Raw genomic sequence first — 55,280 nt, forward strand, 5'->3', positions numbered from 1 at the left:
ATCCGCCCGTCGTTCATCACCGCGAGCCGGTCCGAAATTGCTAACGCCTCCTCCTGATCGTGCGTGACGTAGATGGTCGTGATATCGAGTCGCGATTGGATCCGCGTAAGCTGGCGGCGCAACGACTCCCGGAGGCGGGCGTCGAGCGCGCTCATCGGCTCGTCGAGCAGGAGCAAGTCGGGTGCCGGCGCGAGCGCGCGAGCGAGGGCGACCCGCTGTTGTTGCCCTCCTGATAGCTGGTCGGGTGCTCGGTCGCCCATCCCCTCGAGGTCGACGAGTTCGAGCAATTCCGCGACGCGCTCGTCGACGCTCACCCCGCCCGGCGGATCCCGGAACCGGAGCCCGTAGCCGACGTTTTCGGCGACGCTCAGGTGCGGGAAGAGCCCGTAACTCTGGAAGACGACGCCGACATCGCGATCCTCGGGCGGCACACCGGCCATCGGTTCGTCGTCGAAGGAGACGGTCCCGTCGGTCGGCTCTTCGAAGCCCGCGATCGTTCTGAGCGTGGTCGTCTTCCCGCAGCCCGAGGGGCCGACGAGCGTGAAGAACTCGCCGTCCCTGACGGTGAGGTCGACATCTGTTAGCGCGGCCGTCGTGGTCTCGTCCGTTCCTGCCCTGTAGCGTTTCGAGACCCCCTCGAGTCGGAGCTCGGTCACAGTTCGTACCTCCCGCCAACACGGTCGATGACGACGAAACTCGCTGCGGTCACGGCCAATAGCAGCGTTCCCATGGCGATGGCGGGACCGGATCGGCGGCCCAGGTAGCGTTCGACGGCGACGGGCATGGTGTAGCTCTCGCCCCCGCTGGCCAAAATTACCGTCGAAGAGAACTCGCCGATCGAGATGGCGAAGGCGAACGCCGCGCCGGCGACGATGCCGTTCGCGACTAGGGGCAGCTCGACGTCGAACAGCGCCCGGAATCGCGAGGCGCCGAGCGCGCGAGCGGATTCGGTCATCGCCGGATCGAGATTCGTCAGCAGCGGCGAGACGTTCCGCGTCACGAACGGATAGGCCGCGACTGCGTGCGCGACGACGATCGCGACGGCGCCGGTCACCTGGAAGCGCCAGCCGCCCGGCAGCGGGATGCCGAACACGAGCCCCTGCAGGAGCCCGATCCCGAAGACGATGCCGCTGACGGCGAGCGGAAGCATCGCGAGGGTGTCGACGATCGTCCCGCTGCGGCCGGTTCGGGCCGTCAACACCGAGATGACGACGCCCATCGGTACGGCGATCAGGAGCGTCGCAACCCCGAATAGCAGCGAGTTCCGGATCGCCGGCAGCGGGAGCGTCTGGAAACTCGCGCCCTCGAGTTGGCGCTCGAGTAAAAATGAGTAGTTGCGAAGCGTGAGGCCGGAGCCGTCGGTAAACCCGCCGACGACGAGACTCGCCATCGGACCGACGAAAAGCACCAGTGCGACGAGCCCATAGCCGAAGATCGCAAGGCGGCGCGGAGAGAGAGCGGTCCGCAGGTCGGGGACGAGTCGCTCCTTCGGCGGCGGCGACGGCGCCCGTGCGAACCCCGTCTGTGCGGACTCGTAGCGAAGGTAAGCGTAGGTCAGCCCGAGCGAGAGGATCGTCTCGAGGATCGCGAGCGTCGCGGCTTCGGCGTAGTCGAGTCGCTGGATACGGTCGTAGATCCAGACCTCGACGGTCGCGAGCTGCAGCCCACCGAGGGCGAGCACGATCGGGAAGGTCATGAACGTGAAGATGAAGGTCAACAGCGCGCCGGTGAGGACGGCCGGGGCGAGTTGCGGGACGACGACGTCCCGAAAGGCCCGACGCTCGCTCGCACCGAGGCTGCGAGCCGTTTCGACGGTACGCGCGTCGACGGACTCCCAGGCGGCGACGGTGAGCCGGGCGACCAGCGGCGCGTTGTAGAACGCGTGGGCGAGGATCACGATCGCCAGGGGACTCGTCTCGATGAACGCGTACGGTCCCAGACCGACCGTCCCGAGAAGTCCGTTGAGCGTCCCTGCTCGCCCGAACATCGCGTAGAAGCCGACCGCGACCAGAATCCCGGGCATCACGAACGGGAGGATCGTCAGCGATCGGAGCGTTCGCCGGCCGTAGAACTCGTAGTTCGCGAGGACGTACGCGGCCGGCAACCCGAGCACGACGCTCGCGACCGTCGAGAGCGCGGCCTGATAGGCCGTAAAGCCGAACAGCCCCTTCCGAACGCCGGGCGTGTCGACGGCGAGCCACGGCACCGGGAGGTCGACGCCGGGGAGCGGATACTCGAGCGTCAGCGAGATCGAAATCGCGGCGAGCCAGCCCGCGAGGGAGCCGAGATGCGTGCCGATCGCCAGCGGCTCTGCGAAGACGTCCGCGAGAATCCCGAAGTAGAACGGATCCGTCAGCACGTCGGCGAAGTGGCCCAGCGTGGGCGTTCCGTCCTCGAGGACGGCCTCGACGAAGACGACGCCGACGGGGAGGTACAGCATGACGACGAGGATTCCCGCCGTCACGAGCGCGGTCAGTCCGATTGCGTGGCGCTCGAGCCACGCGCGGACGCGACCCGCTGCGACGCGACCTGTGGCGGACACGGCCGGCGATTACTGGCTGGCGAACTCGCGCGCCCAGTCGTCGACCCACTCGTCGAGGTTCCCGCGGAGGTCGTCGTAGCCGACCGTCACCGCCTCCGGCGGGACGTGTGCGTACTGATCGAACTCGTCGTCCAGATCGACGTACTCGTCTTCGACCGCGGGGAACTGGACGTTTCGCTCGGCGATCTCGGCCTGGGCGTCGTTCGAGAGGACGAAGTCGAGGAACTCGTAGGCGAGATCGACGCTGTCGGCATCCTCGAAGATCGCCATCCCCTCCGGGTTCGCATAGCCCTGGTCGTTCAGGAAGCCGATTTGATGGCGCGAGAGGTCGTTCCCTTCCGCGCTGGCGAACACCTGATCGGTCGAGTAGGAGACGACCATCGGCCGTTCCTCGTTCATGTACGCGCCGTAGTAGGACTCCGACCAGTCCTCGATGGCCCGGACGCCGTTCTCCCGGAGGTCCCGCCAGTAGTCGAGGTAGCCGTCCTCGCCGAACGCGTCGATCGTCCACAGCAAGAACGCCTGTCCGGGATCCGAGGTCTGGGCGTTTTGAGCGATCAGGGCGTCCTCGTACGCCGCTTCGGTCAGGTCCTCGAAGGTCTCGGGCTCGTCGACCTCGGTCTCGTCGAAGACGAGGCTGATGTATCCGGTGTCGTAGGCGAGCACGCGGTCGTGTGGGTCACCCATGTCGAGCCCGTCGCGAATCCGACTCGAGCGCTCGATCCGATCCGCGTTGAGTCCGCGGAAGAGCCCTCCTTCCTCGAGGTTATCATCGACGCTCACGAGATCGTCGATGTTCAGCCCGAAGTACACGTCGGCGTCGATTTCCTGCCCACCTTGTGCCTGATTGATGTAGTGTCCGATTCCCTGATCCGGAAGCTGTACCCACTCGAGTTCGGCGTCGGGGTACTCCTCCTCGAACGCCTCCTTGAGCCACGGGCCGGCGGGGTTGTCGCCATCGATCATCGACTCGTAGGTGACGACCTCGAGCGTTCCCTCCAGATCCAACTCCTCAGGTTCGGGATCGCCGTTCGAATCGTCTGATTCGTCACCGTCCTGCGTCAGACACCCGGCGAGTCCGAGCGCGGCCCCACTACCGATTGCACCGACGAACGTTCGTCGTCTCATTACACGGTTGTTTCACTGGGTGGTTTTAACCCCTCTGATACTGAAATTGCTTCTTCTGGCACCGGAACCGACGGGTTTCGACGGTACTGGATAACGAAGATACGAGGGCGTTCCGTGAGAATTGATCCGATAACGGGCCTCACACGGTGAAACAGCTGTTCGGCAGTGCCACCCCTTCTCAGACCCGCTGGGCCGCCTCGAGCATCGCGTCGTAGGCCTCTTCGTATGCCCGCGCGATCTGCGCCGGATCGTCCCGCGCCTCGCCCCCGAGCGCCGGCAGCCGAACCCGCTCGAGCGGTTCGAGGTAGTCGAGCACGTCGGGCACGCGTTTCTCGAGCGCGCCGTCTTTCGGGCTCGAACTGGCGATCTCGCAGGCGCGGCAGTACCGATCGCCGTCGTAGATCCGCGCCTGTCCGGGTTCGACGGCCGCGACGGCGCTGATCGCCGCGTGCTCGAGCGACTGGAGCGGCTGGGCGATGTCGCCGTAGGATTCGACGACGGCGACGTCGGTCGATTCGATCTCGGCCGCCAGTCGTTCGAACGCAGGGACGTACCGTTCCTCGGCGAGCTCGTTGAACTCGCCGACGGTCTCGACGGGGATGGCGTCCTCGAGCGGGAGCGCGTCGGCGACGACGTCCGGAATCTCCGCGGTCGCGTTGCGGACGTACGTCGGTACACTATCGCCGTCACTCGGCCGGCCGACGCGGTCGACGAGGAACTCCCGATCTGACCTGCCGAGGAGTCCGGTTCCGCCGTCCGGCGTGGGCCGCCACAGACGGTGGGCCGGGTTGAGCCGTTCGGGCTCGCGACCGCGTGCTTCGGCCCGTGCGAGCCGTTTGGCGTCCTTACCGTAGAGCCGACCGTGGGCGAGCGCCGACCGGCAGTCGTCGTGGTCGAACCAGTAGTCGTTGCCCGCGCGCGGCTTGTAGCCGACGGCCCCGGTTCGCTCGAGGAGCCCCGCCGAGAACGTGGTCTTGCCGGCGTCGACGCGGTCGGCACCGACCACGAGGAGGATCATTCGGTGTCGTCGTCGGCGTCGGTATCGTCGCCGTTGCTCTCGTCAGCGGCCGTTTTGTCACCGTCACTTTCGTCGGCGTCGGCTCTGTCGCTCTCCTCTTCCTCTTTCAGCCCGTAATGGGCGGGTTCGTCGTCTGAACGCGGTTCGGCGACGACGAGATCGTCGGCGTTGGTCATGATCCACGGGATCGTCCAGTCGAGCAGGACGTCCTCGGTCCCCTGGTCGATCTCCGCGTCGGGATCGAGCCCCTGGAGGAGACGGGCGATCTCGTAGACGGTGTACATCTGGTCGGCCTCGAGCAACTCCGCGGGCGTGTAGAAGTCACACGGCGGCAGGCTGTCGAACTCGGACTTGGAAACGGGCATCTACTGGGTGCTATCGGTCTCGGACGCCTAAATCGTTCGTTCCCGATCCGTCGACGCGGCCGTCGGTTGGTAGTATCCCTGTGGCATCGAAGTTGTGGGATCCCGGAAAACCGGCGTGAACGAGCCTTCGAAGGAGGGTACAGCAGAGAAGACGAGGGCACCGGGTTCGGGCTCAGTATCGTCCAGCAAATCGCCGACCTCGAGTCGTCCGATTCGCTCGATTCGCTCAACTCATTCGACCCGCTCGGTCGCTCTACCGCTCCGCTGATTCGTCGTAACCGGACGAGTGCACCCGCGGAGACAACGTTAGGCCTCGAGCGCGGCGTCGAGCAGTTCGATCGGATGCGGCGGTCGGTCGTACGACTCGAAGTCGCCGATCTGGGTGCGACAGGAGGTCCCCGGTGCGACGACCCTGGTTCCATCCCCGTTCGCCGTCCCCGCCTCGGCCGCGCTCGCCTCGAGTTGCTCGCGGAGCAGGTCACCGATCGCCCGCGAGAGGTCGTAGTGTTCGGCCTCGTAGCCGAAGGAGCCAGCCATCCCGCAGCAGCCCGAATCGACGGGGTCGACGGCGTAGCCCGCGCGCCTGAGCAGGCCGACCGCGTGGTGGTCCGCGCCGCGAGCCTTCTCGTGGCAGTGGCCGTGGTAGGTCACTCGCTCGCGTGCGTCCCCGTGGTCGACCGGAAGCCGCTCGTCTAACCGATGCGTGTCCAGATACTCGCAGACGCCGTAGGCGTTCGAGACGAGTCGCTCGAGTCGCTCGTCGTCGACGCGGTCCGGGAGCAGCGACCGGTACTCGTCGACGACCATCGAGGCGTCCGAGGGTTCGACGAAGCAGACCGACCAGCCTCGCTCGAGGGCGGGTTCGAGGCTCTCGAGCAGCGCTTCGCCGTGATCGGCGGCGTCGTCGAGCAACCCCTTCGAGTACGCCGCTCTGCCGGTCGGTCCGAGATCGGGGACTGCAACGCGAACGCCCGCGGCCTCGAGGACCCGAACGGCGGCCTTGCCGGGGGCGGGGTTCGAGTAGTTCGTGTCCGTGTCGGGGAAGAGGACGACGCCCGCGTCGGCCGTTTCGGCGTCGACGGTCGACTCTCGGTCGGCGAACCAGTCGACCAGCGTCTTCCGCTGAAACTCCGGGAGCGTTCGCTCGGACGCGATTCCCACCGTCTTCTCGAGAGCCGTCCGTGCACCCGGCAGGTTCGTGGCGCGGTTGGCGACCGGCGCCGCGGCGCTCCCGGCCGCGGCGAGTCGATCGACGTTCGAAAAGAGGCGCTCGCGGAGCGTCGTTCCGTTGCGCTCGTGGGACTGGTGTTTCACCTCGGCTTTGAGTTTCGCGAGGTCGACGCCGGTTGGACAGTCGCTCTGACAGCCCTTGCAGCCGATACAGAGGTCGAGCACCTCCTCCTGAAACCGGTCGCTGTAGAGCTCCTCGGGATCGATCTCGCCGCTGATCGCCGCTCGGAGCAGGTTGGCCCGCCCGCGGGTCGTCGCGATCTCCTCCTCGGTCGCCCGGTAGGTTGGACACATCACGTCGCCGTCGGTCTGGCGACAGGTTCCACAGCCGTTACAGAGTTCGACGAGGTGAGAGAAGCCGCCGTCGTCGTCGAAATCGAGTGCGGTTTTGGGCTCGAGCGAGGCGTAGTCGGGGCCGTAGCGGAGGTGCTCTCTGATATCCGTGGGGTCATCGTCGCGGTAGACGACCTTCCCCGGGTTCATCCGCCAATCCGGATCGAAGGCGGATTTCACGTCCTTGAACGCCTGCCAGAGCGTGGGGCCGTACAGCTTCGGGTTGAACTCCGTCCGCGCCAGCCCGTCGCCGTGCTCGCCCGAGAACGCGCCGTTGTGCTCGAGCGCGAGGTCGGTGACGTCCTCGGCGATGGAGCGCATTTTTTCGACGCCGTCTCCGTCCTTTAAATTGAGGACCGGCCGGATGTGCAGCGTGCCGACGCCGGCGTGTGCGAAGTAGGCCGCCGTCGTGTCGTGATCCGCGAGGATCTCCTGAAAGCTCGCGACGTACTCGGCGAGCTCCTCGGGCGGCACCGAGGCGTCCTCGACGAACGGGTACGGCTTCGGATCGCCGTCCATGCTCATCAGGAGCGGAATCGACGCCTTGCGAAGCTTCCAGAGTCGGTCCTGCGTCTCGGGCTCGAGCGCCTCGATCGAGTCGAACGCGGTCCCGTCGTCGACGAGGCGAGCCGTCGCGTTCGACAGTGCTTCACCGAGATCGTCGACCACCTCCGAGTCGAACTCGACCATCAGGACCGCCGCGGTGCCGTCGGGAATCGGCTCCGCGTACTCGGCGTACTCCGGCGACTCCGCGGCCAGCCGGAACACCTCGTCGTCCATCAGCTCGACCGCGCTGGTATCGAGGGAGAGCGCCTCGGGCACCGCGGCCAGCGCCTCGAGTAAGTCGTCGTAACAGCAGACTGCGAGCGCTGTCTTCTCGGGGCGCGTGACGAGCGAGAGTTCGGCCTCGACGACGACGCCCAGCGTCCCCTCCGCGCCGACGATGAGCTTCGAGAGGTTGAGCACGTCCTCGCCTGCTTCGTTCTCTCGCAGCACCTTCTGCAGATTGTAACCGCTGACACAGCGTTTGAGGGTCGGATACCGCTCCTCGATCTCGTCGGCGTTGTCCTCGACGATCGACCGGACAGTTCGGTAGATCTCGGCCTCGCGGTCGTCTTTCGAGACGATCTCGTTCCACTCCGGGCCGTCGAGGACGACGTCCCGCGTGCGAATCAGCGAGCCGTCCGCGAGAACGACCTCGCACTCCTCGACGTAGGCGTCCGTGATGCCGTAGCGGACCGAGTGGGCACCCGTCGAGTTGTTGCCGATGCCGCCGCCGATAGTCGCCCGGTTCGACGACGCCGGGTCGGGCGCGAAGCGAAGGCCGTGAGTCTCGAGCGCGTCGTCGAGATCGTCCTGAACGACCCCGGGCTGGACGGTGGCGCGCCGGTCGTCCGGATCGATCTCGAGGATGTCGTTCATGTGCCGGGACAGGTCGAGGACGATACAGCCCGGGCCGACCGCCTGGCCGGCGAGCGAAGAGCCGGCGCCGCGAGGGAGGACGGGTGCGCCGTAGTCCGCCGCGACGCGGAGCGCCGAACGGACGTCGTCGCCGTCCCGCGGGAAGACGACGCCGGCCGGCTGGGCGCCGTAGATGCTCCCGTCGGTCGCGTACAGCACTCTGGTGTACTCGTCGAAGCGGACGTCGCCGTCGACCGCGACCGCGAGGGCGGCCGCGAGGTCGCTCTCCGCGCTGGTCGCCCCGCCGTCGACCTCGCTCGCGTCCGCGCTCGACGTGTGCTCGAGTAGCCGGTCCTCGCCGCCGACTCGTTCCGTAGCCATACGGGCACTCGACCACCGAGAACCAAAACAGTGCGTGTGATCCTCACTCGATGTCGCCGGCTGCGACCGACTAGCGGCGCGGCTACCGGGAACGTGTCTCAAAAAAACGTCGAGATTGCCGAGTCGTCGCGTCTCCGGGCAGCTACGTTACTCGAAGTGGTCGAGGCACTTCTGGTACTCCTCGGCGGCCGAGTCCCAGTTGACGACCTCGAAGAAGCCGTCGATGAACTCGCCGCGGTCCGGACCGTAGTCGTAGTAGTAGGAGTGCTCCCAGACGTCCAGCGCCAGGATTGGGTGGGAGCCCCAGAGTGCGCCCTGGTCGTGCTTGTCGACCGCGACGTTACGCAGCTGCTTGGCAACCGGGTCGTAGACCAGCAGAGCCCAGCCACCGGCGGCGCCGGCGGCGGCCTCGAACTCGCCTTTCCAACCCTCGTAAGAGCCGAAGTCCTCCTCGATGCGGTCGGCGAGGTCGCCCTCGGGTTCGCCGCCGCCGTTCGGCGACATGTTCTCCCAGAACAGCGTGTGGAGATAGTGTCCACAGCCGTTGTGGGTGACGTTCGAGAGGGCGCCGGGCGTCGAGCCGAAATCGCCCGACTCGCGGTTCTCTTGAAGGGTCTCCTCGGCGGAGTTGAGACCGTTGACGTAGCCCTGATGATGGGTGTCGTGATGCCAGGTCACGACCTGTTCGGAGATCGATGGCTCCAGTGCGTCATAATCGTACGGTAGTGGTGGAAGTTCGTGGTCAGTCATTGGAATTCACCTGTAGTGTTGTATCTGCATCTCGCCTGTTAAGTTTTGAGGAGAGAAACGGTATCACACCGCACAGGCGAACGGGCTCCCCTCGTGTGGTTCGTTTCGTGTGAGACGCCGCCACCGATGGTTCCACCACGGGTCGAGGGTTAAAGCTTTCAGCAACGTCGGAGATCGAGATCTGGGCGACAGCGAGCTACGAGCGTTCCTTGTGCTTTGCGTGCTCGAGCCACTCCTCGAGCGAGGGCTGGTTCCAGTATCGAACGGTCTCGCTGCGCCGGTCGTGGTCGAGGATTCCGGCATCCTCGAGTTTTGGCAGGTGCGTGTGCTTCAGTTCCGTTCGGATTCGCAGTTGCCGCTGGTCGTAGTTCGCTTCGGAGTCGGTTTCGTCGCCCGTGTCGGTTTCGTCTGGTATCGCCGCCTCCTCGCTCGAGTCCGCCTGCTGGAGGGCGACGATGGCGGTCACGAGTTCGCCGAGTGTCGCGACGCCGTCCGGTTGGTCGTGCATGTAGTAAAGCGCGTACCGCCGACGGCGGTTCGAGAGGAGATCGAAGATCAGATCGAGCGACGGCGTCACCTCGGCCGTGATCTTCGTCGACTCTCGCTCGGTTTCACGCATCCACGAACCACCTACCGTGTATTACCATTCGAAACCACCAACCGTCCCTTCTACAGCCGTCACATTAGATGTTACGTCTACCTAGAAAAACACATGTACATTCTCCGCAATATAATATCGAGTATAATTACTGAGTGGTGGCCGCCCCAACGGGATCGCGGGGGCTCTCGACCGTCTCCGTTTCGTGTCGACTGTCCACGATACGCGAGAAAACGAAGAAATCAACCGTCCGAATCGCTGCGTTCGATCCGAGACGAGGTCGACGTCCTACTCGTAGAGCCACTCGGCGTCGTGCTGATCGTAGTCGATCAGTTCGTCGTCGTCGAAGTGAATCGCGATTTCGCGTTCGTTCGCGCCCTCGTCCTCGTGGTCGGCGGCGTGAACGACGTTTCGACCGAGATCAAGCGCGTAGTCGCCGCGGATCGTTCCCGGCGCTGCCTCGAGCGGATCGGTCTCGCCGATCATCTGGCGGACCTGACGGGTCGCGTCCTGGCCCTCCCAGACCATCGGGACGACCGGACCGCCGGTAATGAACTCGATGAGGCCGTCGAAGAACGGCTTGTCCTCGTGTTCACTGTAGTGTTCTTGAGCCCGCTCCTCGGGCATGTTGATCACTTTGATCCCGACGAGTTTGAGGCCGCGGTCCTCGAGTCGGGAGATAACTTCGCCGACGAGCCCGCGCGCGAATGCGTCGGGCTTGACCATGACGAAGGTCCGCTCGTGGTCGCTCATTGTTCGGCCTCGGTCTCTTCGGCTTCGCCGTCGTCTTCCTGTCCGTCCTCGGCGTCCTCGAGGTCGCCTTCCGCGGCGTCCTCGGCCTCGCCTTCGACATCCTCGTCCTCGGCGACGTCCTCGTCACCGGCGGGTTCGGAGTCGTCGTCTTCGTCGACGGCTTCCTCCTCGGTCTCGAGGTCGTCGTCAGCTTCGGCGTCGGCGACCTCGTCCTGATCGTCGTCCTCGGCAGCGGGAGTGGTTTCCTCGGCGGGCCCCTTGTTACGGCGACCGTCCTCGGTCCACTCCAGATCGCGCGGTTCGCGACCGAGCTTGTAGTTTTTCTCCGCCTTCGAGTCGACGAAGTGGAGCACACTACCGTTCTTTCGGACGTACATGATGCCCGTGCCGGGCTCGATCTCTTCGCCCGTGTAGTCGCACGTACGTTTCTCGACCATTGGTTATTGTCCTCCGATGGAGTCCGCCTCACGAGCGGTCTCGCGAAGCTGCAACACGTCGCCTTCACGGACCGGCCCGAGGCAGTTTCGGGTGATGATTCGTCCCTGGTTCTCGCCCTCCTTGATTCGGCATTTGACCTGCATGGCTTCGCCGTGCATGCCGGTCTTGCCGACGATCTCGATGACCTCGGCGGGCGTAGAGCCGCTTTCTTCCTCTTCAGCACTCATCTCTGATCACCTCAGTCGAGGTCCTCGACCTTGCCGGCGATATCTTCGACGTCGTCGCCCGCCTCGCCGGCGTCGACGATCGCCGCGGCGGCGCTTCCGACCTCGAGGCCGGCGGCGTGGCCGACGTCGTCCTGGGTCTCGATGAAGACGACCGGGATGCCCTTCTCGTCGGCGAGTTCGGGCAGGTGCATGACGATCTCCTCGGGGGAGACGTCTTCGGCGACGTAGACGAGATCGGCGTTGCCGCGCTCGATCGCTTTCGTCGTTTCGTTCGTTCCTTTCTTTACGCGTCCTGTGTCTCGTGCGACCTCGAGTGCCTCGAGGGCATCGTCTGCGAGGTCGGCCGGGATGTCGGTTGTTACGTAGACTGACATTGGTTGTTCACCTCTCCTACACGTGGGCTCGCGCTCCCCTGCCGTCCGGGTGCTGGGCACCCGTGCCGAACTGATTCCGGCGGAAGTCCTGTGAGGCTAGGAGCATCATCAACCCCGCGTAGGGTGTACTACGCCAGTAGCGTTGCCCCCCTTAAAAGCGTGTTCAAACGACTGGGGCTGTGAGACGGGTCCACACGGGCCGATTAGACAGGATACAGACAATCGTGACTGTGTGACGAACCGACCAATCCACGCGCGGCGTCCGGTGGTTCGGGTTGTCGATTGTGGTCGAACGGAGCGCTTCGCCGATCACCCCTCCAGACGACTCGCTCGTCGATTGCACTCCGGTGCCTATTACTCTCGAGCCCCCAATTTGGCCACATGGACGTGGATGTCGTCGAACTCGCCGAGTCGCTGTTCGACGAGGCGACGGGGACGAACGAGCGACGGCTGCTGGTCCTCGCCGGCGACCGGGAGGAGGGATACGGCAACCTCGAGTCGATCCTCGACAGCCTTCCGGTCGCGATCACGGCCACCACGCTCGTCGGCCCCGACGACCGCCTGCGCTGTGAACACCTCCCGCAGGCCAACGCGAGCGACCTCCTCGGAACGACTCGGGACGTGATCGCGCTCGATGTCCACGACGGACTCCGGCCGAACGCGCTCGGCAAAGTCGTCGGTGCGGTCGACGGCGGCGGCCTGCTGGTCCTGCTCACGCCACGCCTCGAGGACTGGCCCGATCGCCGCGGCGGCGAGTTCGACGAGTCGCTCGCCGTCCCGCCGTTCTCGCTGGCGGACGTTACCGGACGGTTCAGACGGCGCCTCGTCGAAACGCTTCGCGCACATCGCGGCATCGGAATCGTCGACCTCGAGGCCGAGCAAATCGTCGACGACGGACTGACGAACCCGGCACCGCGATGCAGCCGCAAGCAGGAACCGTCGCTCGAGGCGCCGACGAACGCCCGGTTCCCCGGCGAAACGTACGAAGCCTGTCTCACGGGCGACCAGGTCGACGCGGTGGCTGCGTTCGAGTCGCTGCTGACAGGCACTGAAGCGACCGAAGCGACCGGAACACCAGAAGCGACCGAAAGCAACCAGCCACGAGCCGTCGTCCTCGAGGCCGACCGCGGCCGCGGCAAATCGAGCGCCGCGGGGCTGGCTGCGGGTGCGATGGCCGCGACTGGACTGGACGTTCTCGTTACCGCGCCTCGATCGCGGAACGCAGCCGAGATCTTCGACCGTGCGAGGGAGCTCTGCGGGACGCTCACAGACGTCGACGCAGCCGTCGACACTGCTCGGCGTCTCGAGACCGCTGTCGGCGGCCGTGTCCGGTTTTTCGAGCCGACCGATGCCGTGGCCCGACTCGAGACTGCGGACGTCGTCATCGTCGACGAGGCCGCCGCGCTCCCGGTTGCGATGCTCGAGTCGCTGCTCGAAGCCGACAACGTCGCGTTCGCGACGACGATCCACGGCTACGAGGGGGCCGGCCGCGGCTTTTCGGTCCGGTTCCGTGATCGACTCGCGGAGAGCGACCACGAGGTAGCCGAGCGAACGCTCGTCGAGCCGATTCGGTACGCCGCGGGCGACCCCGTCGAGGTCTGGGCCTTTCGCGCCCTGTTGCTCGACGCCCGGCCGCCGGTCGAGTCGGTGGTCGCCGACGCGACAGCCGACTCCGTCGAGTATCGCTCTCTCGAGCCGGACGATCTGCTCGCGGACGAACACCTGCTCAGGGAGGCGTTCGGCTTGCTCGTGCTCGCCCACTACCGCACCGAGCCGAACGACCTCGCGCGGCTGCTCGACGCGCCGAATCTCGAGGCTCGAGCGCTGGTCCACCACGGCGCCGGCGATACTGACGATTCCGACGGCGGCCGCGTCGTCAGCGTCGCGCTGCTGGCTCGCGAGGGGAACCTCTCGCCGGAGACGCGAGCGATGATGTACGACGGCGGTCGCGTTCGCGGAAACATGCTCCCGGACGTGCTCACGAGCCAGTTACGCGACGAGTCCGCGGGCGAACCCGCGGGGCTCCGCGTCGTTCGCATCGCGACCCACCACGCGGTGCGCTCGCGCGGACTGGGATCGCGGCTGCTCGAGTGTATCCGCGAGGAGTTCTCGAGCGAGACGCCAGGCGTCTCGGACGTCGAACGGGATCGGCGATCGCGCGAGACGGTCGACTGGCTCGGCACCGGGTTCGGCGCAACGCCCGATTTGCTCGAGTTCTGGCGCGAAAACGGCTACCGAACGGTTCACGTCTCGACGACTCGCAACGACGCCAGCGGCGAGTACTCGGCGCTCATGCTCGCCCCGACGACCGAGTCGGGAGCCGACCTCTACGACCGCCACGCGGACTGGTTCGCCCGCCGGTTCCCGGCGCTCTGTACGGACGCCCTGTCGGACCTCGATCCCGACGTGGCCCGTCGACTCCTGCGGTCCGTCGACGACGCGCCAGCGCCGCCGCTCGAGCTATCCGAGCACGACTGGCGGGTCGTCGCCGGCGCGGCCTACGGTCCCGGACTGTTCGACGTCGATCCCGCCCCGTTCCGCCGACTCGTCGTCCGCTACTTCGTCGAGAATCCGCCCGACATCGATCTAACCGACCGCGAGGAACGGCTGCTCGTGCTGCGCGCGCTCCAGGGTCGCGACGTCTCGACCGTCGCGGAGCGACTCGCGTACCACTCGACGGGCCAGTGCATGCGCGCGCTCGGCACCGCACTCCGTCCGCTAGTCGATCGGTACGGGGGAGATGCGGCGCTCAAGGAGCGAGCGCGGTTCGCTGATAAGTGAGCGTGTTCGCCGAGCGCCGGTTGGGAGCCGACTTCGGGCGCCAGCTGCCTACCGATTCCCGGTCGGTCGCATCGTGACCACACGTTCTCGCTCCAGATGCTGGGGAACGAACACCGCCGCTATCACGCCTCAATGGTCGGATGCGCGGTGGCGAGTCCATTCGGTCACGGTGTGGTCGCGATACCGGTAGTCACGCCGCCGTCCTCGTCGACCGGCCGACGAACGCTTCGAGTTTGTCCAGGCTCTCGCTCCATCCCTGCTCCATTCCGTCGAGCGCCTCGGCCACTTCGAGCGTGGCCGTGAGGACCTCCGCCTCGAGCGTGAGTTCCGTCGCGCCGTCGCGATCGGCGAACGTCACGGTCTGGCGAACCTCGAGTTGGAACTCGCCGTCGTCGTCCTCGAAGGCGCGACTGGTGACGACGAGTCGTTCGGGTTCGTCGACCTCGTGAAAAACCCCTTCGTCCGGGTAGATGGTTCCGTCCGGAGCTTCCATGTCGATACTGAAGGAACCGCCCGGTCGAACGTCCATCTCGCAGTTGGGTACGGTGAACCCCTTCGGACCCCACCACTGAGCGACCTGGTCGGGGTCGGTCCAGGCCTCCCAAACGCGATCGCGTGGCGCGTCGAACGTCCGCTCGATGGTCAGGTCGTACTCGCTCGGTTCGAACTCGCGGGATTCGCTCTCCTCGGGTTCGAACTCGGTATCGTCGGCCGTCTCGTACTCTGTCATTGATCTTCGTCCTCCAAATGGTCTGCGAGCGCGTCGAATCGATCCTCCCAGAACACGCGGTACCGAGTCAGCCAGCCGAAGACGTCGGAAAGCGGTGTGGCGTCTAGGTAACAGCGGCGGACGCGGCCGTCCTGCTCGACTTCGATGAGGCCCGCGTCCTCGAGCACCTGCAAGTGCTTTGACACTGCCGCCAGGGACACGTCGTGGGGCTCCGCGAGATCGCCGACGCTCTTGGGACCGCCGGCCAGTTGCTCGATGAGTGTCCGTCGAGTCGGGTGGGCTAACGCCCCGAAGATCGCATCGAGGTCCGGATCGTTCGACTGTCGTTCAACCATCCGGTTAAATGTACGCCGCACACGTATTTAACCGTTCAGTTAAATAGCTGAGAATGACTGTATAAACGGGTTGAGATCCCATTCACGGCTCTTCTGAGCACGGTCATCATTGACAGTCATCGGAGCGTCCACGTCTAGAATTCGACCGCAAACGCAGACGTGGGTGTCGGCCGAATCGCCGACGACCGTTTCCGAATCGAGGGTGAACCGGCCGTCGAATGCGACGTCCGAGACGCAGCCAATCGGTCCCTGCGAAAGTGTCTCGAGGAGACCCGTATCGGGACGTTACGGCCACCTCAAGGCTTCACTTGACTACTTTCGCTCTGCACGTGGCGCAAGTATATCCGCTCTGGTAGCGTCTGAAACAATGAGGAGAGCGCGATGATCAATTGTCACTCGGTCACCATACCGTTAGCTCGTCGTATCGCCCACAACCGATCAAGAACAGTCTACAACCGACTACGTACCGTCCCCGCGGAGGTGGGGCCGTGACGGAACGTTGGTCGACGAGTAGTGCCACGGACCTCGCGGAACCGTCGAGCCTCGAGGGGCCGTCTTCGACGGAGGAAAGTCGGACCAGTGTCGCGTCGGCGGACGGCACTCGAGACCGACTCGAGAGCGCGGGAGCGGACGGGAACCGCGACGGCAAAGCGACGCTCGCCGTCGAAACCGAGGGACTCGTCAAGCACTTCGGCGAGACGAAAGCCGTCGACGGAGTCGACCTGACGATCCCCGCGGGCGGCATCTACGGCCTTCTCGGACCGAACGGCGCCGGCAAGACCACCGTCATCCGACTGCTCGCGACGCTGTTGCGCCCCGACGCGGGTACGGCTCGAGTCTTCGGCCACGACGTGGTGACCGACGCCGACGCGGTGCGCAGCCGGGTGAGCATGACCGGCCAGTTCGCGTCGGTGGACGAGGATCTCACCGGCCGCGAGAATCTCGTCCTGCTGGCTCGGCTGCTCGGCTACTCGCGAGCGCAGGCAAAAGCGAGAGCGACGGAGCTGCTCGAGGCGTTCGGACTGACCGAAGCGGCGCCGCGACAGGTGAAGACGTACTCGGGCGGGATGCGCCGCCGACTGGATATCGCGGCGAGCATCGTCGTCACCCCAGAATTGCTGTTTCTCGACGAGCCGACCACCGGGCTCGACCCGCGGAACCGCACGCAGGTCTGGGAGATCATCCGGGCGCTCGTCGCCAACGGAACGACGGTGGTACTGACGACGCAGTACCTGGAGGAGGCCGATCAGCTCGCCGACCGAATCGCCGTCATCGATGCCGGGCAGATCATCGCCGAGGGGACGCCGGGCGACCTCAAGGCCTCGATCGGCTCGGGCATCCTGAACGTCCGCGTACACGATCCCGACCAGCGCGAGGAAGCCAGCCGCGCGTTGAGCCGGATTCTCGACGTCCCCGTGGATCTCGAGGCCGATCCAACGGCGCTCTCGGCTCACGTGACAGAAACCGACCGCATCGCCCACGCGTTCGTGGAGCTCTCACAGAGCGGGATCGAGGTCACGGAGTTCGCGCTCGGCCAACCCAGCCTCGACGAAGTGTTCCTCGCGCTGACCGACCAGCCGGCAGACGAGAACGCGGTTCCCGAAGAGGGGTCCCGATGAGCGACGAACGCACGGCGGCTGAGCCCGACGCCGAGGCCCTGCGAGCGGCGGTGTCGAACCAGCCGCGACCGCCTCGAGCGAACGCCCTATCCACGTCGCTCACCTTCGGCTGGCGCGCGCTGCTGAAGATCAAGCACGTCCCCGAGCAGCTGTTCGACGTCACCGCCTTCCCGATCATGTTCCTGTTGCTGTTCACCTACCTGTTCGGCGGGGCGCTCGCGGGATCGACGAGCGCGTACCTGCAGGAACTCCTGCCGGGGATCCTCGCCATGACGGTCGTGTTCATCACCATCTACACGGGCGTCACGTTGAACGACGATATCGATGAGGGCGTCTTCGATCGGTTCCGAACGCTGCCGGTCTGGCAGCCCTCGGTCGTCGTCGGCGCGCTGCTCGGCGACGCCGTGCGGTACACGATCGCCTCGACGATAGTGATCGTTCTCGGACTGCTCCTCGGGTTCCGTCCGGAGGGCGGAGCCGTTGGCGTTCTGGCGGCGGTGGCGCTCCTGCTCGTGTTCTCGTTCAGTCTCTCGTGGATCTGGACGGCACTCGGGTTCGTCGTGCGAAGCCCAGAATCGCTCATGGGCGTAAGCATGCTGCTCCTGTTCCCGCTGACGTTCGTCAGCAACGTGTTCGTCGATCCGGAGACGATGCCCGGCTGGCTCGAGGCGTTCGTCGCCGTCAACCCGGTCAGCCACCTCGTCACCGCGATGCGCGGGCTGATGCACGGCACCGCGACGGTCGGCGAGGTCGGGATCGTCCTGCTCATGTCCGCCGCACTCGTCGCCGTGTTCGGTCCCGTGACGATGTACCTGTTCCGTACGCATCAATAACGGGCGTCGACAGCTACAACAGCCGGCGAAGGAGCCAGTTGGGCGTCAGATCGAGGGCCCACGCGACGACCCGCCAGCGCCGCGTGACGTAAACGTGTGTTTTCTCCTTCTGAATCGCTCGAGCGATCTGTTTCGCGGCGGTCTCGGGCGAACACTCCCAGAAGTCGCCCATCGAGAGCTCGGTGTCGACGTAGCCGGGTTCGACGGTCGTAATCGAGACGTTCGAGTCCGCGCCGCGCTGACGGGCCCGGAGTCCCTCGAGATACGTCGAGACGAACGCCTTCGACGCACAGTAGGCCTGTACCCCGCCGCCACCGAAGTGGGCCGCGACGGACGAAATGCCGACGAGCTGGCCGTCCAGTTCGCTCGAGTGATCCTCCCGACCCACGGTCTCGAAGTACTCCATAGCGGCCGTCGCGAGCGCGACGAATCCGCGGACGTTGACGTCGATCGCCCGCCGTTCGGGCTCCCACTCGAGTTTCGGGTTGAACGGACCGACGCCGGCGTTGAGCACGACCAGGTCGACCGATCCCATCGCCTCTGCGAGTTCGAAAAAGCCCGCTCGAGCGTCCTCGGTGTCGGTGACGTCCATCGTCGCGACGTACGATTTGGTCGGTAATTCGTTTCCGATCTCTCGCATCCGTTCCGTCCGACGGGCGGCGAGTCCGATCTCGTAGCCCTCGTCGGCGAGTTGCCGTGCGAGCGCTTCGCCGATTCCCGACGATGCGCCGACGATGATCGCCCCGCGTGTCTGCGTCATATCCACTCGTTCGGATGCGAGTACGTAAGAATACGGGAGGCGGAACCGGTCACCGACGCCGCGGGAATCACACGCCGGACACCGACCGATCTCTCATTGACTGCACCGAAGACCGTACGCCTTTTGCCGGGCCGGCCGTCGGAGTCGGTATGGTCGATGCGATCACGATCCTCGCAGTCGCGTTGCTCGTCGGCGGCGTCGTCGGGACGCTCGTCCCGCTCGTCCCCGGCGGGCTGCTCTCGCTGTCGGGGATCTACCTCTACTGGTGGCACTCCGGCTTCGCCGAACCCGGAACGATCACGCTCGCCGTCCTCACGCTGCTCGGGCTGTTGACGCTCTTCGCCGAGTTCTTCGCCGGCTCGCTCGCGGCTCGAGTCGGCGGCGCGTCGTGGACGACGACCACCATCGCCGCCGTCGTGGCCATCACGCTGCTCCTCGTCGTCGGACCCCTCGGCCTGCTCGTCGGCCTGTTCGGGACGGTCTTCCTCCTCGAGTACTTCCGGCGCGGCGACGCCGCCCACAGCACTCGGTCCGCGCTCTTCGCGACCGTCGGCACCCTCGCGTCGACGGCGATTCAGGCGTTGCTGACGGCGACGATCCTGTTCGTCTTCGTCCTCGCCGTCTTCGCGTTCTGACGGCTCGACCGTCTCGTTGGTCTCTATCCGACCCGCTCGAAGAGCACAAACACTGAGTCGGCCGCCGGCGTAGAGCATCTATGGACTGCACCGAGGACGACTGTGACCGGCCCGCCGCCGTCGAACTCCACATCCCCTGGACCGACAACCGGCTGGTCTGTGCCGCCCACGCGCGAGTGCTGGGTCGGCGGGACGGCGTCGTCGCCGATCCGATCGTCGACACCGGAGACGACCTCCTCGAACGCGGCGAGTGAGTGCGGGCTCGAGCCGTCGACGGTCGCCAACCGCACGTAAACTATATCGATACATTCGTGCTTTAGAGACGTTATCGAGGCTGTAAACGACGGTTTCCAGAAGAGATATGACGGGATGACGGCTTGCTCACCACAGCATCCCATGCACTCCGATCGACGAACCTTCATTCAGCGCTCGAGTCTCGTCACCGCAGGGCTTCTCGCCACTGCCGGCACCACGAACGCCGTCGGAGCCACGTCCCAGTCCGAGGAGACGGGGCGAGTCGAGGGCCGACTCGCGTACGGTGGAACCCCCGTCGAGGACGTCACGGTGACGTTCGACGGGGAACACGACACCGACAGCGCGAGCAACGGCTCGTACGAGCGGGAACTCGTGCCCGGTACGTACACGCTCGCGGTTGACTCGAACGGCTACGTCGCGGATTCCGAAGAGATCAACCTCGAGGCAGGCGAGACGGTCACCGCCGATTTCGACCTTCGCCGCGAGTGGGGGCCGGACAAGGGCGAACTCGAGGTCGCCGTTATCGAAGACGGCGGCGGGTCGACCATCGACTCTCGAGTGACCATCTACGGGAACGGCGAGGAACACAGCGTGATCGCGCCGGGCGGCCGGGTGCCGGACAACGATCGCTGGCGACGCGGCTTCGTCGTCGCCGAGGGCTGGTGGGAGGTTCGCGCCTCGGACGCCGACGGCTACGGCGACGGCTACGACGAGGTGTACGTCGAGGCCGACGAGAGCGTTCGGTCGCTGGTCGAACTCCCCGACGACGAGCGGACGATCCACCCCGACGGGTGGGTTTCGGGCACGGTCGCCGACGAGTCGGGCGAACCGATTCCGAACGCGATGGTTCGACTCAAGAGCGACCGGTCGACGATGATCGAACGGACGTCAGAGACGGGCGAGTTTACCGTCGAACTCCCGCACGGTCAGTACACGCTGGACGTCTCGGAATCGGGTTACGAGCGCCTCGAGACCGACGTCGCCGTTCGGTTCGGCCGCGTGACGGAACAGGACGTGACGCTCGAAGCGGAGTAATCGAACCTCGTCCGGGAGCGTACCCAACTCACCCGTTCGATCGCGCTCCCGCGACGGTAATGCGAGCGAATAATGGTGTTCGGACGCTCTCTGGTCCTTCGACCCGCGATTCAGCTCATTTGTTCTACCGACGGAATTTATCTGTCTGTGGAACCATCTCGCGACTATGGGAATGTTCGAGCGGCTTGGCGAGAAGGTCGAGCGATTCAAACAGGAGGCGGTGTCCGCTCGAGACGAGAGCGCCGACTATCGGTGCCGAAACTGCGGATCCGAAATCTTCAGCGAACAGGAGCAGTGTCCGGAGTGTGGCAGCAGCGAAATCGAGCGCGTGACGGAACCCGAGACAACTACGGAGACCGCGGACGGTGAAGACGATACGGAACCCGACGAAACCGTTTCGGCCGAAACCATCGACGAGTCTGAGGACACCGAAGACACCGATCCCGACGTGCTCATCGAGGAAGCAGAGCACGACGAAGACACCGAAGCGTAACCGAACTCGAGTGCCGACCAGTCGCCCTCTGACTCAGTCGTGTGTGTAGTAGACGACGGTCTCGTCCTCGTCGTAACGGTCTATTCTCGCGAAGCCGACGCGCTCGAACTGCACGACCTCGTCGGGTTCGAGGTCGCCGACGCCCGGTTCGGCATGCCCCCGAACGTCGCCGTCGGGCGTTCGCATACGAACCGCGACGCTCTCGTCTGCGGGCACCCAGTGGACGACGTCGACGTCGCCCTCGCGGACCACGTCGATGTCCTCGCCCGTGTACTGGAGCACGTCCCGCGTGAATTGGAAACAACCCAGTCCCTTGAGCCAGATGCGATCCTCGCGCTGGGGGAGGTCGTCCTCCTCGAGCATCACGGAGGCGCCGACGGGGATCTCGCGGACGCCGCGCTCCTCGTGGTTGGGATGGAGCGGCGGGTTCGCCTCGTCCGGCGGGCTGCCGCCCAGCGGAACCTGATTGCCGTCGCGAACGAAAAAGCGCCGGTCCGTCTCCTCGTCGATCAGGTCGCGGTTGTTCGCGTAGATCGCGCTCATCGCGAGGTCGACGTCGCTGGTCGAGGTGCCGAGTCCGGCCATCGCCTCGACGATGGCATCGCCGCGAATCCCGCGCCGACGGAGGCTCTTGAGCGTCGGGGCGCGCGGGTCGTCCCAACCGTCGAGCTCGCCCCGTTCGATCAGTTCCGCGATCGTCGACGTACTCATCTTCACGTCGTAGGCGTCGATCTGGACGTGGCCCCAGTGGACCACCTCGGGATACTCCCAGCCGAAGTAGTCGTAGACGAACTGCTGGCGTTTGGCGGAGTCCTGTAAGTCGATGCCGCGGATGATGTGAGTGACCTCGAGCAGATAGTCGTCGACCCCCGACTGAAAGTCGAGCATCGGCCAGCAGCGGTACTCGCTGGCCGCTTCGCGCGGGTGAGGCGTGTCGATCATCCGGAAGGCGACCCAGTCGCGCAGTGCGGGGTTCTTGTGCTCGATGTCCGTTTTGACGCGAAGGACCATCTCGCCGCTCTCGTACTCGCCGTCGATCATGGCCTCGAACTCCTCGAGGACCGTCTCCTGGTCCTTATCGCGGTGGGGACACGGCTCGCCGCTGTTCTTCAGTTCCGAGAACGCCTCGCCCGAACAGGAGCAGGTGTAGGCCCCGCCCAGTTCGATCAGTTCGCGGGCGTGTTCGTAGTAGGTCTCGAGACGGTCGCTCGCTCTGTAAACGTCGTCGGGCTCGAAGCCGAGGTAGTCCAGATCCTCGAGGATCGCGTCGTAGGCCTCGAGGTCCGGCCGCTTCGTCTCGGGGTCGGTGTCGTCGAAGCGGACGCAGAACCAGCCGTCGTACCGTTCCTTGTAGCTGCCGATGACGGCGGGCATCCGGGCGTGGCCGACGTGCCACGGTCCGTTGGGGTTCGGCGCGACGCGCATTCGGACCTCGTCGTAGTCGTCCGCGTTGGGCAGGTCGGGGAGGTCGTGTTCGTCTGCCTCGTCCTCGGCTTCGATTTCGGCGAGTTCCTCGGGGGCGAGGTCCTCGAGTCGCTCCCGCTTTTCCTCGTAAGAGAGGTCGTTGATCCGGCCGATGACGCCGCCCGCGATACCCGGAACCTCGCCGCCGTGCTCGCGGAAATCGGGGTTGTCACCCATCAGCGGCCCCATGATCGCCCCGACGTCTGCGTCGCTCTCGTGTTTGACGGCGTTCAACAGCGCGTGCTTTTCCGCCTCGCGCTCGATCCGCTCGCGTAGATCGTCGTCCATTGGTGAGCGCTATTCGTGCCCGGACCAAAACCCTCGCGGTGTTCGCTCGCGGGGCCGGATTCGGCTCGGCCGAGTTTCGGGAGCGTCTCGAAGCGGTGGACGACGGGGACGACGAACTCCCGGCTGGATTGCTTGTGCTGCCAAGGACAGCCACTACCCGTTTCGGGATCGAAAGCTCCGTATGGAAACCCGCGTCGGACGCCTCGAGATACGGGAACTGCTCGGCGGCCTCGCCATTATACTCGGTGTCAACCTGCTCGGATCGTCGCCGGCGTTCGTCGTCGGCTCCGATACGTCCTGGTTCGCGGAGCCGTGGTTCTTCCCGCCGGGCTACGTCTTCTCGATCGTCTGGACGCTGCTGTTTACGCTCATGGGTGTCTCGCTCGTACTCGTCTGGCAGCGGTGGACGAGCCGGCGTGCGGTCACGCTCGCACTCGCCGCGTTCGCGCTCCAGTTCGCACTCAATCTCGCGTGGACGCCCGTTTTCTTCGGACTCCAACGCGCCGATCTGGGACTGCTCATCATCGGTGCCCTCTGGGTTGCGATCGTCGCCACGATCGTCGCATTCGACCGCATCAGCCGCCTTGCAGCCGCGTTGCTCGTGCCGTATCTCGCCTGGGTGAGCTTCGCTATCGTACTCAACTACACGATTTACGTCGGCGGCTGATCAGTACAGCGTCGCGTCAGGATCGACCGCCACAGAAAAATCGACTCGACTCGGGTGAGTCGTCTTAGTAGCCGCGTTCGATCAGGTAATCCGCCAGCTCGCAGAGCAGGTCGCGGGCCTCGTTGTCCGGGAGGACCTCGAGTCGTGCCTTCCCCTGATCGACGAGATCGCGTGCCTTCTCGTTCGCGTAGCTGATCGAGCCGGCCGCCTCGAGTTCGGCGACGGCGTCGTCGATCTCGGCCTCGGTGACCGCCTCGACGTCGGTCGTATCGACCAGCCCTTCGATGTCGACACCCTGATCGCGGGCGTGGACGGTGATCAGCGTCTGTTTGTTCTCGACGAGGTCGCTGCCGCGTTGCTTCCCGAGTTTTTCGCTCGGGACGGTCAGATCGAGGACGTCGTCCTGAATCTGGAACGCGCGGCCGATATCGAGTCCGTAGCCGTAGAGCGCGTCGATGGTCTCGTCGTCGGCTCCGAGCAAGATCGCGGGGAGACACGCGGACGCCGCGTACAGCACGGCCGTCTTCTGTTCGACCATCTCGAGGTACTCCTCGGGCGTGACGTCGGTTCGGTTCTCGAAGGTGACGTCCAGCGACTGGCCCTCGCAGATTTTCGTACAGGTCGTCGCGAGGATGCCGAGCGCGTCGACGGTCCGAGAGGGATCGGCTCCCGTCTCGAGCATGATCTCGAACGCCTTCGAGTAGAGCGTGTCGCCGGCGAGAATCGCCGTCTCGAGGTCGTACTCCTTGTGGACGGCCGGCACGCCGCGCCGGAGGTCGTCGTCGTCCATGATGTCGTCGTGGATCAGCGTGAACGACTGGATGACCTCGACGCTGACGGCGGCGTCCATGAGATCGATCGTGTCTCCATCGATCGTGGGAAACGCGCGGTAGTCCTCGCTGAGCGGCTCGACGTCGACGAGCGCCTCTCCCGTGGCGAGCAGCACCGTCGGCCGGAGCCGCTTTCCGCCGGCGTCGAGCAGATACCGCGACGCCTCGTAGAGCCGTTCGGGTCGTTGGATCGGTAACTCCTCGGGAATGGCCTCGTTGACCTGCTCGCGGCGCTTCCGAACGGCCTCGAGCACCGCCTCTTCTCGTGCCTCTGGGGTCGTCATATCAGTCGACAAGCTGGATGAGGTTACCGTTGCGCGTTACGTGAACGTCCCGGCCCATCTGGTAGCCTTCGCTCTCACAGAGGTTGACGTAGCCGGAGAAGCCTTTCAGATCCTGGTGAGCGGGGATGATGTTCTGTGGCTGGAGTGCGTCGAGCATCTCGTAGTGGCCCTCTTGGTTGAGGTGGCCGGAGACGTGGATGTCGTCGTAGATGCGGGCGCCCTGCATGCCGAGCAGTTTCTCGGCCTGGTAGCGCTGGCCCTCGTTGGTCGGCTCCGGAATAACGCGGGCGGAGAAGACGACCTTGTCGCCGTCGTCCAGTTCGTACGGCGTCTCGCCGCGGGCCATCCGGGTGAGCATCGCGCGTGGCTCGCCCTGGTGGCCGGTGACGACGGGCAGGAAGTTCTCCTTGCCCTCGTTCATGATCCGTTTGAACGTGCGGTCGACCGACTTCCGGTGGCCGAACATTCCGAGGTCGTCCGGGAAGTCGACGAAGTCGAGTCGCTCCGCGGTCCCGGAGTACTTCTCCATCGAGCGACCGAGGAGGACGGGCTGTCGGCCGATGTCCTTTGCGAACTCGACCAGCGAGGTCACGCGCGAGATGTGACTCGAGAACGTAGTTGCGACGATCCCGCCGTCGTAGTCCTCCATGCTGTAGAGGACGTCCCGGAGGTGTTCGCGGGCGACGTTTTCGCTGGGCGTTCGGCCCTTCTTGTTCGCGTTCGTACAGTCCTCGATGTAACAGAGGACGCCGTTGCCCTCGCGACCGATCTCGCGGAAGCGCTTCATGTCGATCGGGTCGCCGATGACGGGCGTGTGGTCCATCCGCTTGTCCAGTCCGTAGACGATGGCCCCTTCGGGCGTGTGGAGGACCGGGTTGATCGCGTCGATGATCGAGTGGGTGACGTTGACGAACTCTAAGTCGACGTTACCGCTGTCGCCGATCGACATCGTCTCGCCGGCGTCCATCTTGATCAGGTCGTTCTCGACGCCGAACTTCTGTTCGCCCTCGATCTGCTGTTTGACGAGTTCGATCGTAAACGGCGTCGCGACGATCGGGGCGTCGTATCGGTGGGCCAGTTTCGAGATGGCGCCGATGTGGTCCAAGTGGCCGTGGGTCGGAACGATCGCCTGCACGTCGCCCTCGAGATCGGACATGATCCGGTCGTCCGGAATCGCACCCATGTCGATCAGATCGAGGCTGTGCATCCGTTCGGTTTCGACGTTGTCGTGGATCAGAACCTGCGAGAGGTTCAGCCCCATGTCGAAGATAACGACGTCTTCACCGGCGCGGACGGCAGTCATCTGCCGGCCGACTTCTTCGTAGCCGCCAATTGTTGCAATTTCGATTTCCATAGTTCGTTGTACTGAAAGCCGCGTGGTGGACTCTCGTCGAAACGGTCCGCGGACTCCCGGTTCGCACGGCCCCGGCGTCTTACAGCGCGTCGGCCATCCCGCTATGCGAACGGGGAGACACTTCGTCTCCGATTCGGCCCACGACACCGTCGTGAGCCCCGAACGCACTTGCCCGCGGGTTTCGCTACGTGACTCTACACACCGGTACGGTATAAACTCCGTGGGTTTTCCGCCCGCGACAGCACGAGCGATACCGGCCGAACGAATTCGGGAAGATTGGTGCGGGGGCCGCCGATCCGTTCGGTTTCGTACCGATCCGAACGCGCGGATTCGTCGGATAGCTGGCACTCGTATTGACGACGTTCCGCAGACGGACCACTCGCCTTTCATCTATCGAAATAGTATAAAGATTCATTACTTCGTTTAGTGAGTAAAAAATTGTATGCCAACACAACCCACGAATGGCAGTAACAGGCACGAGTCAGTCGTCTCGAGACGAACCGTGCTCCGAACGTCGGGGGCCGCCGTCGTCGGGGCGGGGGCGATCGTCGGCGGTGCGTCGACCGCGACCGCGGGCGAAAAGGGCGACGGCTGTGACGATCCGCCGTGGTCGATTCCGCGCGTAACGACGCGCGGCCACTTCGCCACGTCGGGCGGCGTCCACCTCACCGACGGAAACGACGTCCACAACGTCGAGTACGCCGGCGGTGATCTCCCCGGCGTCCACGGCTCCGCCCCGTCGGAACTCGTCGTGTTCGTCCACGGCTGGGACAACAGTCCGGAAGGTGCCGTCTGCACCTTCGGCACCGCGGCGTCGACGTTCGCTGCCGAAGACTACGGACACCCGGTCGTCGGCTACACGTGGGATTCGGACCACGGTTGGTACGATTCGACCGAGATCGCCGAACAGAACGGCGCCAAACTCGCCAACTTCACCTATGCGTACAAAAATGAGAACCCTGGCGTACAGGTCCGATACGTCGCACACTCCCTCGGCGCCCGCGTCGTCCTGATGGCGCTGAAAAACCTCCACGCCTGGGATCGGCTTTCGGACGTCGCATCCGTCTCGCTTCTCGGCGGGGCGGCCGACGACGATTCGGTCTCGATGGCGGGGACCTACGGCGAAGACATCGCCGCTGCGGCCGGCCGCGTCGACAACTATTGGATGGACGACGATAGCGTGCTCAACTGGGCGTACGGGTTCGCCGAGTGGGGGAACGCCGTCGGCAACGCCGGCTGCGACGGAACGCCTCCGGGGAACTACACCGACCACGACGTCGGCTACGTCTCCGGCCACAGCGGCTACTACGGAAGCGATGGCTGTCTCCACGAGGTCGTCGCGAACTTCTAAGCCGGTAAAAATCTCCCAAATGTACGATTATTGCCGCCATTTATTTCTATATTAGCTTCCACCACGAGTTTATGAGACTGACGGCACCAAAATGGGAAGTTTTCTAAACCCCCGTTTAGAACGGGCCGGTAATGGCGAAAGATCTCGAGCGCGACCTGGGGCTGTTTGCCGTGATCGCGATCAGTATGGGAGCGATGATCGGGAGCGGGATCTTCATCCTCCCTGGCGTCGCGATGGCCGAAGCGGGACCGGCCGTGATCCTCGCGTTCGTAATCGCGGCGATTCTGGTCGTGCCGGCGGCGCTCTCCATCGCCGAACTCGGCACGGCGATGCCCGAAGCGGGCGGTGACTACGTTTTTATCGAGCGCGGACTGGGGCCGACGTTCGGAACCATAGCGGGCCTCGGGACGTGGCTCATGCTGATGCTCAAAGGATCGCTCGCGCTGTACGGCGGCATGTTCTACATCAACTTCGTCTACCAGCTTCCGACGTGGGATCTCGCCGTTCCCGCGGTCGAATCGACGCTTACGATCCCCGGCGTCCGCGCGCTCGGAATTACGTTCGCGATCGTGCTCATCGCGGTCAACCTCTTCGGCGTGAAACAGACCGGGGGGCTCCAGCTGATCATGGTCATCGTTATGCTCGCGATCCTCTCGGCGTTCGTCGCCGGCTCGATCATTCAGGTCGAAGGCGCGAACTTCGACGGCTTCTTCGACGAGGGGATCGATGGGATCCTCAGTGCGACGGCGCTCGTGCTGGTCTCCTACGCCGGCGTGACGAAAGTCGCTGCCGTCGCCGAAGAGATCGAGAACCCCGGCCGGAACCTCCCGCTCGGCCTGCTCGTCTCGCTGATCGCCACGGCCTTCCTCTACGCCCTGCTCGTGTTCGTCCTCGTCGGCGTCGTCGAGGGTGAAGCGCTGACCGGCACGGAGGAGCCGATGGCCGAGGCGACGGAGCTCCTCTTCGGCGAGGTGACGATCTGGGGCGGCATCCCACTCGGGACACTCGCCGTCGGTGCGATCGTCCTCGCTGCCCTGCTTGCCCTCATCAGCACCGCCAACGCGGGCATTTTGACCGCCTCTCGCTACCCGCTCGCGCTCAGCCGCGACAACCTCTTCCTCTCGAAGTTCGAGTATATCCACCCGCGGTTCTCGACGCCGTTCGTCGCCATCCTCACCACCGGTGCGATCATCATCTTCATCGTCGCCACCCAGGAGGTCGACGAGATCGCCAAGATGGCCGGCGCGTTCCAGATCCTCGTCTACATCCTCGTCTGCGGGGCGCTGATCGCCTTCCGCGAACGTGACCTCGAGTGGTACAACCCCGACTTCCACACGCCGGGCTACCCCTGGGTCCAGCTGTTCGGCATCTTCTCGGGAATCTTCATCATCTCCCAGATGGACGTCCAGGAGATCGTCGGCTCGATCGTCATCGTGATCTTCGGCTTCGTCTGGTTCCGCTGGTACGCAAAGGAGAAGGTCGAACGCGAAGGCGTCGCCAAGGGACTCGCTCGTCGGGAAGCTAGCAAGCAGTTCGTTCGCGACACCGAAGCGCAACTCGAGGAAGGAGCGGACTCCCCACAACCCGCCCGCGCTACCGACCAGTACGAACTGTTGATCCCGATCCGACAGGACGTCTCCCGTGAACAGGAGGACGCCCTGATCCAGATGGCCGCACCGATCGTCAGCCGTCGGAACGGCCGGATTCGCGTCGTTCGGTTCGACGAGGTGCCCGATCAGGTGCCTCTCGATACGGCCGCCGAGGAGCTCTCCGAAGCCGACATCGAGTTCGAGGAGCGAACCGACGAACTGGTCCGCTACCTCGAGGTGCCCGTCGAAGTCGGCGAGATTGTCAGTCACGACACGCGACACGCGGTCGTCAACTTCGCGGACCGAATCGGCGCGGATCTCATCCTCGCCCGCCAGGAGGCGACCAGCCGCCTCGGAACCCTCCTCGGGCGGGACACCGACTGGATCATGGACCACGCGCCCTGCGACGTCGTCTTCGTCCAGCACGAACAGCGGGTGCAGGTCGACGAGATCGCCATCGTCACCGACCGGAGTCCGTTCAACGATCCGCTCAAGGTCGAACTCGCGGACGCGATGGCGGACGTCCTCGGCGCACGCATCCGGTTCTGCTACGCCGTTTCCGAGAACGCTCCCGAGGAACTCACCGAGACGATCGAAGAGTACCACGCCGAGTTGGACGATCTCTGTACGGTGCCCGTCGACTCGACCATCGTCCGCGCGAACGACTCCGTCGAGGGTCTCTCGCGGGCGCTCGAGTCCGCCGATATCGTCATCCTGAGTACGGTGACTCACCGCAGGCTCCCGGACCTGGTGATCGAACAGCGATCCGACCGTCTCGCCGCCGCTATCGACCAACCGGTGTTGCTCGTCCACTCCAAGCAAACGCGTCGGGGCTCGTTCCTGCGGCCGATCCTCGACCGGGTGCTGTTCGACTGACTCGGTCCGTCCAATTCGGCGGCGCGGATCGACACGTCCCAAAACCCAGATCGCGCCGTCGAGCGTTCGGCCGAATCGACCGCGATATCGCTCGTGTGGTCTCGAGTGCGACACTCACAATGGATCGCCGGCGACACGAAACGCGAGTCGAGTGCTGAGTCGACACGTACGTTCTTCCCACGAGGGATTCTACACGACAACCACAGTTATGACTCCACGATCGGCGACACGCGACCTGGCAACCTCACTTTCGCCGGTCGTCGGCGTCGGTCTCACGGTCGCGATAACACTGGTAGCCGGGATCGCCGTCGGTTTCGTTGCAATAGCAATCGTCGGGTGAACGGTCCCTCTACGTCCTGCAGATCACGCTATCGTCGTCCCCGGTTCGTCGCCCCCGAGGAACGCATCCAACTCTTCGAGACCGAAAATAGACGCTTCAGCCTCGAGTGCGAGCAACGCTCGCACCTTCGCGACCATCCCGCCGGTCACGTCGGTCGAATCGCTGGCACCCAGCACGCTTTCGACGTCCTCGTAGGCCAAAATTCGCTCGATGACCGCCTCGTCGTCGTCCAGTACGCCCGGCACCGTCGAACAGAGGCCGATTCGGTCGGCCGCGAGGTCGCGAGCCAGTTCGGCCACCAGTTCGTCGCCGCTGACGACGGTCGCGCCCGAGCCCGCGTGGGCGATCATATCGCCGTGGAGGACGGGGACGAACCCCTCTCCGAGCAGCGTCTCGACCTGCCCGGTCGGGAGTTCGAGACGGCCCTCCTCGTCGCGGTGGCCCGCCGAGAACGGGTGGACCGGAACGGCCTGCACATCGCGCTCGAGCAGCCGCGTCAGCACGAACTGGTTCAGCGTTGTCATCGCGCCGTGGATCTCGAGCGCCGCGGTCGCGTCGTGCGTTCCATCAGTCGTGGAGACGCCGTGCTCGCTGGCGTTGTGGTGGCCGAAACTGCCGCCGCCGTGGACGATCACGAGGTCCGTCGATCCGTCTTCAACCGCGCTCGCGACGGCGTCGGCGGCCCGCTCGAGCGCCTCCCCGTCGAGCGTCTCCGGTCGATCCTTGTCCGTGATGACGCTGCCGCCGAGTTTCAGGACGATCATTCGAGTCGTTCCACCCCGGTTTCGGAGAGTTCGGCGCGGAAGGTGTCCTCACAGCCCGGCGTGTACGACAGCGCCGTCTCGGTCTCGTCGGTCGGATCGAGGGCGACGATACAGCCGCCGCCGCCAGCGCCCGTCAGCTTCGCGCCGTGGGCGCCGGCGTTTCTGGCCGCCCAGACCATCGAATCAAGCGAGCGCGAGGAGACGCCCAGCGCCGACAGCAGGCCGTGATTGAAGTTCATCAGTCGACCGAGCTCCTCGACGTCCGCCGCGGCGAGCGCCTCCTCGCCGTTTCGGACGATGTCGCCGATCGATTCGACCGTGTCCGCGGCGAACTCGTACTCCTCGCGGAGGTCGCGAACGCCGGCGACGAGTTTCCCGGTGTCGCCGGCCCCGCCGTCGAAGCCGACCACGATCGGGAGGTCGGGTGCCTCGAGCGAGCGACAGTCGGCATCCTCGACGCGGACGGCCCCGCCCGTGGCCGAACAGAACGTATCGGCTCGAGACGCCTGTCCGCCCTGGACCTCGTACTCCGTCTGATAGGCCCGCTCGGCGAGTTCCGCGGTCTCGAGCGTCGTGCCGAGTTCGCGAGTGCCGGCGTCGATCGCGGCGACGGCGACGGCCGCCGACGATCCCAGCCCCGCACCGAGCGGGATGTCGCTCTCGATCGTCACGTCGAAGCCGACCTCGTCCTCGCCGGTGACGTCCCGGACCTGCTCGATCGCGCCGTCGACGTACCCCATCGCCGCGGTGAGTAGCGACTCCTGGACGTCCACGTCCGGCGGTCCGTCGGCCGTCCCGCCGTACTCGACGGTGAAGCCGTCCAGACTGAGATCCTCGGCGTGAATGCGCAGTTTGCTGTCCGCCCGTTGCTCAACGCCGACCCGCGCCCGCACCTCGATGGCGCACGGAACCGCGGGCTCGCCGTAGACCACCGCGTGCTCCCCGAACAAGTACACCTTCCCGGGAGCGCTCGAGACTGCCATGGCCGGCCGTTCGCACGACGACGGTTAATAGCTATCTTCTCGGGACGATGGCCGCTCCGATCGTGATAGCCAGTTGACTCCCGACGGTGGTATTCGTGAGTGTTAACCAGCGGTGGTACCCAGTTCGTCTATGAACCGGAGAACGTATCTCGGCGCAGTGACAGGAAGTCTCACAGCGGGTGCAGCGGGCTGTCTCGACGGCTTCGCCGGCTCGGATATCGACGACGACGAACACCCCGTCGGCGCGTGGGCCGACGGCAGTATCGAGTTCGGTCTGCCGCCGTTTCAGAGCCAGGAGGAACTCGAAGAACAGTACGCGGGCACGTTCGAGTGGCTCGCGGACGGTTTCGAAGAAATCGACAGCGTCGACGGCGTGCCGACGACGAACTACAGCGGCGTCGTCGAAAGCGTCGTCAACGGCCACACCGAACTGGCGAACCTCTCGCCGTTCATCTTCGTCCTCGCTCAAGAGGACGACGTCCACCCGCTGGCGATCAACTGGTCGCACGGCTCGGACTCCTACCACACGTACATCGCGACCAGAGCCGACACCGACGTCGAGGAGATCGGGGACCTCGAGGGGAAGACCGTCGCGATGGTCGACCCGATGTCCGCCAGCGGCGGGATGTTCCCCCGCCACCGGCTCTCTCAGGAGGGACTGCACGCGGGCGACCTCGAGACCGACCCTGAGGACTTCGACATCCAGTGGGCCGGGAGCCACGACGCCGCGCTCCGCGTGCTCGAGGAGGGTCACGTCGACGCCGCAGCCTACGGCGACTTTCAACACCCCGACGACGACGAAATCGTCAAAATCGCCGAGAGCGATCCGATCCCGTTCGACGTGATCGTCGCCAAACCGGACACGCCCGAGGAAGTCCGCGAGGAACTCGCCGATCGACTCGTTGAGACGCCCGAGGAGGCGCTCGAGGACCACCGCGTCGACGAGTACGGCGAGTTCGATCCGGAGCTCTACGGCCACGTTCGCGACATCGCCGAGGAGATGGGCGTCGATATCGAGACGCTCGACGACGCCGAGGACGAGGGTAGCGATGACGACGAAGACAACGGAACTGACGACGACGGAACCGAAACAGACGACGGTGACGACGGGGCCGAAACCGGCGACGGGAACGAGACCGACGAGTAATCGCCCATGCTCACCGTTTCCGGCCTCGAGAAACGCTACGACGACGTCGCGGCGGTAGCCGACGTCTCGTTCGAACTCGAGCCCGGGTCGCTCGCGGTGCTGGTCGGCCGGTCGGGTGCGGGGAAGACGACGCTGTTGCGGTGCATCGATGGGTTGGAACGGCCGGATTCTGGTTCGATTCGACTCGCGGGCGAGCCGCTCGAGCCGACAGACGCGGCGTTGGTCTTTCAGTCGGGCGCACTGCTCGACAACAAATCGGCCCTCGAGAACGTCCTCGACGGCGGACTCGCGCGCGAACCCGTCTGGCGGGAACTGCTCGGGTGGCACACGCCCGCGGCGAAGCGGGCCGCGATCGAACGGCTTCACGCGGTCGACCTGGCCGGCTACGCGGACCGTCGCGTCGGCGACCTCTCGGGCGGCGAACGCCAGCGCGTGGGCATCGCTCGCGCACTCCAGCAGGAGCCGCGGGTGCTGCTGGCCGACGAACCGGTCGCCTCGCTCGATCCGGCGACCGCCCGCGCCGTCCTCGAGCGCCTCGCCGCGGTCGTTCGCCGCGAGAACCTGATCGGGCTCGTGAGCCTCCACCAGCCGCGACTGGCCCGTGAAGTTGCGGATCGGTACCTCGGGCTTTCCGACGGACGGCTCACGGTCAACGAGACGGCGACCGAGATGGATCCGGACCGAATCGCGGAGGTGTACCATGGCTGATCCCGACGCCGGAGTGGACGATCGATCCGGATCTGCAGCCCCCTCCGTCGGCGAGGAGTTCGATCGAATACAGGCCCGCTGGCGACGCCGATTCGTCGTTCGGATCGGTGCCGTCGTCGGGCTGGTCGCCGTCGTCCTCGCGACCGCACGGTGGCTCGGCTTCGATCTGGCGTACCTCTACGCACACCGCCGGAACCTGCGGGATGTTTTACTCGAGGAGATGCTCGCGCCCGCACAGCTCTGGGCGCAGTTGCAGTCGGACGGCTCGACGCTGGCGTCGGCGACCCTCGAGACGCTGGCTATCGCGGGCGTCGGGACGGCGATCGGACTCCCGCTCGCGTTCTGTCTCGGGATCCTCGCCGCGAGCAACGTGACGCCGAGAATCGTCCACGCCCCGCTGCGGCTGTTTCTGGGCGGCGTCCGCGCCGTGCCGAGCATGGTCTACGCGCTCCTGTTCGTGATCCTCGCCGGACTCGGCCCTGTCGCCGGCGCGCTCGCCATCGCGATGGGGACGGTCGGCGACCTCGGTCGACTCTTCGCCGACGAGATGGAGGAGATCGACCGTGCGCCGGTCGACGCCGTCGCCTCGAGCGGGGCCGGACTGCTGGCGACGACCGCCGCCGCTCGACTTCCGCAGGTGTCGACGGCCTACGTCGCGTGGACGCTGTTCTACCTCGAGATCAACGCCCGCAAGAGTTCGGTGCTCGGCATCGTCGGTGCTGGCGGGATCGGCTACCCGCTGTTCATGGCGTTCAACGCCAGAAACTACACGCGCGTGATGGCGGCGATCGTGGCGATTCTCGTCCTCGTCGTGAGCGTCGAACTCGTCGCGAATCGGCTCCGGAGCCTGCTCGACGCCGATCGGCGGGCCGCACGGAACTGACCGGGGCGGTGAGATCGCTCGAGCGCGCTCGCTCGGCCGCGGTAGCCGGATTTAAGCCGGTGTCCGCGCTACGCGGTCGTATGTCTCTCGTCCTGCCGAGCGAACTCGTCGTCGACCGGTTTCTCCCCACGGTTCGAGCGATGCTCGCGACCCGACTCGCCGATCGCGGCATGACTCAACAGGAGATCGCGGCCAACCTCGGCGTTACCCAGGCCGCCGTCAGCAAGTACGTCGGCGGCGAGAGCGGTGGCGACGATCGATTTCGCGAGCACCCCGAAACGGTCGCGACGGTCGACCGAATCGCCGACGGGCTCTCGAGCGGCGAGATGGACGGCTACGACGCGCTGGCCGAACTCCTCGCGCTCGTCCGTACTCTCGAGGACCGCGGGCCGATCTGCGAACTCCACGAGGAGGAGATGCCCGCCCTTCGCGGGCTCGGCTGTGACCTCTGCGTTCGCGGACTCGACGCCGACGTCCGGGCCGAACGCGACGTGCTCGCCGACGTGCGGACGGCCGCACGAACGCTGGCCGCGATTCCCGAGATGGCCGACTACGTGCCGAACGTCGGCACCAACGTCGGGATGTGTCTGCCGGAGCCGCGGGACGAGACCGACGTCGCCGCGATTCCGGGCCGAATCTACTCGATGGGTCGCCGGATCGAGATTCCCGCCAATCCCGAGTTCGGTGCGTCGAAACACGTCGCCACGGCTCTTCTCGCTGCTAACGCCGTTGATTCCGACGTCCGGGGTGCGATCAACGTCGCGACCGACGAAGGACTTCTCGAGGCCGCCGGAGAACTGGGGCTGGAACCGCTCGAGTTCGACGCCGATTACGAGGACCGCGGCGCTCATCTTCGGTCGCGCTTCGAGGGTCGGGGCGGGGTTCCGCTCGTGGCCTACCACGAGGGGGCGTTCGGCATCGAACCGACGACGTTCGTGTTCGGGTCGACGACCGGTGACGCGGCCCAACTCGTGGACGAACTGGTCGCGATTGCGTCGTCGTAACGGTTCGTGCTGGCCCGGGCTATCGGAACCGAGTCGGCGTGTTTGCGAATCGAACTCGAGTTCGTCGTCGTTCGGCGACTCGAGTGTCACATCCTGCTCTCGCGGATATCCGTCGTTTTGTCAGTTGTGACGGATCCTCACTCGTCGCTTGCACCTCGAAACGAGCGTATTCGCCCTCGAGTGCGATACCGACTACGAAGATAGCTGTGAGGATTTCCGGAATCGGTTCGACGAACGCGGTACGGTCACCCACGAAACATCCCACACCGGGGCGCGTTCGGGATCGAATCCACGACGGACGTGTTCGACACGACGGCGATCGACGCAGCCGAAGGAGTCGATGAACTGCTCGAAACTATTCATCATCGTCATAAATACCGTTCAGGCAGACTCTGTTCGGCAGTTGCGACGGGTCTCGAGGCGCCAGCCAACGACGAGTTTTCCGTACTGTCAGCACAATTGCAACAGCCACAATTATCAATTAAACAATAGTCGTCGCGGTTTCGAGAGCGTGTACGGTTCTAAGACGCCGATAGTAATGCGTGTCAATTGTATAGAATTATCTGTCTTAGCACGAATGGATATCATCATCACGATCCAGCACGCGGCGAACGTCCACTTCTTCAAGCACGTCGTCCGTGAACTCGAGAGGACGGGACACGACGTGCACGTGTTCGCTCGTGAAAAGGGGGTGGCTGGACGCCTTCTCGACGCGTACGACATCGATCACGAACTGCTCTGTGGGGAACCCGACGGCTGGCTCGGATTGGGACTGACGCAACTATCGTACGAGGTGCGACTGCTCCGGCGGGCACGCGCTATCGACCCGGCGTACATCGTCAGCAGTCACGGTATCGCCGCGACGCACGTCGCCACGCTGGTCGGCGCGGAGAGCCACGTCTACATCGATACCGAGACGGCGATCAACACCGGGAATCGACTGACCCTTCCGTTCGCGGACGCCCTCTACACGCCCGAGAGCTTCCGCGAAGAGTACGGCGACGATCACGTCACCTACCCCGGCTACCACGAACTCGCCTACCTCCACCCGAATCGATTCGAACCCGATCCGTCGGTCCTGCGCCGACACGGCGTCGATCCCGACGAACGGTACGCGGTCCTCCGGTTCGGCGCGTGGAACGGCAACCACGACGTCGGCAAGGCGGGGATCTCTCCCGAGGGGCGTTGCGAAATCGTCGACCTGCTCGGCGCCGACGGACGGGTGTACGTCTCCGCGGAGGGCGACGGATCGATCCCCAGCGGCGGCGAGTCGCTCCCCGTCCCGCCCGAGGCGTTCCACCACCTGCTCGCGTTCGCCGACATCGTCGTCGGCGAGGTCGCGACGACCACGCTCGAGGCCGGCGTCCTCGGGACGCCGACCGTTCGCATCAGCCCGTTCGCGGGAGAGAACGAGATGGGGAAGTTCAGGGAGCTCGAGGAACGCGGACTCGTCCGGTCGTTCCACACGACTCACGAAGCCGAAGGCATCGAGGCCATCGAGCGACTCTACCGCGATCCGAACGCCGCCGAGACGTGGGCGGACCGACGCGAGACGCTCCTCGAGGAGACGATCGACGTCAGCGAGTACGTGCTCGGGCAGCTTCTCGAGGATGTCGACGAACCGCCTCTGGAAACGGAACCACGGAGCGAGCCAGAACCAGCAACCGGAGCGCGGGTCGGGCTCGACCCAGCAACGGACGAACGCAACGAGCCGATTTCGAACCGATGAGGACCATACGCGTCCTGAGTCTCACCACGACTGATTGGCGGAGCTTCTATCAGAGTCAGCTTGCTGCACTCGGCGCTGCCGACGTCGAGGTGACGACTCTGCCCGTTCCGGGTGAACACCGCGCGCGCGACGACGACGTCGAGCAGCGAACGCCGATTGATTACGCCAGATATCTGCCGCAGGTACTCCGAGAAGCGGGCGACGACTACGACCTCGTTCACGCCAACTACGGGCTTACCTGTCCGTTCGCCGTCGCGGCGTCCTCGCTCCCGCGGACCGAGTTGCCGGTCGTCTGTACGCTCTGGGGCGGCGAGTATCGCGACAACCCCTACGCGTCGCTCATCGAACGGTTCGCCGCTCGAGCCGACGAGGTCGTCGTTCCATCGAACGCGATGGCCGGTCGCGTCGACCGATCCTGTCACGTCGTTCCGTTCCCCGTCGACACGGAACAGTTCCGGCCGATTCCACGGGCAGAGGCCCGCGAACGCGTCGGTTGGACGACCGACGAGCGGATCGTGCTCTTCCCCTACGCGCCGTCGCGCGAAGAGAAGAACTACCCGCTGGCGAAACGCGTCGTCGACGGACTCGAGGGAGACGTCAGCCTCCGGACCGTTGCCAACGAGCCCTACGCGGACGTGCCGTACTACCTGAACGCCGCCGACGCCGTCCTGCTCACGTCGCGATTCGAGAGCGGCCCGATGACGATCAAGGAGGCCGTCGCCTGTAACACTCCGGTGGTTTCGCGGGACGTCGGTTTCGCCCGCGAGGTGCTCGCGGATGTCTCGAACGCCGCGATCGCGGACGACGAGGAGACGCTTCGTGAGCGGTTGGCGGCCGTCCTCGAGACGGGCGAACCCGCGGACGGGAGACCGCAAATCACCGGGTACGGCACCGACGAGATGGGGGCGCGGCTCCGAGCTATTTACGAGCGCTGTCTCGAGCAAACGATGCGAGTGTGACATCCTCTCCGCCGTAAACGGCAGAGCTTCCCACAAGCGAAGGCTTGCTGGTTTGGGAGATTTACGGTTTAACATTCCCGAGGGAATGCTGGCAGTGCCACGCTACCGTTACCCCTATCCGCCGTCGTGAGATGGGGATTCAGGGTTATCTTGTGCTTCCTGCACCCTGCTCATCTGATGGAAGGGGTGCCTTCCACGACGAAAGGGCGAATCCCGATATTGTCTCATTAGGATAGGGCGGGTAGACCGCCTCGGTTAGCATTCAGTACGCCGTAGAACCGCTTAAAACTACGCGCGGACGCTGTATCCCCGCGCTGAAGCGCGAGGTTTTAGCGCCCTAATCCGCTTGATAACGTGCCGTATCCGGCTCTCCGATCCAAATCTCTGTGACAGCGCGGACGAACGATCGTCGATCGGGCGACGAATCAGTACTCAGAACCCGACGATAAGGCGGAACGGGATCCCGAGCGCGAAAATCGCGATCAGCGCCGCCGTCGCGACCACGACCGGGACCGGGATCGCCTTCTCTTCGAAATCGAACAGTGAATCGAACATACCTCCCGTTGGCACGGTTCCTACGTAACTCTGTTGTTCGTCTGTCCACTCGAGCGCGTCTCAGAGCGGTTCTCGGCGTTTGCACTCGGCAGTCGCTGACCGACTTCGTCGTCCACCCGAAAAACGAACAGTATCCGAATTCGAACGCGTTAGACCATGCTCTCGAAGTCCTCGAGCGAGTAGGACGGCTCCGCGCCGCGCTTGTCGAGGACTTCGTTCGCGAGAAGCCAGTAGACGACCGAGAGGGCCTTGCGACCCTTGTTGTTCGTCGGGACGACGAGGTCGACGTTACTGACCTGGTTGTTCGAGTCACACATCGCGATGACCGGGATGCCGACCGTGATGGCCTCCTTGACGGCCTGGGCGTCGCCGATCGGGTCCGTGACGACGACCACGTCGGGTTCGATGTAGCCGTCGTACTTGGGGTTGGTCAGCGTGCCCGGGATGAAGCGGCCGGTGCGGGCGCGAGCGCCCACGGCTTCGGCGAACTTCTCGGCCGGGAAGCGACCGTACTGACGGCTCGAGGTGACCAGGATCTGCTCCGGGTCGTAGTTCGCGAGGAAGTCCGCGGCCGTGCGGATACGGCCGTCGGTCTTCGAGACGTCCAGCACGTAGAGACCGTCGGTTCGGACGCGGTGGATGAACCGCTCCATGTCCTTGGTCTTCTGCTGGGTACCGATGTGGACACCGGCACCGAGGTAGTCCTCGACGGGGATGAGGAGGTCGGCCTCCTCGTCGCTCATGACGTCGTCGTCGAGCGTCGGCCCCTCGTCTTCGGGCTCCTCGTCGGTCACTGGTTCTGCGTCGGCGTCGGCCTCCTCGGCCTCGGCGTCGGCGGGCTGTTCCTCGGCTGGCTCGACGTCTTCCTCGGGATCGGCGGCGGGGCCAGGCCCTTCGGCTGGCTCCTCGTCGATCTCGTCTTCGGCGGCGTCGAGCCCTTCCTGGGTTGCGTCGTTATCTGTCATGTCGCGTCGTCTGCGATTCTGATGAGCTCGTTGAGCTTGGCGGTTCGCTCGCCGCCGACGGCACCCGTTTTGATGTAGGGTGCGTCGGTCGCGACGGCGAGGTGTGCGATCGTCGTGTCCTCGGTTTCGCCCGAGCGGTGAGAGATGACCGAGTCGTAGCCGTTCTGGGTCGCGAGTTCGATCGCGTCGAAGGCGTCGGTCAGCGTCCCGATCTGGTTCGGCTTGATCAGGATGCTGTTGGCCGCGTCGCGGTCGATGCCCTCGATGAGCCGATCCGTGTTCGTGACGAACAGGTCGTCACCACAGATCAGCGTCTGATCGCCGACCTCGTCGGTGAGTTCGGCGAAGGCGTCGTAGTCGTTCTCGTCGAGGGGATCCTCGACGTAGACCAGATCGTACTCGCGGACCAGATCGGCGATGTACGCGATCTGTTCGTCCGTGTCGCGGCTGACGCCGGCGGACTCATACTCGTAGGTCTCCGACTCGTCGTCGTACATCTCGGCGGCTGCGACGTCGAGTCCGAAGCCGATACCGAAACCGACCTCGTCTTCGACCTGCGACACCGCCTCGTCGACGATTTCGAACGCCTCCTCGTCGTCGATCGACGGCGCCCACGCACCCTCGTCGCCCTTGCCTGACGGAACGCCTCGTTCCTCGAGCAGGTCGGCGACGGCGTCGTGGACGGCGGCGTTGGCGAAGACGGCGTCTTCGACGTTCGGCGCCCCGACGGGGGCGACGAGGAACTCCTGAATGTCGGTCGCGTCGGCGGCGTGTTCGCCGCCGCCGACGACGTTGCCGAGCGGGATCGGGAAGTTCTCGCCGCGGAACGCACCGCCTAAGTGCTGGAACAGCGGCGCGCCGAGGACGTCGGCACCGGCTTTCGCGGCGGCCATCGAAATGGCGACCGCGCTGTTGGCGCCGATCTCCGAGAAGTCGTCCGTGCCGTCCGCAGCGCGGAGGATCGAGTCGACTTCTCGCTGGTTGCCCGCGTAGGCCTCACCGACGAGTCGGGGGACGGCGCGTTCGCGGGCCGCGGCGATCGCCTCGTTGGCGGGTCGCTCGACGGCCTCGTACTCGCCCGTGCTGGCACCGCTGGGTGCTGCAGCGCGACCGAATCCGCCGCTCTCGGTGACGACGTCGGCCTCGACCGTCGGGTTGCCCCGGGAGTCGAGGATTCGACGCAGCCGAACGTCGGTAATGCGCGTCATTTCCGGTCGTACCCCCGCTTGACGGTAAACGGCAGGACGCCGGCATCGTACTCTTCGGCGGCGATGAGGATCGGTTCGGTCTGCTTCGTCTCGATCAACACCGGCGCGCCGTAGGACACCTGCAGCGCTCGCGCGCCGAGGATGCGTGCTTTCTCGTAGCGATTGTGACGTTCCTGTTGCATGTTACTGGTATGGGGAGACGACGTCGACGAGGTCGGTGTGGCTGACGAGCATGCGACGACAGCAGTAGCGGTCGACGCCGAGTTCGTCGAGAACCTTCTGTGGGTCCTCGTCGCCCTCGTTCGCTCGCTCGTCGAACTCCTCCCAGTGTTCGCCGACGACAGTGCCACAGGTGAAACACCGGACCGGTACCATCATATCTGAATCACCTTAGCGGTAGGACTTCTGGTAGCGAGCCCGAGCTCCGGGGCCGCCCCACTTCTTCGGTTCGGACTGTCGAACGTCGTTGACCAGCAGCGAGCGGTCGAACTCCATGTAGGCGTCGCGGAGCTCCGCATCGTTGCTGTGCTGGACGATGCCGCGTGCGATGGCGGTGCGGACGGCGTCGGCCTGTCCGCTGATTCCGCCACCCTCGACGCGAACGTCGATGTCCATCTCGCTGCGGAGGTCCTCGCCGGCGATGCGGAACGGCTCGAGCATCTTGAGGCGGGACATCTCCGGCTCGACCAGTTCGACCGGCTTGGAGTTGATTCGGACGCGACCCTCGCCCTCGCGAACGGTCGCGCGAGCGACGGCGGTCTTCTTCTTCCCACTTGTGTTCGTTACCATGTGACGTTAGCACCGAGTTGATCGGAGACTTCGCCCAGGTGGACGAAGCGGATGTTCGACAGGCGATCCAGCGACGTGTCCTCGAGAATCTCGGCCTCGCGGTCGTCGTCGTCCTCGTAGGGGTTGCCGACGTAGACGCGAACGTTCTCGAGCGCCTCGCGACCGCGCGTCTTCTTGTACGGCAACATCCCGCGAACGGAGCGCTTGAAGATCGTGTCCGGTCGCTTTGGGTAGTAGGGTCCGCGGTCGGAGCCCAGCTGGATGCGCGTGCGGTAGTTCTCGAAGATATCCTCCTTGTCGCCGGTGATGACGGCGTCTTCGGCGTTGACGATCGCGATGCGTTCGCCGTCGAGTGCGCGCTGTGCGACCTCGCTGGCGACGCGACCGAGAATGCAGTCGCCGGCGTCGACGACGACGTCCGCGTCGAACTCTGCGATACTCATCGAATCACCCGGACGTTGGATCCTTCGGGGTTCTCTTCGAGCAGTTGCTCGAGCGGTACTGGCTCGCCGACCTGATCGATCTTCGTCTCTGCGGACGAAGAGAAGTTGACGGCGGCCACGGTGACGTTCTTCTGTAGTGCGCCGGAGCCCAGCACTTTGCCGGGAACGACGACAGTCTCTTCTTCGCGTGCGTATCGCTCGATGCGGCCCAGGTTCACCTCTGCGTGGGTGCGTCGGGGCTTCTCGAGTCGATCCGCAACGTCTCGCCAGACGTCGGCGTCCGCTTTGCGGGACGTCGACTTCAGCTCGGCGATGAGATCGTTGAGCCTCGGATTAGTTTTGCTACTCATTGGTTTCCTCCAAATACTGCGGGCTCGAGAGCGAGCGCGTGCTCGCGTCCTCGAGCGTTCGTGGAATCGATATCGGTTCGATCGAACCGAGCGAGAGACCGACCGCGGGTGGTCGTCTCTCTCCGGATCGATCGACTGCTGAGAAGTGGATGCAGGGAGCAGGATTTGAACCGCCGGGAGACGGTCGGTTTTGCAACCGCTCGACTCCCGTGGCTCAAATCTGCAGTTCCATTTTCACGACTCTTCCGTTCGGTCGAGTCGGAAAAATGCAGGGAGCAGGATTTGAACCTGCGGACTCCTACGAGACAGCGCCCTGAACGCTGCGCCGTTGGCCTGACTTGGCTATCCCTGCTCGCACTTCTGTCTATCCGTCGCCCCTTCAAACCCCTTTCGATTCCAGTGGACGCCGCCGCGCCAGTCTCGTCGCTCGCGGCGCTGGCGAACGGGCGTACGTCCGTGTGGGTGTGGGGGCGATGAATCATCGTTACAGCTGTACTGCGTCTTCGAGTTCGGTCGCACGCGCCTCGATCGAGTCGACGGCTCGCGTGACCAGTTCTTCGACGGTAAAGGAGCCGTCCGTCTCCACGCGGAAGACGAAGGCGTTCGGGACGTCCTCGACTTCGACCTGCTTACCGGGGTACCGGTTCGAGAGATCGTGGTCGAACTCGCTGGTCGGCACGAGTTCGCCGTCGTCCTCGATGACACCGCGGACGATCTGTGACTCCTGCTCTTCGAACTCCGGCAGGTCGTCGACGACCGACACGCGCTGGAGGTGTCGATACCCGACGGCGACACCGCCCTGATGTTTCGCGTGGTTCTTTCCGCGTTCGAGCACGGCGTCGGCCTCGGCCTCGAGGCGCTGGCCGTCTTTGAGCTCGATGATCGGCACGTTGTCGTCCGCGGGCTGGACGAGGTCGTCGCTCGAGACGAGATCGCCCGAGTAGGCGGTTGCCGGCCCTTCGACGTCGATCGAGAGCGTGACGGTGTCGTCCTCGACGAACTCGCCTTCCGGCGGGGTCGTCAGCGGGACGAGCCCGAGACGGAGCGCGAGTTGCTCGTCGAACATGACCGACGAGTTCTCGACGAACCGGACGGTATCGATCGCCATCGTCGGCACGTCGGCGACCATCGCGCGACGGATACCGTTGGCGAACGCGGGCGTCACGCCGCGGACGAGGAAGCGTGCGTCACGATCCTCGCGTTCGACGAACTCGACGTCGTACTCTGCTGTCATGGGTTAGTAGCCGCCCTTGCCTTTCGGTGCGCGCGATCCGTCGTGCGGGATCGGCGTGACGTCTTCGATGCGGCCGATCTCGATGCCGGCACGGGCGAGCGCGCGGATCGTCGCCTGTGCACCTGGACCGGGAGACTTCTGCAAGTTGCCGCCGGGGCCACGGACCCGAACGTGCAGGCCCGTGATGCCGGCCGCCTTGACCTCTTCGGCGATGGACTCGGCCATCTGCATGGCCGCGTACGGCGACGCCTCGTCGCGGTTCTGTTTGACCGCCGTCCCACCGGAGGACTTGGCGATCGTCTCCGCGCCCGTGAGGTCGGTCACGGTCATGACGGTGTTGTTGAACGATGCGTGTACGTGGGCAACGCCCCACTTGTCGTCGTCCTGGCTCATGTTATTGTCCCTCCGCTCGTTCCGGGTGGAGATCGTCCGCGAGTGGGCTGTTCTCGTCGAACGCGACGAGGTCTTCCTCGTCGACATCGACGACGTACGACGGGATGCAGTGACGCTGCTCCCCGATCACGATGTGGCCGTGGATGATGAACTGACGCGCCTGCTGTGGCGTGTTCGCCAGTCCCTTGCGGTAGGCGACCGTCTGGAGTCGTCGTTCGAGGACGTCTTCGATCTCGAGCGACAGGATGTCGCCGAGTTCGTCGCCCTCGTCGAGGACGCCGACGCGTTTGAGCCGACCGAGGAACTCCTCGGAGCGGCGGATGACGACCTCGTCGTCCTGGGCCTGGCCGAGCAGCTCTCGAGCCTCGCGCCGGTAGGAGCGAAGCTCGGACTGTGCTCGCCAGAGCTCTTCTTTGTTCGCGAGTCCGTAGCGGTCGAGCAGGGAGTGCTCGGAGGCGATCCGTTCACCCTGATACGGGTGGTTCGGCGTCTCGTACTGTTTGGTGTCGGTTCCGAGCGGCATTATTCGTCATCCTCCTCTTCGGCGGCGGCTTCCTCCGCCTGCTCTTCGCGGATCTCTTCGACGTTGACTCCGATGGTGCCCTCCGTACGACCGGTGGACTTGGTTCGCTGACCGCGAACCTTCTGGCCGCGCTTGTGGCGCGAGCCCTTGTAGGAGTCGATCATCTTCATCCGGTTGATGTCGTGCTGACGGGTCAACTGGAGATCGTTGCCGATCTCGTGGGTCGTCTCCCCGGTGTAGAAGTCCGACTGGCGGTTGGCGAGCCACTCGGGTACTTCGTCAGCGTAGTTCTCTACCTGTTCGACGACGGTCTCGATGACGTCGTCGTCGAGTCGACCGAACGTCGCTGTTCGATCGACACCCGCTTCGTCGGCGATGAGTCGGGCGGTCCGTCGACCGATACCGTTCATCTCCGAGAGCGAGCGCTCGACGGACTTCGTCCCATCGAGGTCGGTCTGACCGATGCGGACGAAGTACCGAAGATCTTCGTCGTCCTGTTGTTCTTGAGGTTCTTCCTCGCTCATGTGTCGTGTATGGTTGTCTGGTCTGCGCGCGTTGCAAACGCAACTGGCGAAAGCACGCCAGCGTGTGTTGAATACTGACGTCAGTTCGTCAGTATATCCGACGTTGTGGCGGGGATTCGAACCCCGGAGGCTTGACGCCACATGGTTAGCAACCATGCGCCTTGGGCCGCTTGGCTACCACAACACCGTGTCTCTATCATCGCCCTCCCGGACTCGGGGACTGCTCCCCTACACGTATTGCACCCGAATTTACCCCCGACGGGTACTTAAGCGCAACGAAAGGTGGCCGGGGTGGGCCGGATCGACCCGCCACGAACGACCGTCGATCGACCGCGACGCTCACCCTTTATGATGTAGGATCGGAAATTCCAGTATAGCCATGGATCTATACGAGGCCGAAGCCGCGTTCGAACATCCGGTACTCGAGCTCGACACGTTAGCAGAGATGTTCGAGGCGAGCGTCGACCGAAACGGCGACCGACCCGCCCAGCGGTACAAGGGCGGCATCTACAGCCGATCGATCGCCGGCGACGGTGACGGGACGCCGCTCGAGCCCGCCCCAGACGGCGAGTACGCGGCGATCACCTACGACCGAATGGGCGAACTCGTCCGCCGGCTCGCGGCGGGCGTTCGCGATCTCGGTGTCGCCGACGGCGAACGCGTGGGAATCTTCGCGGACACGCGCATGGAGTGGGCGCTGTCGGACTTCGCGCTCTTAGCTGCCGGTGGCGTCGTGACGACCGTCTACAAGAGCTCTTCGCCCGACCAGATCCGGTACCTGCTCGACGACCCCGGTGCCTCGGGCGTCGTCGTCGAGAACGAGAAACTGCTCGAGCGCGTCCTCGAGGTCGAAGACGATCTCGCCCTCGAGTTCATCGTCGTGCTCGACGCCCTCGAAACCGACGAGTACGCGGACCGCGAGGATATCCTCACGCTCGGTGATCTCTACCGCCGGGGTGCCGAGCGATTCGATCGCGACGAGTACGAGTCGTGGCTCGAGAGTCGCGATATCGACGACCTCGCGAGTCTAATTTACACCAGCGGGACGACGGGCCAGCCGAAAGGAGTTCGACTCACGCACGAGAACCTCCGCTCGAACATCAACCAGACCTACCGGCGCTACGGCCCGCGGCCGGACAAAGACGCGGACGATCCCACGATCGACGAGGAGACGCAGGTCGTCTCGTTCCTGCCGCTCGCACACGTCTTCGAACGCACCTGTGGCCACTTCATGCTCTTCGCGGCGGGCGGCTGCGTCGCCTACGCGGAGAGCCCCGAGACGCTCACCGAGGACCTCCCCGCGATTGCGCCGGACAGCATGACGAGCGTCCCGCGCGTCTACGAAAAACTGTACGACGGCATCCGGGAACGGGTCGGTCAGGACGAGGCGAAAGCCGACGTCTTCGAGTGGGCCGTCGACGTCGCCCGACGCTACCAGGCGGCCGACGACCCGAGCGACGAACTCGAGAGCGAACTGGCGAGCGCCGATCAACTGGTCTTCGCGGAGATCCGCGAGAGCATGGGCGGCAACATCGAGTCGCTCATCAGCGGCGGCGGCAGCCTCTCCCCGGAGCTCTGCCGGCTCTTCCACGGCATGGGCCTGCCCATCTACGAGGGCTACGGCATGACCGAGGCGTCGCCGGTCGTCGCGACGAACCCGCCGGCGGACGCGCGCATCGGAACGATTGGACCGGCGCTCTCCGGCCTCGAGACGAAGATCGATAGCTCGGTCGTCGGCGACGACGATTTCGACGACGAGGGCGAGGTCGGCGAACTGCTCATCAGGGGGCCGAACGTCACGGACGGGTACTGGAACAAACCCGACGCGACCGAGGGTGCGTTCACCGAGGACGAAGACGGCAACCGCTGGTTCCGAACCGGCGACATCATCCACGAACGCCCCGACGGCTACCTCGAGTTCCGCGAGCGGACGAAACAACTCGTCGTGCTCTCGACCGGGAAGAACGTCGCGCCGGCTCCCATCGAGGACGCCTTCGCCTCGGTCGACGTCGTCGAACAGTGTCTGGTCGTCGGCGACGGCGAGAAGTTCGTCGGGGCCCTGCTCGTTCCGAACGTCGACGCGCTTCGGAGTCGGGCGGAGAACGACGGCGTCACCCTTCCCGACGACATCGAAACGCTCGTCGAGAACGAGTGGGTGCTCGAGCAGGTCGAGGCGGCCGTCGACGACGTCAACGAGGCGTTCGAATCCTACGAGACGATCAAGGCGTTCCGGCTGGTCCCCGAGGAGTTCACCGAGGCGAACGACCTCATGACGCCGACGATGAAGAAGAAGCGCTCGAAGATCGAAGACCGGTACGACCACCTCGTCGAGGAGATCTACGCCGCCGACGAGGCGGTCGGCAAAAGTTCGGACTGATCCGACCCACCACGTCCGATGGGTCAATTTATTATCATACGGCCGCTAGCTCACGATAACTGGTGTCCCGATCGAGCCTCCTCCGTCGATTAGCTGTCGCCGCCTGCGCGATCGTCGCCATCGCGCTCGTGGCGGCGACCATCCGCTCGCCCCTCGAGACCGGCAGCGACGGCACGGGAGGTGGCAGCGGAGGCGGCGAGGGGGACGGCGTCGGCCAGCCGGCGCCGCCGGAGAGCGCCCCCGACGCGAGTGTGCCGGCGTTTCTCGAGTACCTGATCGTGCTGTTGCTCGTCGTCCTCGCGCTCGCGATCGTGTGGTATCTCCTCGCCCACCGACGCGAGGCGGTCAAACTGATCGCGATCGGTTTGGTCGTCCTCTTCGTCACGGCTGTGCTGGTGTACGCCGTGATGACCGTGTTGCCGTTCGTCGCGGGCGAGTTCGAACCGCCGGAGCAGTTCTCGGAGAGCGGGGAGGGAGGGGGCGGCGAGGGTGGCTCGTCCGGCTCCGAGGAGGACACCTCATTCTCTACCGGACCGATGTTCGTCCTCCTAGCGCTGCTCACGGCGATCTTCCTCGGCGGACTGTTCCTCTCTCGTGAGTCCGGCGGGGCCGAAGACCGACGGTCGGGCTCCGATCTCGCGGACGACGACTCGCGGGTCGACGGGGAGACGACCGCTGCCGTCGGGACGGCCGCGGGCGCGGCGGCCGACCGACTCGAGGACACAGACGAGTTCGACAACGCCGTCTACCGCGCCTGGCGGGAGATGACCCAGCCGCTCGAGGTCGATCGACCCGACTCGAGCACGCCGCGGGAGTTCGCCCGCGCCGCGACCGACGCCGGAATGGACCGTACCGACGTCGACGAACTCACGCGGTTGTTCGAGGACGTCCGGTACGGCGACGCGCCGACCACGCCCGAGCGGGAGGCCCGGGCGATCGAGGTGCTCCGCCGGATCGAATCCGAGTACGCCGACCCGGATTCGGACTCGAACGACGGCCGAATCGATCCGCACCCCGTCGAGGAGCATCGATCCCGGGGTGAGAATCGGTGAACACCGCTCGCATCGCGGTGCTGTTCGGGAGCGTCACGTTCCTCGCGGCGATCGGCACGGTCGTCGGAGTGTTCGATCTCGGGTTGACGAGCGAGACCATCGTCTTCGTCGGACTCGTCGCGTTCGGTATCGGGCTCGTCGGACTCTCCCGCGCACACGGCGACCACCATCACGCTGGGACGCCCGACCCCGAACAACGGACCGAGGTTCCGGTTCCCGGTCGATCGCTCACCGACGCAGTCGATGCGTTTCGCGGGATGAAGTCGAGCGTCGTCGTCGACAGCAACCGGCTCACTGCCAAGATCAGGACGGCTGCAATCGTTGCACTGACGCGCTTCGAGGGGCTCTCCGACGAGGAGGCGGTTCGACGCGTCGAGGACGGCACGTGGACCGACGACCGAACGGCGGCGGCATTCCTCTCGGAGTCCGAAGAGCTTCCATCGCGGTCGATCCGTCGACGACTGGCGGCCGTCGTTAACCGGTCCGACGAAACCAGGTACCAGACCGGTATCCGACACGCGGTCGCCGCGGTCGTCGCCGTCAGCACCGAGCCGTTCGCCGACGAGGGCGACGGTTCGGGTGACGAATCCGATCGGTCGGCTGCCGAATTCAGTCGCCCCATCGACGACCGTAACCGATCGTCACTGTCCACGTACGGCCGCTCGTCCGTCTCGCACGCTCGGTCGCGGTCGAACCGCCGAACGACGACCGACCCCGTCGAGGACGTTACAGCCCGTCGTCCTCGCCCGACCGGACACTGGTCCGGCGTCGGTGCCATCGCGCTCCTCGCCGTCGGTATCGGTGCCATCGCCGAATCCCCGGCCGTCGTCCTCGCCGGGGTCGTCGGCGTCGGCTACGCCGGCTTCGCCCACGCCACCGAGCCGCCGGCGCTCGACATCTCCCTCGAGCGAACGGTCAGCGACGACGATCCGGAGCCCGGCGACGACCTCGAGGTCACCCTGACGATCACGAACGAGAGCGGCGCGTTCGTCCCCGACCTGCGACTCGTCGACGGCGTCCCCCCGGGAATGGCGGTCACTGAGGGGACGAGTCGCCTCGGAACCGCGCTGCGACCGGGGGAGTCGGTGACGCTCGAGTACGCCGTGACAGCCCGCCGAGGGAGCCACGCGTTCGATCCCGCACTCGTGCTCACCCGCGATCTGTCGCGGTCGACGGAACGCGAGCAGTTCGTCGGCGCCGAGACGACGGTCGTCTGCGAGCCATCGATGCGTCCGCTCGCGTCGGCGGTGCCGCTCCGAGACGCGACGGCGGCCTACGCCGGCCGAATTCGGACCGCAGAGGGCGGTTCCGGAACGACGATTCACTCCGTTCGAGAGTACCGAAAGAGCGATCCGCTCAACCGGATCGACTGGAATCGCCGCGCCAAGACGGGCGACCTCGCGACCCTCGAGTTCCACGAGGAGCGGGCGGCTCGCGTTGTCGTGCTGGTCGACGCGCGACTGGCCGCCTATTGCGCGCCGCGGCCCGATGCGGCCCACGCCGTCGATCGGTCGGTCGACGCCGCGGGACGGATCGGCGCGTCGCTGCTCGCGACGGGCGAAGCGGTCGGTCTCGCGGCTATCGGGCCGGTCAGTCGCGACGCAACTGGACGGTCGTCGGGCGATCCGTGCTGGCTCGCGCCGGGATCGGGACGCCACCACGAGGTGCAGTTTCGGGAGTCCCTCGCAACCCATCCCCAGTTCGCAACGCTCCCGCCGGACGGTAACTGCCATTGGCGCCGACAGCTGCGGACGATTCGCCGGCAGCTCTCCGGCGACAGTCAGGTCGTCTTCCTGACGCCGCTGTGTGACAACGCGTCCGTCGAGATCGCCCGACAGCTCGAGGCCCACGGCCATCCGGTGACCGTCGTGAGCCCGGATCCGACGGCCGATCGGACGGCCGGACAGCAGCTGTCGCGGGTCGCCCATCGGGTCCGAGCGATAGATCTCCAGCGAGCGGGGATTCCGGTCGTCGATTGGCCCGACGAGGAGTCGTTGGACACCGTGTTCGCACGCCACGCGGGTGGTCGTCGATGACCGAGGACGGAGACGGCGGTGACCTCGGAGAAGGGGTCACCCGAAAGCCCACCGTCCTGCTGTGCATCGCCGCGGCCGTCGCCGCCTCAGTCAGCGTTCTCTCGACTGCCATCGGTCCGTCCAGTGCGGTCACGTTCGGTGCCGTCGGTGCGGTTATTTTCGCCGCCGGACTCGTCCGATCGCGCCAATCGGCGCTCGACGCCGGCGCGCTCGCTATCTTCGCCGGTATCGTCATCGGAGGCCTCGAGCAAACGGCGGTCGAACCGACCGTCGTCGGAACAATCGCCGTCGTCGTCGCGTGGGATCTCGGCCACAGCGCCGTCGCCCTCGGAGACCAACTCGGCCGCGAAGCGCAGACGCGCAGACTCGAGACGGTCCACGTCGTCTCGAGTCTCCTGATCGGGCTGTTCGCGGGGACGGTCGGCTACGCAGTTTACGTTGCGGGCGGCAGCCAGCCGGTCGCCGCGGCCGTGTTGCTGTTGCTCGCGGCGATCCTACTGATCGTCGGTCTCGGAAGACGACGTGGCCGGTCCGCCGTCGAGAGTCGATCGAGTCTCTCGCGAAACCGGTAATCGCTCGAAAAGATAGTGTCCGGGTCGACGCTCAGATCTCCGCGTACTCGCCGACGTACTCGTCGTTGAGCTCCCACTCGCCGTCGCCGTTTTTGATCATGTACTCGCCGTAGTAGGGGACCCGGTTCGCGACGACGTCGCGGAACGCCTCGCGGATCTCGGGCTTGGTCATCTCGCCCATCGGCTTCAGATCGTCGTTGCGGTTGAGACAGCCCTTCAGGTAGCCTTCGTGGGTGACGCGGACCCGGTGGCAGTTCGCACAGAACGTGGCGTTCTCGACTGGGTCGACGATTTCGACCATGCCGACACCGGGCGAATTCGGTGTGAGTTCGTCGATATCTTCCGCGTCGCTGCCACCGACCCAGTACCGTTTCCGGTCGTGCATCTCGCGGTGTTCGATCTCGATCGCCTGCTCGGCGAGCCAGTCGTGGACGCGCTGGATGTCGATATTCCACTCCGGTTTGCCGGTCAGTTCGGGCATGTACTCGATCAACTGCAGCTGGAGCCCCTCGTTTTCCGCGACGTGATCGACCATCTCCGGCACGTAGCCCGCGGTGTGCTCGAAGACGACCATGTTGAGCTTGACGGGGTCGAGGCCGGCCCCGAGGGCCGCATCGACGCCCTCGAGTACCTTGTCGTAGGCCCCGCTCTTGGTCACCGCCGCAAAGTCCTCCGGATCGAGCGCGTCCTGAGAGACGTTGACCCGCTCGAGACCGGCGTCGACGAGGCCCTCGGCGCGACCCGGGAGGAAGGTCCCGTTGGTCGTCAGCGAGACCTCCATCTGGTCCGGCGTTCGTCGGATAATCTCCTCGAGATCCTGTCGGAGCATCGGTTCGCCGCCGGTGAACTTGACCGCGTCGACGTCGAACTCGGCGGCGACCTCGAGGAAGCGAACGACGTCGTCGGTCGACATCTCGTCGTCCTGCGGATCCATCGGTCCGCGGGTATCGCCCAGCCCCTCGTTGTGACAGTAGACGCAGTCGAAGTTACACCGATCGGTGAGGGAAACCCGAACTCCGGTTACCTCCCGCCCGAACTCGTCGGTGAGCATACCACCCGATTGCAGGCGGATCCGCTTAAGCACGCTGGGTGTTCCCACGGCCACGTAACCTATTTCGGTTTCATTAGTGACAGCCACCGATCTATTTCTCCGTCGCTTCTCGGTTCGGGGTCATCGTGGCGCAATCGGTCTCGGTTTCGGATCGATTACTATTTGGGATGGACGTGGTAGTGGCCGCCATGAGTACGATCGCAGAGCTGACGATCCCAGCCGAGGAGTTCGCGCTCAGAGAGTCGCTCGAGACCACGGACTCCCTCGGTGTCGAGATCGAGCGCGTCGTCGCGTACGATCCCGACTACGTCATGCCGTACGTCTGGTTCGAGGGCGACGAATCGACGCTCGAAACGCTCGACGCCGCGCTCGCCGACGATCCGAGCGTCGACGAGTACGAACTGCTTACCGACCTCGACGACGAACGGCTCTACCGGCTGAACTGGGTGGACGACGTCACCGTCATCATCCACCTGTTGACCGAGGAGCAAGCGACGATCCTGGACGCGAGCGTCGAGGGGACCCACTGGCGGTTCCGAGTGCTCTTTCCCGAACGCGACTCGCTCTCGAGCACGTACGACTTCGCGACCGAACACGGGCTCACCGTCGATATCCGGAAGATCCACCAGCTCGAGGACGACAGACAGGGCCTCTACGGGCTGACCGACGCCCAGTACGAGACGCTGGTCGAAGCGCTCGATCGGGGCTACTACCAGATTCCTCGAGACATGGACATGGAAACGCTCTCGGACGAGCTCGGCATCTCCCATCAGGCGCTCTCCGAGCGGCTCCGGCGCGCCCATCAGACGCTCGTCCAGGAGGCCATCGACGTCGGCACCGACGACGAGCGGTGATCGCGTGATGCCGTCGCCTGGGCGGATTTCAATCGGTCGAGCGGGGCCGAAGCGGCCGGCGCAAGAACTACCCGACCGACCGTCGAACGCTACCGCATGGACGAGGACATGCTCGAGGACCAGCGCCGCCTCGTGGAACTCATCGAAGCGGAGGGCTGGGACGTGACCGATCTCGAGATTTCGGCGTACGACAGCCCGTGGGCCGACGAGGACGATCCCGAGGCGACGGTGACGATCACGGCGCGAAAGCCGTACGAGAGCGACGAGGGTGATGGTAATTCGGGCGACGAAGACGACGAGAACCCCTTTCGGCTGAAGTAGACGTGTACGGGACGGCTTCGTTCCGGGCGACCCTCACACTGTATTCGAAGTAAGCTACCACGCCTTGAAGGGCGTGGCATTCAGCGTGGACTCCCGTTCTAACCGCTAAGAGCGGTAGGCGAATACTCGCCGTTCACGTTCAACATCCCGCTGTTCAAGCGCACGCCTACAGGTGCGCCTCCACGTCCAGACTTTTGCTGGTCGCGGAGATACTTCAGTCCGATATTCTTCGCGGCGTTGTAATCCGCATGAACATCGTATCCGCACTTCAGACAACCGAAATCGTCCTGTCCGTTGTTGTGAGGGCGGTTGTCCTCGTGGGTGAACCCACACTTCGAGCAACGCTGACTCGTGTACGCCGGATTAATCTGCTTCACCACAAGCCCCTCAGATTCTGCCTTGTACGAGACGTACTCAAACAAGCGGCGGAACGCCCACTTGTGAACCGCCTTCGCGTGCGGTAGGCGCTCGCGGATGCCTTTGAGTTGCTCAAACACGATATGAGTACAGTCGTTCTCAAGGGCTTCCTCTATGAGTTCGTTTGAGATTGCATGAAGCATCTGCTCGAAACGTCCAATCTGCTTGCGACCGACTCGTTGAACGTTCTCGTGCGCCCAGCGAGTCCCTGTCTGTTGCAGGTCGCCACGTCGCTTCTCGTACTCACGGTGCCAGTGATTGAGTTCACCGCCGCTCCAGAGGCGTCCGGTTGAGGCGGTTGCGATGTTTGTGATGCCGAGGTCAACACCAAGGACGGAGACGTGCTTGGTATCGCCTTGTTCGGCCTCATCATTCTCCACGGCGGGCTTTGTCCGCACGTGGAGGTAGAAACAGTCCTCAACATCGTCATAGTGGAGCGTAGCTCCGTTCACCTCGTAATTATCGTTGAACAAGTACGCCGAGTGTGGCGTGTCACGCTGTTCGTCGGGAAGGACAAACTCTGCGGTCACTCGCCCGTCGATGGTGGCGAGTGTTGCATGGTTGTCGTTGACGGTAACGGTTCGCGCATCGTAGCTGGCGAACCGTGAGGTGAACTGTGGCTTCGAGGCTTTCTTCCCTTCCTTCCAGCGTTCAACGCAGCCTTTAACGGCTTCTGCGGCTCGGTTGCGTGCGGCTTGCACGAGATTGGCCGGAAGCGGTGAGTCTTCTCTTACGTCGTAGTAGGTGAGGTCGTGGAGTTTGGTTTTGCTGGTGATTTTCCAGTCTGGTTTCCACGCTGTGTCTACGACGTAGTTGGCGGCGTCGAGGAAGCGGTCGGTTGTCTGGTGGAGAAGGTCAGCGGCACTCTCGTCCACATCGAGTTTGATGGGCACGGTTCGAGTGGCTGAGTCCTCCACCATCTGTACTTCATATGTAAGAGCCTGTATTTATAATGATTTGGATTGGATGAGGGAGTCGGCCAGCCATCGAGCGTGGTTTGTGTCCGTGTTGTCGGTTTCCTCCCGCGCCTGAAGTCGCTGGTTTCCGCCTTGCAGTCATTATAAAAGTCGGACGGCGTATCCGGTTTTTGGGCTGTTTGCCGGCCTCGGTGGTGGAAACACCGGTTCGGCGCGAAGCTCCGTACAATTCATCTCGATCACGGTACTCGAACGCCGGTTACGAGGTTCCTTTTTTCGCCGTCGCCGGTCACCGGCCCCTCCATTTTCTCCGTTTCATTTCGATCACTTCGAAAAAGGTGTTGCAGTTTCGTGAGCAGCGCCGGTAATGGATCAGGAGCCATCGACCGCTCGAGGGGACGGGGACGGCGGCCGTACGACCCGATCCCCCGAGTCGTCTTTCGCCGATAGTATCCTCGATGGCGA

The 55,280-nt window shown here is 64.9% G+C and carries 56 protein-coding genes, 2 tRNA genes and 2 pseudogenes (2 of these 60 cut by a window edge); 24 read left to right on the forward strand and 36 right to left on the reverse strand.

Annotation, left to right across the window (positions count from 1 at the left end; all coding sequences use genetic code 11):
- The 5 genes and pseudogenes from BLT08_RS04505 to BLT08_RS04525 form a co-directional block, all read right to left on the reverse strand.
- Positions 1-656: the 5' portion of an ABC transporter ATP-binding protein gene (locus tag BLT08_RS04505; protein WP_090303565.1), read on the reverse strand. Its footprint begins 394 nt before the window's first position; only the first 656 of its 1,050 coding nucleotides appear in the window; its start codon is at positions 654-656; its stop codon lies beyond the left edge, outside the window.
- Positions 653-2,542, reverse strand: coding sequence for an ABC transporter permease (locus tag BLT08_RS04510; protein WP_090303566.1), 1,890 nt, complete (start codon positions 2,540-2,542; stop codon positions 653-655). Before BLT08_RS04510 ends, BLT08_RS04505 begins: the two co-directional genes overlap by 4 nt.
- A 9-nt stretch (positions 2,543-2,551) precedes the next feature.
- Entirely contained in the window at positions 2,552-3,670 is a 1,119-nt protein-coding gene (locus tag BLT08_RS04515; RefSeq protein ID WP_090303567.1) for a thiamine ABC transporter substrate-binding protein, read from the reverse strand.
- A gap of 178 nt (positions 3,671-3,848) precedes the next feature.
- The gene (locus tag BLT08_RS04520) at positions 3,849-4,688 is read right to left on the reverse strand and encodes an ATPase (RefSeq protein ID WP_090303568.1); all 840 of its coding nucleotides are present in this window, start codon (positions 4,686-4,688) and stop codon (positions 3,849-3,851) included.
- 101 nt (positions 4,689-4,789) lie between these two features.
- Positions 4,790-5,053 (reverse strand): annotated as a pseudogene (locus BLT08_RS04525) (DUF5827 family protein); the annotation flags it as partial.
- A gap of 45 nt (positions 5,054-5,098) precedes the next feature.
- On the opposite strand from BLT08_RS04525, the pseudogene BLT08_RS23550 reads away from it, so the two are divergent.
- A pseudogene (locus BLT08_RS23550) lies at positions 5,099-5,242 on the forward strand (ATP-binding protein); the annotation flags it as partial.
- Positions 5,243-5,359: 117 nt separating this feature from the next.
- Here BLT08_RS23550 and BLT08_RS04535 read toward each other — a convergent pair.
- The 7 genes from BLT08_RS04535 to rpl7ae all read right to left on the reverse strand — a co-directional run bounded on the left by BLT08_RS04535 (position 5,360) and on the right by rpl7ae (position 11,538).
- Positions 5,360-8,398 (reverse strand): FAD-binding and (Fe-S)-binding domain-containing protein, encoded by a 3,039-nt coding sequence (locus BLT08_RS04535; RefSeq protein ID WP_090303570.1) that lies wholly within the window; start codon positions 8,396-8,398, stop codon positions 5,360-5,362.
- 147 nt (positions 8,399-8,545) lie between these two features.
- A complete protein-coding gene (gene sod, locus BLT08_RS04540; protein ID WP_090303571.1) occupies positions 8,546-9,148 on the reverse strand; it encodes a superoxide dismutase in 603 nt (200 codons plus the stop codon).
- 196 nt (positions 9,149-9,344) lie between these two features.
- On the reverse strand, positions 9,345-9,767 hold the full coding sequence (locus tag BLT08_RS04545) for a DUF7344 domain-containing protein (RefSeq protein ID WP_090303572.1): 423 nt from the start codon (positions 9,765-9,767) through the stop codon (positions 9,345-9,347).
- A 267-nt stretch (positions 9,768-10,034) separates the two neighbouring features.
- Positions 10,035-10,499, reverse strand: coding sequence for a nucleoside-diphosphate kinase (ndk, locus tag BLT08_RS04550; protein WP_090303573.1), 465 nt, complete (start codon positions 10,497-10,499; stop codon positions 10,035-10,037).
- The gene (locus BLT08_RS04555) at positions 10,496-10,936 is read right to left on the reverse strand and encodes a 50S ribosomal protein L24e (RefSeq protein ID WP_090303574.1); all 441 of its coding nucleotides are present in this window, start codon (positions 10,934-10,936) and stop codon (positions 10,496-10,498) included. The genes ndk and BLT08_RS04555 overlap by 4 nt, the downstream gene beginning before the upstream one ends.
- Positions 10,937-10,939: 3 nt before the next feature.
- Positions 10,940-11,164: a 30S ribosomal protein S28e gene (locus BLT08_RS04560; RefSeq protein WP_006064297.1), complete on the reverse strand. Its 225-nt coding sequence runs from the start codon at positions 11,162-11,164 to the stop codon at positions 10,940-10,942.
- 11 nt (positions 11,165-11,175) lie between these two features.
- Positions 11,176-11,538: a 50S ribosomal protein L7Ae gene (gene rpl7ae, locus BLT08_RS04565; RefSeq protein WP_090303575.1), complete on the reverse strand. Its 363-nt coding sequence runs from the start codon at positions 11,536-11,538 to the stop codon at positions 11,176-11,178.
- Between the two features lie 381 nt (positions 11,539-11,919).
- Between rpl7ae and tmcA the strand changes: the two genes are divergently transcribed.
- Complete coding sequence (tmcA, locus tag BLT08_RS04570) at positions 11,920-14,319, forward strand: tRNA(Met) cytidine acetyltransferase TmcA (protein ID WP_090303576.1); 2,400 nt, start codon at positions 11,920-11,922, stop codon at positions 14,317-14,319.
- A 190-nt stretch (positions 14,320-14,509) separates the two neighbouring features.
- Here tmcA and BLT08_RS04575 read toward each other — a convergent pair whose 3' ends face one another.
- Complete coding sequence (locus BLT08_RS04575; RefSeq protein ID WP_090303577.1) at positions 14,510-15,049, reverse strand: SRPBCC family protein; 540 nt, start codon at positions 15,047-15,049, stop codon at positions 14,510-14,512.
- Positions 15,046-15,384: an ArsR/SmtB family transcription factor gene (locus BLT08_RS04580; RefSeq protein WP_090303578.1), complete on the reverse strand. Its 339-nt coding sequence runs from the start codon at positions 15,382-15,384 to the stop codon at positions 15,046-15,048. Before BLT08_RS04580 ends, BLT08_RS04575 begins: the two co-directional genes overlap by 4 nt.
- 488 nt (positions 15,385-15,872) lie before the next feature.
- On the opposite strand from BLT08_RS04580, the gene BLT08_RS04585 reads away from it, so the two are divergent.
- Positions 15,873-17,003, forward strand: coding sequence for an ATP-binding cassette domain-containing protein (locus BLT08_RS04585; RefSeq protein ID WP_090303579.1), 1,131 nt, complete (start codon positions 15,873-15,875; stop codon positions 17,001-17,003).
- A complete protein-coding gene (locus tag BLT08_RS04590; RefSeq protein ID WP_090303580.1) occupies positions 17,000-17,836 on the forward strand; it encodes an ABC transporter permease in 837 nt (278 codons plus the stop codon). The genes BLT08_RS04585 and BLT08_RS04590 overlap by 4 nt, the downstream gene beginning before the upstream one ends.
- Positions 17,837-17,849: 13 nt before the next feature.
- On the opposite strand, the gene BLT08_RS04595 is transcribed toward BLT08_RS04590, so the two are convergent.
- On the reverse strand, positions 17,850-18,596 hold the full coding sequence (locus BLT08_RS04595) for an SDR family NAD(P)-dependent oxidoreductase (protein ID WP_090303581.1): 747 nt from the start codon (positions 18,594-18,596) through the stop codon (positions 17,850-17,852).
- A 149-nt stretch (positions 18,597-18,745) separates the two neighbouring features.
- Here BLT08_RS04595 and BLT08_RS04600 point away from each other — a divergent pair, with 149 nt between their 5' ends.
- The 4 genes from BLT08_RS04600 (at position 18,746) to BLT08_RS04610 (ending at position 21,014) form a co-directional block, all read left to right on the forward strand.
- Positions 18,746-19,231 (forward strand): DUF456 domain-containing protein, encoded by a 486-nt coding sequence (locus BLT08_RS04600; RefSeq protein WP_090303582.1) that lies wholly within the window; start codon positions 18,746-18,748, stop codon positions 19,229-19,231.
- 80 nt (positions 19,232-19,311) lie between these two features.
- Complete coding sequence (locus BLT08_RS22870) at positions 19,312-19,485, forward strand: DUF8014 family protein (protein WP_175529231.1); 174 nt, start codon at positions 19,312-19,314, stop codon at positions 19,483-19,485.
- 142 nt (positions 19,486-19,627) lie between these two features.
- Positions 19,628-20,521 (forward strand): carboxypeptidase regulatory-like domain-containing protein, encoded by an 894-nt coding sequence (locus BLT08_RS04605; protein ID WP_090303583.1) that lies wholly within the window; start codon positions 19,628-19,630, stop codon positions 20,519-20,521.
- A gap of 166 nt (positions 20,522-20,687) precedes the next feature.
- The gene (locus tag BLT08_RS04610) at positions 20,688-21,014 is read left to right on the forward strand and encodes an FmdB family zinc ribbon protein (RefSeq protein ID WP_090303584.1); all 327 of its coding nucleotides are present in this window, start codon (positions 20,688-20,690) and stop codon (positions 21,012-21,014) included.
- Between the two features lie 33 nt (positions 21,015-21,047).
- On the opposite strand, the gene BLT08_RS04615 is transcribed toward BLT08_RS04610, so the two are convergent.
- Positions 21,048-22,766 (reverse strand): glutamate--tRNA ligase, encoded by a 1,719-nt coding sequence (locus BLT08_RS04615; RefSeq protein WP_090303585.1) that lies wholly within the window; start codon positions 22,764-22,766, stop codon positions 21,048-21,050.
- 181 nt (positions 22,767-22,947) lie between these two features.
- On the opposite strand from BLT08_RS04615, the gene BLT08_RS04620 reads away from it, so the two are divergent.
- Complete coding sequence (locus tag BLT08_RS04620) at positions 22,948-23,433, forward strand: TspO/MBR family protein (RefSeq protein WP_090303586.1); 486 nt, start codon at positions 22,948-22,950, stop codon at positions 23,431-23,433.
- Between the two features lie 64 nt (positions 23,434-23,497).
- On the opposite strand, the gene idsA3 is transcribed toward BLT08_RS04620, so the two are convergent.
- Positions 23,498-24,547, reverse strand: coding sequence for a geranylfarnesyl diphosphate synthase (idsA3, locus tag BLT08_RS04625; RefSeq protein WP_090303587.1), 1,050 nt, complete (start codon positions 24,545-24,547; stop codon positions 23,498-23,500).
- 1 nt (position 24,548) lies between these two features.
- Entirely contained in the window at positions 24,549-25,901 is a 1,353-nt protein-coding gene (locus BLT08_RS04630; RefSeq protein ID WP_090303588.1) for a ribonuclease J, read from the reverse strand.
- Between the two features lie 442 nt (positions 25,902-26,343).
- On the opposite strand from BLT08_RS04630, the gene BLT08_RS04635 reads away from it, so the two are divergent.
- A complete protein-coding gene (locus tag BLT08_RS04635; RefSeq protein ID WP_090303589.1) occupies positions 26,344-27,252 on the forward strand; it encodes a DUF726 domain-containing protein in 909 nt (302 codons plus the stop codon).
- 131 nt (positions 27,253-27,383) lie between these two features.
- Positions 27,384-29,717: a universal stress protein gene (locus BLT08_RS04640; protein ID WP_090303590.1), complete on the forward strand. Its 2,334-nt coding sequence runs from the start codon at positions 27,384-27,386 to the stop codon at positions 29,715-29,717.
- Between the two features lie 363 nt (positions 29,718-30,080).
- Here the strand turns inward: BLT08_RS04640 and BLT08_RS04645 are convergent, their stop codons facing one another.
- Positions 30,081-30,821, reverse strand: coding sequence for an isopentenyl phosphate kinase (locus tag BLT08_RS04645; RefSeq protein ID WP_090303591.1), 741 nt, complete (start codon positions 30,819-30,821; stop codon positions 30,081-30,083).
- Positions 30,818-31,804 (reverse strand): mevalonate kinase, encoded by a 987-nt coding sequence (mvk, locus tag BLT08_RS04650; protein ID WP_090303592.1) that lies wholly within the window; start codon positions 31,802-31,804, stop codon positions 30,818-30,820. The genes BLT08_RS04645 and mvk overlap by 4 nt, the downstream gene beginning before the upstream one ends.
- 130 nt (positions 31,805-31,934) lie before the next feature.
- On the opposite strand from mvk, the gene BLT08_RS04655 reads away from it, so the two are divergent.
- The 6 genes from BLT08_RS04655 (at position 31,935) to BLT08_RS04685 (ending at position 38,234) form a co-directional block, all read left to right on the forward strand.
- Positions 31,935-32,951: a phosphate/phosphite/phosphonate ABC transporter substrate-binding protein gene (locus tag BLT08_RS04655; RefSeq protein ID WP_090303593.1), complete on the forward strand. Its 1,017-nt coding sequence runs from the start codon at positions 31,935-31,937 to the stop codon at positions 32,949-32,951.
- A gap of 6 nt (positions 32,952-32,957) precedes the next feature.
- On the forward strand, positions 32,958-33,659 hold the full coding sequence (locus BLT08_RS04660; protein ID WP_090303594.1) for a phosphonate ABC transporter ATP-binding protein: 702 nt from the start codon (positions 32,958-32,960) through the stop codon (positions 33,657-33,659).
- The gene (gene phnE, locus BLT08_RS04665; RefSeq protein WP_090303595.1) at positions 33,652-34,542 is read left to right on the forward strand and encodes a phosphonate ABC transporter, permease protein PhnE; all 891 of its coding nucleotides are present in this window, start codon (positions 33,652-33,654) and stop codon (positions 34,540-34,542) included. Before BLT08_RS04660 ends, phnE begins: the two co-directional genes overlap by 8 nt.
- Positions 34,543-34,622: 80 nt before the next feature.
- The gene (locus tag BLT08_RS04670; RefSeq protein ID WP_090303596.1) at positions 34,623-35,546 is read left to right on the forward strand and encodes a thiamine-phosphate synthase family protein; all 924 of its coding nucleotides are present in this window, start codon (positions 34,623-34,625) and stop codon (positions 35,544-35,546) included.
- Between the two features lie 577 nt (positions 35,547-36,123).
- The gene (locus tag BLT08_RS04680; protein WP_090303598.1) at positions 36,124-37,275 is read left to right on the forward strand and encodes a DUF354 domain-containing protein; all 1,152 of its coding nucleotides are present in this window, start codon (positions 36,124-36,126) and stop codon (positions 37,273-37,275) included.
- A complete protein-coding gene (locus tag BLT08_RS04685) occupies positions 37,272-38,234 on the forward strand; it encodes a glycosyltransferase family 4 protein (RefSeq protein WP_090303599.1) in 963 nt (320 codons plus the stop codon). The genes BLT08_RS04680 and BLT08_RS04685 overlap by 4 nt, the downstream gene beginning before the upstream one ends.
- Before the next feature lie 432 nt (positions 38,235-38,666).
- Here the strand turns inward: BLT08_RS04685 and BLT08_RS23555 are convergent, their stop codons facing one another.
- The 14 genes from BLT08_RS23555 to BLT08_RS04750 form a co-directional block, all read right to left on the reverse strand.
- Positions 38,667-38,789 carry a hypothetical protein gene (locus tag BLT08_RS23555; protein WP_281245250.1) on the reverse strand — a complete coding sequence of 41 codons (123 nt, stop codon included), beginning with the start codon at positions 38,787-38,789 and terminating at the stop codon, positions 38,667-38,669.
- 149 nt (positions 38,790-38,938) lie between these two features.
- Positions 38,939-39,754 (reverse strand): 30S ribosomal protein S2, encoded by an 816-nt coding sequence (gene rpsB / locus BLT08_RS04690; RefSeq protein WP_006088594.1) that lies wholly within the window; start codon positions 39,752-39,754, stop codon positions 38,939-38,941.
- Complete coding sequence (gene eno / locus BLT08_RS04695; protein WP_090303600.1) at positions 39,751-40,962, reverse strand: phosphopyruvate hydratase; 1,212 nt, start codon at positions 40,960-40,962, stop codon at positions 39,751-39,753. The genes rpsB and eno overlap by 4 nt, the downstream gene beginning before the upstream one ends.
- Positions 40,959-41,144 carry a DNA-directed RNA polymerase subunit K gene (locus BLT08_RS04700; protein ID WP_006088592.1) on the reverse strand — a complete coding sequence of 62 codons (186 nt, stop codon included), beginning with the start codon at positions 41,142-41,144 and terminating at the stop codon, positions 40,959-40,961. Before BLT08_RS04700 ends, eno begins: the two co-directional genes overlap by 4 nt.
- Position 41,145: 1 nt before the next feature.
- Positions 41,146-41,340, reverse strand: coding sequence for a DNA-directed RNA polymerase subunit N (locus BLT08_RS04705; protein ID WP_090303601.1), 195 nt, complete (start codon positions 41,338-41,340; stop codon positions 41,146-41,148).
- A gap of 12 nt (positions 41,341-41,352) precedes the next feature.
- A complete protein-coding gene (locus BLT08_RS04710; RefSeq protein WP_090303602.1) occupies positions 41,353-41,751 on the reverse strand; it encodes a 30S ribosomal protein S9 in 399 nt (132 codons plus the stop codon).
- Positions 41,745-42,194, reverse strand: coding sequence for a 50S ribosomal protein L13 (locus BLT08_RS04715; RefSeq protein WP_090303603.1), 450 nt, complete (start codon positions 42,192-42,194; stop codon positions 41,745-41,747). The genes BLT08_RS04710 and BLT08_RS04715 overlap by 7 nt, the downstream gene beginning before the upstream one ends.
- Positions 42,191-42,544 (reverse strand): 50S ribosomal protein L18e, encoded by a 354-nt coding sequence (locus tag BLT08_RS04720; RefSeq protein ID WP_006088589.1) that lies wholly within the window; start codon positions 42,542-42,544, stop codon positions 42,191-42,193. Before BLT08_RS04720 ends, BLT08_RS04715 begins: the two co-directional genes overlap by 4 nt.
- A gap of 267 nt (positions 42,545-42,811) precedes the next feature.
- Positions 42,812-42,896: transfer RNA gene (locus BLT08_RS04725), tRNA-Leu, on the reverse strand.
- A gap of 132 nt (positions 42,897-43,028) precedes the next feature.
- Positions 43,029-43,778 (reverse strand): DNA-directed RNA polymerase subunit D, encoded by a 750-nt coding sequence (locus BLT08_RS04730; protein ID WP_090303604.1) that lies wholly within the window; start codon positions 43,776-43,778, stop codon positions 43,029-43,031.
- Between the two features lie 3 nt (positions 43,779-43,781).
- Complete coding sequence (locus tag BLT08_RS04735; RefSeq protein WP_006088586.1) at positions 43,782-44,171, reverse strand: 30S ribosomal protein S11; 390 nt, start codon at positions 44,169-44,171, stop codon at positions 43,782-43,784.
- A gap of 1 nt (position 44,172) precedes the next feature.
- Positions 44,173-44,694, reverse strand: coding sequence for a 30S ribosomal protein S4 (locus BLT08_RS04740; RefSeq protein WP_090303605.1), 522 nt, complete (start codon positions 44,692-44,694; stop codon positions 44,173-44,175).
- Positions 44,694-45,218 carry a 30S ribosomal protein S13 gene (locus BLT08_RS04745; RefSeq protein WP_006088584.1) on the reverse strand — a complete coding sequence of 175 codons (525 nt, stop codon included), beginning with the start codon at positions 45,216-45,218 and terminating at the stop codon, positions 44,694-44,696. The genes BLT08_RS04740 and BLT08_RS04745 overlap by 1 nt, the downstream gene beginning before the upstream one ends.
- Positions 45,219-45,319: 101 nt before the next feature.
- Positions 45,320-45,402 (reverse strand) — tRNA-Ser (locus tag BLT08_RS04750).
- Between the two features lie 195 nt (positions 45,403-45,597).
- Between BLT08_RS04750 and BLT08_RS04755 the strand changes: the two genes are divergently transcribed.
- From BLT08_RS04755 to BLT08_RS04770, 4 genes are all read left to right on the forward strand, one after another.
- A complete protein-coding gene (locus BLT08_RS04755) occupies positions 45,598-47,595 on the forward strand; it encodes an AMP-dependent synthetase/ligase (protein WP_090303606.1) in 1,998 nt (665 codons plus the stop codon).
- A gap of 62 nt (positions 47,596-47,657) precedes the next feature.
- Positions 47,658-48,647, forward strand: a complete 990-nt coding sequence (locus tag BLT08_RS04760; RefSeq protein WP_245724144.1) for a DUF4129 domain-containing protein — start codon at positions 47,658-47,660, stop codon at positions 48,645-48,647.
- A complete protein-coding gene (locus BLT08_RS04765; RefSeq protein ID WP_090303608.1) occupies positions 48,644-50,683 on the forward strand; it encodes a DUF58 domain-containing protein in 2,040 nt (679 codons plus the stop codon). Before BLT08_RS04760 ends, BLT08_RS04765 begins: the two co-directional genes overlap by 4 nt.
- Positions 50,680-51,255, forward strand: coding sequence for a DUF7519 family protein (locus BLT08_RS04770; protein WP_090303609.1), 576 nt, complete (start codon positions 50,680-50,682; stop codon positions 51,253-51,255). The genes BLT08_RS04765 and BLT08_RS04770 overlap by 4 nt, the downstream gene beginning before the upstream one ends.
- Positions 51,256-51,286: 31 nt before the next feature.
- Here BLT08_RS04770 and moaA read toward each other — a convergent pair whose 3' ends face one another.
- The gene (gene moaA, locus BLT08_RS04775; RefSeq protein ID WP_090303610.1) at positions 51,287-52,306 is read right to left on the reverse strand and encodes a GTP 3',8-cyclase MoaA; all 1,020 of its coding nucleotides are present in this window, start codon (positions 52,304-52,306) and stop codon (positions 51,287-51,289) included.
- A gap of 188 nt (positions 52,307-52,494) precedes the next feature.
- On the opposite strand from moaA, the gene BLT08_RS04780 reads away from it, so the two are divergent.
- Positions 52,495-53,160, forward strand: a complete 666-nt coding sequence (locus BLT08_RS04780; protein WP_090303611.1) for a helix-turn-helix domain-containing protein — start codon at positions 52,495-52,497, stop codon at positions 53,158-53,160.
- Between the two features lie 96 nt (positions 53,161-53,256).
- The gene (locus BLT08_RS04785; RefSeq protein WP_090303612.1) at positions 53,257-53,481 is read left to right on the forward strand and encodes a hypothetical protein; all 225 of its coding nucleotides are present in this window, start codon (positions 53,257-53,259) and stop codon (positions 53,479-53,481) included.
- A 98-nt stretch (positions 53,482-53,579) separates the two neighbouring features.
- Here BLT08_RS04785 and BLT08_RS04790 read toward each other — a convergent pair whose 3' ends face one another.
- A complete protein-coding gene (locus BLT08_RS04790; protein ID WP_090303613.1) occupies positions 53,580-54,818 on the reverse strand; it encodes an RNA-guided endonuclease InsQ/TnpB family protein in 1,239 nt (412 codons plus the stop codon).
- Between the two features lie 364 nt (positions 54,819-55,182).
- Here BLT08_RS04790 and BLT08_RS04795 point away from each other — a divergent pair, with 364 nt between their 5' ends.
- Positions 55,183-55,280, forward strand: the 5' portion of a protein-coding gene (locus BLT08_RS04795; protein ID WP_090303614.1) for an orc1/cdc6 family replication initiation protein. Its footprint extends 109 nt past the window's final position; only the first 98 of its 207 coding nucleotides appear in the window; the start codon lies at positions 55,183-55,185; its stop codon lies off the right edge, out of view.

This window comes from Natronorubrum texcoconense (assembly GCF_900100335.1).
Classification (GTDB): Archaea; Halobacteriota; Halobacteria; order Halobacteriales; family Natrialbaceae; genus Natronorubrum; species Natronorubrum texcoconense.

Coding starts and splice junctions, on each gene's coding strand:
- BLT08_RS04515 (WP_090303567.1), bottom strand. CDS start 3,670: ATGAGACGACGAACGTTCGTCGGTGCAATCGGTAGTGGGGCCGCGCTC.
- BLT08_RS04520 (WP_090303568.1), bottom strand. CDS start 4,688: ATGATCCTCCTCGTGGTCGGTGCCGACCGCGTCGACGCCGGCAAGACC.
- BLT08_RS04535 (WP_090303570.1), bottom strand. CDS start 8,398: ATGGCTACGGAACGAGTCGGCGGCGAGGACCGGCTACTCGAGCACACG.
- sod (WP_090303571.1), bottom strand. CDS start 9,148: ATGACTGACCACGAACTTCCACCACTACCGTACGATTATGACGCACTG.
- BLT08_RS04545 (WP_090303572.1), bottom strand. CDS start 9,767: ATGCGTGAAACCGAGCGAGAGTCGACGAAGATCACGGCCGAGGTGACG.
- ndk (WP_090303573.1), bottom strand. CDS start 10,499: ATGAGCGACCACGAGCGGACCTTCGTCATGGTCAAGCCCGACGCATTC.
- BLT08_RS04555 (WP_090303574.1), bottom strand. CDS start 10,936: ATGGTCGAGAAACGTACGTGCGACTACACGGGCGAAGAGATCGAGCCC.
- BLT08_RS04560 (WP_006064297.1), bottom strand. CDS start 11,164: ATGAGTGCTGAAGAGGAAGAAAGCGGCTCTACGCCCGCCGAGGTCATC.
- rpl7ae (WP_090303575.1), bottom strand. CDS start 11,538: ATGTCAGTCTACGTAACAACCGACATCCCGGCCGACCTCGCAGACGAT.
- tmcA (WP_090303576.1), top strand. CDS start 11,920: ATGGACGTGGATGTCGTCGAACTCGCCGAGTCGCTGTTCGACGAGGCG.
- BLT08_RS04575 (WP_090303577.1), bottom strand. CDS start 15,049: ATGACAGAGTACGAGACGGCCGACGATACCGAGTTCGAACCCGAGGAG.
- BLT08_RS04580 (WP_090303578.1), bottom strand. CDS start 15,384: ATGGTTGAACGACAGTCGAACGATCCGGACCTCGATGCGATCTTCGGG.
- BLT08_RS04590 (WP_090303580.1), top strand. CDS start 17,000: ATGAGCGACGAACGCACGGCGGCTGAGCCCGACGCCGAGGCCCTGCGA.
- BLT08_RS04595 (WP_090303581.1), bottom strand. CDS start 18,596: ATGACGCAGACACGCGGGGCGATCATCGTCGGCGCATCGTCGGGAATC.
- BLT08_RS04600 (WP_090303582.1), top strand. CDS start 18,746: ATGGTCGATGCGATCACGATCCTCGCAGTCGCGTTGCTCGTCGGCGGC.
- BLT08_RS22870 (WP_175529231.1), top strand. CDS start 19,312: ATGGACTGCACCGAGGACGACTGTGACCGGCCCGCCGCCGTCGAACTC.
- BLT08_RS04605 (WP_090303583.1), top strand. CDS start 19,628: ATGCACTCCGATCGACGAACCTTCATTCAGCGCTCGAGTCTCGTCACC.
- BLT08_RS04610 (WP_090303584.1), top strand. CDS start 20,688: ATGGGAATGTTCGAGCGGCTTGGCGAGAAGGTCGAGCGATTCAAACAG.
- BLT08_RS04615 (WP_090303585.1), bottom strand. CDS start 22,766: ATGGACGACGATCTACGCGAGCGGATCGAGCGCGAGGCGGAAAAGCAC.
- BLT08_RS04620 (WP_090303586.1), top strand. CDS start 22,948: ATGGAAACCCGCGTCGGACGCCTCGAGATACGGGAACTGCTCGGCGGC.
- idsA3 (WP_090303587.1), bottom strand. CDS start 24,547: ATGACGACCCCAGAGGCACGAGAAGAGGCGGTGCTCGAGGCCGTTCGG.
- BLT08_RS04630 (WP_090303588.1), bottom strand. CDS start 25,901: ATGGAAATCGAAATTGCAACAATTGGCGGCTACGAAGAAGTCGGCCGG.
- BLT08_RS04635 (WP_090303589.1), top strand. CDS start 26,344: ATGCCAACACAACCCACGAATGGCAGTAACAGGCACGAGTCAGTCGTC.
- BLT08_RS04640 (WP_090303590.1), top strand. CDS start 27,384: ATGGCGAAAGATCTCGAGCGCGACCTGGGGCTGTTTGCCGTGATCGCG.
- BLT08_RS04645 (WP_090303591.1), bottom strand. CDS start 30,821: ATGATCGTCCTGAAACTCGGCGGCAGCGTCATCACGGACAAGGATCGA.
- mvk (WP_090303592.1), bottom strand. CDS start 31,804: ATGGCAGTCTCGAGCGCTCCCGGGAAGGTGTACTTGTTCGGGGAGCAC.
- BLT08_RS04655 (WP_090303593.1), top strand. CDS start 31,935: ATGAACCGGAGAACGTATCTCGGCGCAGTGACAGGAAGTCTCACAGCG.
- BLT08_RS04660 (WP_090303594.1), top strand. CDS start 32,958: ATGCTCACCGTTTCCGGCCTCGAGAAACGCTACGACGACGTCGCGGCG.
- phnE (WP_090303595.1), top strand. CDS start 33,652: ATGGCTGATCCCGACGCCGGAGTGGACGATCGATCCGGATCTGCAGCC.
- BLT08_RS04670 (WP_090303596.1), top strand. CDS start 34,623: ATGTCTCTCGTCCTGCCGAGCGAACTCGTCGTCGACCGGTTTCTCCCC.
- BLT08_RS04680 (WP_090303598.1), top strand. CDS start 36,124: ATGGATATCATCATCACGATCCAGCACGCGGCGAACGTCCACTTCTTC.
- BLT08_RS04685 (WP_090303599.1), top strand. CDS start 37,272: ATGAGGACCATACGCGTCCTGAGTCTCACCACGACTGATTGGCGGAGC.
- BLT08_RS23555 (WP_281245250.1), bottom strand. CDS start 38,789: ATGTTCGATTCACTGTTCGATTTCGAAGAGAAGGCGATCCCGGTCCCG.
- rpsB (WP_006088594.1), bottom strand. CDS start 39,754: ATGACAGATAACGACGCAACCCAGGAAGGGCTCGACGCCGCCGAAGAC.
- eno (WP_090303600.1), bottom strand. CDS start 40,962: ATGACGCGCATTACCGACGTTCGGCTGCGTCGAATCCTCGACTCCCGG.
- BLT08_RS04700 (WP_006088592.1), bottom strand. CDS start 41,144: ATGCAACAGGAACGTCACAATCGCTACGAGAAAGCACGCATCCTCGGC.
- BLT08_RS04705 (WP_090303601.1), bottom strand. CDS start 41,340: ATGATGGTACCGGTCCGGTGTTTCACCTGTGGCACTGTCGTCGGCGAA.
- BLT08_RS04710 (WP_090303602.1), bottom strand. CDS start 41,751: ATGGTAACGAACACAAGTGGGAAGAAGAAGACCGCCGTCGCTCGCGCG.
- BLT08_RS04715 (WP_090303603.1), bottom strand. CDS start 42,194: ATGAGTATCGCAGAGTTCGACGCGGACGTCGTCGTCGACGCCGGCGAC.
- BLT08_RS04720 (WP_006088589.1), bottom strand. CDS start 42,544: ATGAGTAGCAAAACTAATCCGAGGCTCAACGATCTCATCGCCGAGCTG.
- BLT08_RS04730 (WP_090303604.1), bottom strand. CDS start 43,778: ATGACAGCAGAGTACGACGTCGAGTTCGTCGAACGCGAGGATCGTGAC.
- BLT08_RS04735 (WP_006088586.1), bottom strand. CDS start 44,171: ATGAGCCAGGACGACGACAAGTGGGGCGTTGCCCACGTACACGCATCG.
- BLT08_RS04740 (WP_090303605.1), bottom strand. CDS start 44,694: ATGCCGCTCGGAACCGACACCAAACAGTACGAGACGCCGAACCACCCG.
- BLT08_RS04745 (WP_006088584.1), bottom strand. CDS start 45,218: ATGAGCGAGGAAGAACCTCAAGAACAACAGGACGACGAAGATCTTCGG.
- BLT08_RS04755 (WP_090303606.1), top strand. CDS start 45,598: ATGGATCTATACGAGGCCGAAGCCGCGTTCGAACATCCGGTACTCGAG.
- BLT08_RS04770 (WP_090303609.1), top strand. CDS start 50,680: ATGACCGAGGACGGAGACGGCGGTGACCTCGGAGAAGGGGTCACCCGA.
- moaA (WP_090303610.1), bottom strand. CDS start 52,306: ATGCTCACCGACGAGTTCGGGCGGGAGGTAACCGGAGTTCGGGTTTCC.
- BLT08_RS04780 (WP_090303611.1), top strand. CDS start 52,495: ATGAGTACGATCGCAGAGCTGACGATCCCAGCCGAGGAGTTCGCGCTC.
- BLT08_RS04785 (WP_090303612.1), top strand. CDS start 53,257: ATGGACGAGGACATGCTCGAGGACCAGCGCCGCCTCGTGGAACTCATC.
- BLT08_RS04790 (WP_090303613.1), bottom strand. CDS start 54,818: ATGGTGGAGGACTCAGCCACTCGAACCGTGCCCATCAAACTCGATGTG.